Source organism: Micromonospora sp. NPDC051924, from assembly GCF_055586005.1.
In genome coordinates this window covers 1-56,574 of the sequence record NZ_JBVJJA010000002.1, presented here as the reverse complement: position 1 = coordinate 56,574, position 56,574 = coordinate 1, and the positions used below count along the sequence as shown (strand labels likewise).

General features: G+C 74.1%; 50 protein-coding genes and 1 riboswitch. Of the genes, 21 read left to right on the top strand and 29 right to left on the bottom strand.

What is annotated here, in order from left to right; all coding sequences use genetic code 11:
- Window positions 1-27 precede the first annotated feature (27 nt).
- Complete coding sequence (locus ACZ6S5_RS01600; RefSeq protein WP_465996634.1) at window positions 28-684, top strand: amino acid ABC transporter permease; 657 nt, start codon at window positions 28-30, stop codon at window positions 682-684.
- Window positions 681-1,547 carry an amino acid ABC transporter permease gene (locus tag ACZ6S5_RS01595; RefSeq protein ID WP_465996632.1) on the top strand — a complete coding sequence of 289 codons (867 nt, stop codon included), beginning with the start codon at window positions 681-683 and terminating at the stop codon, window positions 1,545-1,547. The genes ACZ6S5_RS01600 and ACZ6S5_RS01595 overlap by 4 nt, the downstream gene beginning before the upstream one ends.
- 60 nt (window positions 1,548-1,607) lie before the next feature.
- On the opposite strand, the gene rny is transcribed toward ACZ6S5_RS01595, so the two are convergent.
- The 7 genes from rny to ACZ6S5_RS01560 form a co-directional block, all read right to left on the bottom strand.
- Window positions 1,608-3,374, bottom strand: coding sequence for a ribonuclease Y (gene rny, locus ACZ6S5_RS01590; protein WP_465996630.1), 1,767 nt, complete (start codon window positions 3,372-3,374; stop codon window positions 1,608-1,610).
- Window positions 3,375-4,103: 729 nt separating this feature from the next.
- On the bottom strand, window positions 4,104-4,808 hold the full coding sequence (locus ACZ6S5_RS01585) for a 3-keto-5-aminohexanoate cleavage protein (protein WP_465996628.1): 705 nt from the start codon (window positions 4,806-4,808) through the stop codon (window positions 4,104-4,106).
- Between the two features lie 308 nt (window positions 4,809-5,116).
- Window positions 5,117-5,818: a regulatory protein RecX gene (locus tag ACZ6S5_RS01580; protein WP_465996626.1), complete on the bottom strand. Its 702-nt coding sequence runs from the start codon at window positions 5,816-5,818 to the stop codon at window positions 5,117-5,119.
- Between the two features lie 11 nt (window positions 5,819-5,829).
- On the bottom strand, window positions 5,830-6,876 hold the full coding sequence (gene recA / locus ACZ6S5_RS01575) for a recombinase RecA (protein WP_465996624.1): 1,047 nt from the start codon (window positions 6,874-6,876) through the stop codon (window positions 5,830-5,832).
- Between the two features lie 185 nt (window positions 6,877-7,061).
- Entirely contained in the window at window positions 7,062-7,262 is a 201-nt protein-coding gene (locus ACZ6S5_RS01570) for a DUF3046 domain-containing protein (protein WP_465996622.1), read from the bottom strand.
- Window positions 7,263-7,266: 4 nt separating this feature from the next.
- Window positions 7,267-8,580, bottom strand: coding sequence for an MFS transporter (locus ACZ6S5_RS01565; RefSeq protein ID WP_465996620.1), 1,314 nt, complete (start codon window positions 8,578-8,580; stop codon window positions 7,267-7,269).
- A 67-nt stretch (window positions 8,581-8,647) separates the two neighbouring features.
- Complete coding sequence (locus tag ACZ6S5_RS01560; protein ID WP_465996618.1) at window positions 8,648-9,790, bottom strand: acyl-CoA dehydrogenase family protein; 1,143 nt, start codon at window positions 9,788-9,790, stop codon at window positions 8,648-8,650.
- A 154-nt stretch (window positions 9,791-9,944) separates the two neighbouring features.
- Between ACZ6S5_RS01560 and ACZ6S5_RS01555 the strand changes: the two genes are divergently transcribed.
- From ACZ6S5_RS01555 to ACZ6S5_RS01525, 7 genes are all read left to right on the top strand, one after another.
- The gene (locus ACZ6S5_RS01555; RefSeq protein ID WP_465996616.1) at window positions 9,945-11,027 is read left to right on the top strand and encodes an ABC transporter ATP-binding protein; all 1,083 of its coding nucleotides are present in this window, start codon (window positions 9,945-9,947) and stop codon (window positions 11,025-11,027) included.
- Entirely contained in the window at window positions 11,014-12,213 is a 1,200-nt protein-coding gene (locus tag ACZ6S5_RS01550) for an ABC transporter substrate-binding protein (RefSeq protein ID WP_465996614.1), read from the top strand. The genes ACZ6S5_RS01555 and ACZ6S5_RS01550 overlap by 14 nt, the downstream gene beginning before the upstream one ends.
- Before the next feature lies 1 nt (window position 12,214).
- Window positions 12,215-13,129 carry an ABC transporter permease gene (locus ACZ6S5_RS01545; RefSeq protein WP_465996612.1) on the top strand — a complete coding sequence of 305 codons (915 nt, stop codon included), beginning with the start codon at window positions 12,215-12,217 and terminating at the stop codon, window positions 13,127-13,129.
- 44 nt (window positions 13,130-13,173) lie between these two features.
- Complete coding sequence (locus ACZ6S5_RS01540; RefSeq protein ID WP_465996610.1) at window positions 13,174-13,314, top strand: hypothetical protein; 141 nt, start codon at window positions 13,174-13,176, stop codon at window positions 13,312-13,314.
- A complete protein-coding gene (locus ACZ6S5_RS01535; RefSeq protein ID WP_465996608.1) occupies window positions 13,311-14,720 on the top strand; it encodes an RNA-guided endonuclease TnpB family protein in 1,410 nt (469 codons plus the stop codon). Before ACZ6S5_RS01540 ends, ACZ6S5_RS01535 begins: the two co-directional genes overlap by 4 nt.
- 20 nt (window positions 14,721-14,740) lie before the next feature.
- Complete coding sequence (locus ACZ6S5_RS01530; RefSeq protein WP_465996607.1) at window positions 14,741-15,553, top strand: ABC transporter permease; 813 nt, start codon at window positions 14,741-14,743, stop codon at window positions 15,551-15,553.
- Window positions 15,554-15,627: 74 nt separating this feature from the next.
- Window positions 15,628-16,281, top strand: coding sequence for a 4a-hydroxytetrahydrobiopterin dehydratase (locus ACZ6S5_RS01525; protein ID WP_465996605.1), 654 nt, complete (start codon window positions 15,628-15,630; stop codon window positions 16,279-16,281).
- Here the strand turns inward: ACZ6S5_RS01525 and ACZ6S5_RS01520 are convergent.
- Both ACZ6S5_RS01520 and ACZ6S5_RS01515 read right to left on the bottom strand, forming a co-directional pair.
- On the bottom strand, window positions 16,278-16,979 hold the full coding sequence (locus ACZ6S5_RS01520; RefSeq protein WP_465996603.1) for a UdgX family uracil-DNA binding protein: 702 nt from the start codon (window positions 16,977-16,979) through the stop codon (window positions 16,278-16,280). The two genes, ACZ6S5_RS01525 and ACZ6S5_RS01520, sit on opposite strands and share 4 nt — an antisense overlap.
- A 221-nt stretch (window positions 16,980-17,200) precedes the next feature.
- Window positions 17,201-18,538, bottom strand: coding sequence for an aminotransferase class I/II-fold pyridoxal phosphate-dependent enzyme (locus ACZ6S5_RS01515; protein ID WP_465996601.1), 1,338 nt, complete (start codon window positions 18,536-18,538; stop codon window positions 17,201-17,203).
- A 38-nt stretch (window positions 18,539-18,576) separates the two neighbouring features.
- Here ACZ6S5_RS01515 and ACZ6S5_RS01510 point away from each other — a divergent pair, with 38 nt between their 5' ends.
- Window positions 18,577-19,824 (top strand): bifunctional pyridoxamine 5'-phosphate oxidase family protein/GNAT family N-acetyltransferase, encoded by a 1,248-nt coding sequence (locus ACZ6S5_RS01510; RefSeq protein WP_465996599.1) that lies wholly within the window; start codon window positions 18,577-18,579, stop codon window positions 19,822-19,824.
- Window positions 19,821-20,489 (top strand): leucine efflux protein LeuE, encoded by a 669-nt coding sequence (leuE, locus tag ACZ6S5_RS01505; RefSeq protein WP_465996597.1) that lies wholly within the window; start codon window positions 19,821-19,823, stop codon window positions 20,487-20,489. Before ACZ6S5_RS01510 ends, leuE begins: the two co-directional genes overlap by 4 nt.
- A 124-nt stretch (window positions 20,490-20,613) precedes the next feature.
- Here leuE and ACZ6S5_RS01500 read toward each other — a convergent pair whose 3' ends face one another.
- The 10 genes from ACZ6S5_RS01500 to ACZ6S5_RS01455 form a co-directional block, all read right to left on the bottom strand.
- Window positions 20,614-21,537, bottom strand: a complete 924-nt coding sequence (locus ACZ6S5_RS01500; RefSeq protein WP_465996595.1) for a sporulation protein — start codon at window positions 21,535-21,537, stop codon at window positions 20,614-20,616.
- Between the two features lie 126 nt (window positions 21,538-21,663).
- Window positions 21,664-22,728: a hemolysin family protein gene (locus ACZ6S5_RS01495; protein WP_465996593.1), complete on the bottom strand. Its 1,065-nt coding sequence runs from the start codon at window positions 22,726-22,728 to the stop codon at window positions 21,664-21,666.
- Entirely contained in the window at window positions 22,725-24,080 is a 1,356-nt protein-coding gene (locus ACZ6S5_RS01490) for a hemolysin family protein (RefSeq protein WP_465996591.1), read from the bottom strand. Before ACZ6S5_RS01490 ends, ACZ6S5_RS01495 begins: the two co-directional genes overlap by 4 nt.
- A 162-nt stretch (window positions 24,081-24,242) precedes the next feature.
- Window positions 24,243-24,575, bottom strand: a complete 333-nt coding sequence (mnhG, locus tag ACZ6S5_RS01485) for a monovalent cation/H(+) antiporter subunit G (protein ID WP_465996590.1) — start codon at window positions 24,573-24,575, stop codon at window positions 24,243-24,245.
- Window positions 24,572-24,835 carry an MrpF/PhaF family protein gene (locus tag ACZ6S5_RS01480; RefSeq protein WP_465996589.1) on the bottom strand — a complete coding sequence of 88 codons (264 nt, stop codon included), beginning with the start codon at window positions 24,833-24,835 and terminating at the stop codon, window positions 24,572-24,574. The genes mnhG and ACZ6S5_RS01480 overlap by 4 nt, the downstream gene beginning before the upstream one ends.
- Window positions 24,832-25,494, bottom strand: a complete 663-nt coding sequence (locus ACZ6S5_RS01475) for a Na+/H+ antiporter subunit E (protein WP_465996587.1) — start codon at window positions 25,492-25,494, stop codon at window positions 24,832-24,834. Before ACZ6S5_RS01475 ends, ACZ6S5_RS01480 begins: the two co-directional genes overlap by 4 nt.
- Window positions 25,491-27,005, bottom strand: a complete 1,515-nt coding sequence (locus tag ACZ6S5_RS01470; RefSeq protein WP_465996585.1) for a Na+/H+ antiporter subunit D — start codon at window positions 27,003-27,005, stop codon at window positions 25,491-25,493. Before ACZ6S5_RS01470 ends, ACZ6S5_RS01475 begins: the two co-directional genes overlap by 4 nt.
- Window positions 27,002-27,484: a Na(+)/H(+) antiporter subunit C gene (locus ACZ6S5_RS01465; RefSeq protein ID WP_465996583.1), complete on the bottom strand. Its 483-nt coding sequence runs from the start codon at window positions 27,482-27,484 to the stop codon at window positions 27,002-27,004. Before ACZ6S5_RS01465 ends, ACZ6S5_RS01470 begins: the two co-directional genes overlap by 4 nt.
- Window positions 27,481-30,315 (bottom strand): Na+/H+ antiporter subunit A, encoded by a 2,835-nt coding sequence (locus ACZ6S5_RS01460; RefSeq protein ID WP_465996581.1) that lies wholly within the window; start codon window positions 30,313-30,315, stop codon window positions 27,481-27,483. The genes ACZ6S5_RS01465 and ACZ6S5_RS01460 overlap by 4 nt, the downstream gene beginning before the upstream one ends.
- 142 nt (window positions 30,316-30,457) lie before the next feature.
- Window positions 30,458-30,802 (bottom strand): hypothetical protein, encoded by a 345-nt coding sequence (locus tag ACZ6S5_RS01455; protein ID WP_465996579.1) that lies wholly within the window; start codon window positions 30,800-30,802, stop codon window positions 30,458-30,460.
- Window positions 30,803-30,974: 172 nt separating this feature from the next.
- On the opposite strand from ACZ6S5_RS01455, the gene ACZ6S5_RS01450 reads away from it, so the two are divergent.
- A complete protein-coding gene (locus ACZ6S5_RS01450; RefSeq protein ID WP_465996577.1) occupies window positions 30,975-35,597 on the top strand; it encodes an ATP-dependent helicase in 4,623 nt (1,540 codons plus the stop codon).
- A gap of 195 nt (window positions 35,598-35,792) precedes the next feature.
- Here the strand turns inward: ACZ6S5_RS01450 and ACZ6S5_RS01445 are convergent, their stop codons facing one another.
- On the bottom strand, window positions 35,793-36,341 hold the full coding sequence (locus ACZ6S5_RS01445) for a hypothetical protein (RefSeq protein ID WP_465996575.1): 549 nt from the start codon (window positions 36,339-36,341) through the stop codon (window positions 35,793-35,795).
- A 98-nt stretch (window positions 36,342-36,439) separates the two neighbouring features.
- Here ACZ6S5_RS01445 and ACZ6S5_RS01440 point away from each other — a divergent pair, with 98 nt between their 5' ends.
- The 3 genes from ACZ6S5_RS01440 (at window position 36,440) to ACZ6S5_RS01430 (ending at window position 41,996) form a co-directional block, all read left to right on the top strand.
- The gene (locus tag ACZ6S5_RS01440; RefSeq protein ID WP_465996573.1) at window positions 36,440-37,240 is read left to right on the top strand and encodes an SAM hydrolase/SAM-dependent halogenase family protein; all 801 of its coding nucleotides are present in this window, start codon (window positions 36,440-36,442) and stop codon (window positions 37,238-37,240) included.
- Between the two features lie 105 nt (window positions 37,241-37,345).
- Entirely contained in the window at window positions 37,346-38,188 is an 843-nt protein-coding gene (locus ACZ6S5_RS01435) for a DNA-formamidopyrimidine glycosylase family protein (RefSeq protein ID WP_465996571.1), read from the top strand.
- Between the two features lie 205 nt (window positions 38,189-38,393).
- Window positions 38,394-41,996 carry a hypothetical protein gene (locus ACZ6S5_RS01430; protein ID WP_465996969.1) on the top strand — a complete coding sequence of 1,201 codons (3,603 nt, stop codon included), beginning with the start codon at window positions 38,394-38,396 and terminating at the stop codon, window positions 41,994-41,996.
- Window positions 41,997-42,001: 5 nt separating this feature from the next.
- Here ACZ6S5_RS01430 and pspM read toward each other — a convergent pair whose 3' ends face one another.
- The 7 genes from pspM to ACZ6S5_RS01395 form a co-directional block, all read right to left on the bottom strand.
- Window positions 42,002-42,769, bottom strand: a complete 768-nt coding sequence (gene pspM / locus ACZ6S5_RS01425; RefSeq protein WP_465996569.1) for a phage shock envelope stress response protein PspM — start codon at window positions 42,767-42,769, stop codon at window positions 42,002-42,004.
- Window positions 42,770-42,786: 17 nt separating this feature from the next.
- The gene (locus ACZ6S5_RS01420) at window positions 42,787-43,647 is read right to left on the bottom strand and encodes a PspA/IM30 family protein (RefSeq protein ID WP_465996567.1); all 861 of its coding nucleotides are present in this window, start codon (window positions 43,645-43,647) and stop codon (window positions 42,787-42,789) included.
- A 173-nt stretch (window positions 43,648-43,820) separates the two neighbouring features.
- Complete coding sequence (locus ACZ6S5_RS01415; RefSeq protein WP_465996565.1) at window positions 43,821-44,270, bottom strand: helix-turn-helix domain-containing protein; 450 nt, start codon at window positions 44,268-44,270, stop codon at window positions 43,821-43,823.
- 226 nt (window positions 44,271-44,496) lie between these two features.
- The gene (locus ACZ6S5_RS01410) at window positions 44,497-45,078 is read right to left on the bottom strand and encodes a CinA family protein (RefSeq protein WP_465996563.1); all 582 of its coding nucleotides are present in this window, start codon (window positions 45,076-45,078) and stop codon (window positions 44,497-44,499) included.
- A 69-nt stretch (window positions 45,079-45,147) separates the two neighbouring features.
- Window positions 45,148-45,726: a CDP-diacylglycerol--glycerol-3-phosphate 3-phosphatidyltransferase gene (pgsA, locus tag ACZ6S5_RS01405; RefSeq protein WP_465996561.1), complete on the bottom strand. Its 579-nt coding sequence runs from the start codon at window positions 45,724-45,726 to the stop codon at window positions 45,148-45,150.
- A 47-nt stretch (window positions 45,727-45,773) separates the two neighbouring features.
- The gene (rimO, locus tag ACZ6S5_RS01400; protein ID WP_465996559.1) at window positions 45,774-47,267 is read right to left on the bottom strand and encodes a 30S ribosomal protein S12 methylthiotransferase RimO; all 1,494 of its coding nucleotides are present in this window, start codon (window positions 47,265-47,267) and stop codon (window positions 45,774-45,776) included.
- Between the two features lie 219 nt (window positions 47,268-47,486).
- A complete protein-coding gene (locus ACZ6S5_RS01395; protein WP_465996967.1) occupies window positions 47,487-48,410 on the bottom strand; it encodes an ornithine cyclodeaminase family protein in 924 nt (307 codons plus the stop codon).
- A gap of 95 nt (window positions 48,411-48,505) precedes the next feature.
- Window positions 48,506-48,570: riboswitch (guanidine-III (ykkC-III) riboswitch) on the top strand.
- 54 nt (window positions 48,571-48,624) lie between these two features.
- Here ACZ6S5_RS01395 and ACZ6S5_RS01390 point away from each other — a divergent pair.
- Both ACZ6S5_RS01390 and ACZ6S5_RS01385 read left to right on the top strand, forming a co-directional pair.
- Complete coding sequence (locus ACZ6S5_RS01390; protein WP_465996557.1) at window positions 48,625-48,939, top strand: DMT family transporter; 315 nt, start codon at window positions 48,625-48,627, stop codon at window positions 48,937-48,939.
- Window positions 48,940-49,036: 97 nt separating this feature from the next.
- The gene (locus tag ACZ6S5_RS01385) at window positions 49,037-49,282 is read left to right on the top strand and encodes a hypothetical protein (protein WP_465996555.1); all 246 of its coding nucleotides are present in this window, start codon (window positions 49,037-49,039) and stop codon (window positions 49,280-49,282) included.
- Between the two features lie 75 nt (window positions 49,283-49,357).
- Here ACZ6S5_RS01385 and ACZ6S5_RS01380 read toward each other — a convergent pair whose 3' ends face one another.
- Window positions 49,358-50,788, bottom strand: a complete 1,431-nt coding sequence (locus ACZ6S5_RS01380; protein WP_465996553.1) for an MFS transporter — start codon at window positions 50,786-50,788, stop codon at window positions 49,358-49,360.
- A gap of 131 nt (window positions 50,789-50,919) precedes the next feature.
- Here ACZ6S5_RS01380 and ACZ6S5_RS01375 point away from each other — a divergent pair, with 131 nt between their 5' ends.
- Window positions 50,920-51,516 carry a TetR/AcrR family transcriptional regulator gene (locus ACZ6S5_RS01375; protein ID WP_465996551.1) on the top strand — a complete coding sequence of 199 codons (597 nt, stop codon included), beginning with the start codon at window positions 50,920-50,922 and terminating at the stop codon, window positions 51,514-51,516.
- A 24-nt stretch (window positions 51,517-51,540) separates the two neighbouring features.
- Here ACZ6S5_RS01375 and ACZ6S5_RS01370 read toward each other — a convergent pair whose 3' ends face one another.
- Window positions 51,541-53,997 carry an FtsK/SpoIIIE family DNA translocase gene (locus tag ACZ6S5_RS01370; protein WP_465996549.1) on the bottom strand — a complete coding sequence of 819 codons (2,457 nt, stop codon included), beginning with the start codon at window positions 53,995-53,997 and terminating at the stop codon, window positions 51,541-51,543.
- A gap of 114 nt (window positions 53,998-54,111) precedes the next feature.
- Here ACZ6S5_RS01370 and ACZ6S5_RS01365 point away from each other — a divergent pair, with 114 nt between their 5' ends.
- Genes ACZ6S5_RS01365 through ACZ6S5_RS01355 form a run of 3 tightly spaced genes read left to right on the top strand, consistent with a single transcriptional unit; the run spans window position 54,112 to window position 56,469 of the window.
- Entirely contained in the window at window positions 54,112-54,591 is a 480-nt protein-coding gene (locus tag ACZ6S5_RS01365) for a YbjN domain-containing protein (protein WP_465996547.1), read from the top strand.
- The gene (locus ACZ6S5_RS01360) at window positions 54,588-56,168 is read left to right on the top strand and encodes a type III secretion system chaperone family protein (protein ID WP_465996545.1); all 1,581 of its coding nucleotides are present in this window, start codon (window positions 54,588-54,590) and stop codon (window positions 56,166-56,168) included. Before ACZ6S5_RS01365 ends, ACZ6S5_RS01360 begins: the two co-directional genes overlap by 4 nt.
- A 10-nt stretch (window positions 56,169-56,178) precedes the next feature.
- Window positions 56,179-56,469, top strand: coding sequence for a YciI family protein (locus tag ACZ6S5_RS01355; RefSeq protein WP_465996543.1), 291 nt, complete (start codon window positions 56,179-56,181; stop codon window positions 56,467-56,469).
- Window positions 56,470-56,574: the final 105 nt, after the last annotated feature.

The following is a 56,574-nucleotide window of genomic DNA, read 5'->3' as shown; positions in this document are numbered from 1 at the left end:
TTCCCGTCCCGAGAGTGAGAGCGAGGCATGGGCGACTTCTTCCGCGTCCTGACGGACAACCACCAGGTGTTCCTCGACGGGTTCACCAACACCGTCAAGCTCTTCCTGATCGCCGCCGTCGGCAGCCTCGTCCTCGGTACGCTGCTCGGCGCGATGCGGGTCTCGCCGGTGCCCGCGCTGCGGGCTTTCGGCGCCACGTACGTCAACATCGTCCGCAACACCCCGCTGACCCTGGTCTTCGCGTTCCTGGTCTTCGCGGTGCCGAAGCTGGACGTGAACATCGACTACTTCCCCAGCGCCGCCATCGCGCTGACCCTCTACACCGCCGCCTTCGTCTGCGAGGTGGTCCGCTCCGGCGTGAACACGGTGGCGACCGGGCAGGCCGAGGCCGCCCGCGCGCTGGGCATGAGCTTCGGCCAGGTGCTCACGCTGATCGTGCTGCCGCAGGCGCTGCGGGCCATGGTGCCGCCGATGATGAGCGTCTTCATCGCCATGCTGAAGAACACCACGATCGCCGCCGGCTTCTCAGTGCTGGAGGCGGGCGCGATTCCGGCGTACATGGCCGAGCGGGGTGAGCCGCAGTTCGTCGTGCTCACCTGGATCGCGATCGGCTTCCTGATCCTGATCATCCCGCTGGTGGTGCTCCAGCGGTTCCTCGAGCGCAAGTGGGCGGTGGCGCGATGAGCTCGGTCCTCTACGACCTGCCCGGCCCGCGGGCCCGGCTGCGCAACCGGATCCTCGGCCTCGCCTCGGTCGCCGCGATCGTCGCGCTGGTCGCGTTCGTTCTCTACAAGTTCAACGCGACCGGCCAGTTCGAGGCCCGCAAGTGGGAGCAGTTCCAGTACGCCTCGGTGCAGCGTGAGCTGCTCACCGGCCTCTGGGCGACGCTCAAGGCCGCCGGCATCGCCACCGTGCTGGCCCTGCTGTTCGGCGCGGTCTTCGCCGGCGCCCGGCTGTCCGACCGGTGGATCCTGCGCACCCCGGCCACCTTCGTGGTGGAGCTGTTCCGGGCCATCCCGCTGCTGATCCTGATCTTCTTCGGCTACTACGTGCCGCTGCAGTACGGCTGGTCGATCGACAAGCTGTGGGCCCTGGTCATCGGCCTTACCCTGTACAACGGCTCGGTGCTCGCGGAGATCTTCCGGGCCGGCATCAACGCGGTGCCCTACGGCCAGACCGAGGGCGCATACGCGATCGGCCTGCGCAAGAACCAGGTGCTGCGGCTGATCCTGCTGCCGCAGGCGTTCCGGTCGATGCTCCCGGCCATCGTGAGCCAGCTCGTGGTGCTGCTCAAGGACACCGCGCTGGGCTTCATCATCACGTACCCGGAGCTGCTCTTCGTCGGCAAGCAGATCGGTGGCCGGCTGCCGTTCGGGCTGCCGTACGTCCCGACGTACCTGATCGTCGCGGCCATCTACATCTCGATCTGCGGGCTGCTCTCCATCCTGGCGTGGTGGCTGCAGCGCCGGCTCACCCGGCTGCCGCGTACCTCCGCGACGGTGATGCCGGCGGACGACATCGGCCGGGACGGCTCGGCCCTGGTCTGACCACGACACACGGCGGGCGGGTGGGGTTTCCCCACCCGCCCGTCGGCGTCTGTGCGCCCCTCAGCGGGCGATCTCGGTGACCCGGGACTCGCGGACCACGGTGACCCGGATCTGACCCGGGTAGGTCAGCTCCTCCTCGATCTGCTTGGCCACGTCCCGGGCCAGCACCGCCGCGCCGATGTCGTCGACGTCCTCCGGCTTGACCATCACCCGGATCTCGCGGCCCGCCTGCATGGCGAAGACCTTCTCCACACCGATCTTGCCGGCCGCGATCTCCTCGATCCGCTCCAGCCGCTTCACGTACGCCTCGAGGCTCTCCCGCCGGGCCCCCGGCCGCCCGCCGGAGCAGGCGTCGGAGGCCTGGGTGAGCACGGCCTCGATGGTCTGCGGCGGCACCTCGTTGTGGTGCGCCTCGATGGCGTGCACCACGTCCTCGCTCTCACCGTACTTGCGGGCCAGGTCGGCGCCGATGATGGCGTGGCTGCCCTCCACCTCGTGGGTGAGCGCCTTGCCGATGTCGTGCAGAAACGCGCAGCGCTTGATGGTCGGCACGTCCAGCCGCAGCTCGGCGGCCATGATGCCGGCGATGTGCGCGGTCTCCACCAGGTGCTTGAGCACGTTCTGCCCGTACGAGGTGCGGTAGCGCAGCCGGCCGAGCAGGGTGACCAGCTCCGGGTGGATCTCGGTGATGCCGACCTCGACCAGGGCGTCCTCGGCGGCCCGGTGGCAGAGCTCCTCGACCTCGTGCCGGGCCAGGTCGTAGACCTCCTCGATCCGGTGCGGGTGGATCCGGCCGTCCAGCACCAGCTTCTCCAGGGTGAGCCGGCCGACCTCGCGGCGTACCGGGTCGAAGCAGGAGAGCAGCACCGCCTCGGGGGTGTCGTCGATGATCAGGTTGACCCCGGTGACCGACTCGAAGGCGCGGATGTTGCGCCCCTCCCGGCCGATGATCCGCCCCTTCATCTCGTCGCCGGGCAGGTGCAGGACACTGACCACGCTCTCCGCGGTCTGCTCGCTGGCGACCCGCTGGATGGCGTCCACGACGATGTGCCGGGCCCGCAGCTCGGCGGTGCTCCGGGCGTCCGCCTCGATGTCCCGGACCAGGAGCGCGGCCTCCCGCTTGGCCTGGCCCTCGATCGACTCGACCAGCTCGGTGCGGGCCGCGTCGGCGGTCAGCCCGGCCACCCGCTCCAGCTCGCGACGGCGCTGCTCCTCCGCCTCGGCGAGGGTCTGCTCCCGCTCGACCAGAGCGGCCTCCCGGGCGGCGAGGGCGGCGCTGGCGGCGGTGAGCTGCCGCTCCCGCTCAGCGAGCCGCTCCACCTCCTCGGTGTGCAGCCGTTCCCGCTCGTCCATCCGGGCCGCCCGCCGTTCCACCTCGGCGGCCTGCTCGCGGGTGGTCGCGGCGAGCACCGCCACCTCCCGCTCGCCGCTGCGCCGGGCGGCGGCACGCAACTGCTCGGCGTCCGCCTCGGCCTGCTTGTGCGCCCGCTCCAGCACGGTGTCGGCCTCGGTGCGGGCGTCGTCGAGGACCCGCCGGGCCTCGGCCCGGGCCGCCTTCGCCTCGGCCTTGGCGGCGGCCGTCTCGGCCCGGGCCGCGGCGGCGGCGGACTTCGCCACGTCGATGGTGCTGTTCGCCTCGTCGGCGGCGCTGCGCAGGGCCGCCAGGGACTGCTCCTGCCGGTCCTTCTCGGCGATGAAGGCCGGGTCCTCGGGGGCGGGTGCCAGGCTGATCCGGCGCAGGGTACGCACGCCGAACACCACGGCGCCGACCACCACGACGGTGAGGATCAGCACCACCACCAGGAGGACCACGTCGAAGCCGCTCATGCCGCCGCTCCCCGCGAACGGCACGGCCGGCCGGGGGCACCCTGGCCCGGCGAGGAGCGACCGGCAGCGCGTGGAATTCCGCCGGTGAACCTCTGCCGACCCGTCATGGCCGCCTCCCCTGAACGTCGCGCCGCAGACGACGTGCCTAAGGGCACGCACCTGCGGCTCTGGACGCCCGACCGGAGCGGCTGGCCGTGGGTAGCGTTCCGTCGGCGGTGCCCACGGATGGGGCATCGCCGACAACCGGTTGCAGTTGTCGGTCGGCTCCGGACCGGCCGTCCGGAGCTGCCGTCAAAGGCCGGTGACGCTGGCCAAAGTGATGCTGTTCTGTTACGCGATCTATGTTGTGCGCTTAGCCTGCGCTTGGTCGGGCAAAGTGAGCCTGTATGGCGAGGCTAGGTCTCCGGAGGTGGTTCGGTCAAGGACTCATGATCAAACCACCCGGACGGAGAGAAGTTGTCGCGTCACGCAGCGCTGATCAGATGCCGGACACCCCCGGACAAACCTCGCGCCCGAACGGCCCCGCCGTCGCCTTCCCGACCTGCTCAGAGCCCTCCTGCCGCCGCCCGCCCCGCCGGTCCCCCCGATGTCCGGGGCACGCCACAACTTCCCCGAAAGTGTCGCCTCCGGAGGACGGGAGGCAACACTTTCCGGGACGCCGTGTGGATCTTGTCGGCAACGCCCGGAGCGGGTCGGCGGGCGCGCCCGCCGGCAGCCCCGGACGGGCGGTCAGGTGGCGCCGAGGGTCCGGGCGGCGGCCACGAGGGCGGCGTTGTCCGGGGCGACGGAGCCGTCCGGCATGAGCAGGGTGTCCTCCAGACCGACCCGGGTGGCCAGGCCGCGGCGTACCGCCTCGGCGAGCACCGGCCAGGTGGCCGGGCCCTCGCCGTGCAGCAGCACCGGTGGGCCGCCGGCGGGCAACGCGGCGAGGATCGCGGCGGCGTCGGCCAGGGCCACCTCGGGCTGCTCCGCGAGGCACTCGACGAGGATCCGGCCGACCGGCACCGGCCAGCGGTGCCAGGCGTCGACCGCCGCCTCGGTCCAGAGCCCCACCTCCACCATGACGCCCCGCTCGTGCAGGGCGGCGGCGACCGCCGCCGCGCCCGGCTCGTGGGCGTTGACGGAGGCGAAGTCGGGCAGCACCGTCCAGGCCCGGACGGCGGCGACCCGGTCAGCCGGGTCGGGCGTGATCCACGCACCGGTGCTCACCCCGACCGGCAGGCCGGGCCGGGCGGACCGGATCGCGGTGACCGCGCCGGCGATCACCGCCGCGTCGAGGGACTCGCCACCACCCGCGTCGCGCGGGTGCACATGCACCGCCGCAACCCCCGACGCGGCGCACCGGGCGGCGTCGGCGGCCAACTCGGCCGGGGCGACCGGCACGGCGGCATGCTCGTCCCGGCGCCGACCACCGTTGAGACAGGCCTTCAACACCCGGCCATCATGGCCCGACCCGCCGACAGCCCGCTGCACCCACGCCGCCGCCCACCCCGCCCACGGAATGCCGCAGCCCGGCCCTTCCCCATCCCGGAACGCCCCGACATCCCGCAACCCGCACACCCATCCGGCGTCGGCCGGGCGGGGCCCCCGCGTGGACCCCGGCCACGGGTGGGGCGCGGGATGCGGCAACCCGGGGCATCCCCACGCCGGGATCGGCCGACCTGCCGCAACTCGCGCGCCTTCCCGCCGGGGCCGAGCCACAGACCGCGAGCGGCCGGGGGCGGCCGGGACAGGCCGGGGGTTCAGTCGAGGGGGCGGGCGTCGCGGTCGAGGTCGTTCTCGGCGTCGGCGAGGGCGTCGGCGTCGATGTGCTCGGCGAACTCGGCGGCCTCGGCGCTCTGCGCGGCGAGGGCGTCCTTCACCGCCCGGATCGCCACGCCGGGCGGGTAGCCCTTGCGGGCCAGCATGCCCACCAGGCGGCGGAACACCGCGTCGGGCTCGCCCCGGGCGGTACGCAGCTTCCGCTCGACCAGGGCCCGGGCGGTCTCGGCCTCGGTCTCCTCGTCCAGCTCGCCGAGGGCTTCGCCGGCCACGTCGCCGTCGACGCCGCGCTGGCGCAGCTCGTTGGCGAGCGCCCGCCGGGCCAGCCCCCGGCCGGCGTGCCGGCTGCTGACCCAGGCCCGGGCGAAGGCGGCATCGTCGATGATGCCGACCTCGTCGTACCGGTCGAGGACGCCCGCGGCGACCTCCTCGGAGATGCCCCGCTTGGCCAGGGCCCCGGCCAGCTCGGCCCGGGTACGCGGGCGGACCGCGAGCTGCCGCAGGCAGATCTCCCGGGCCACCTCGGCCTCGTCGCGCGGCGGAGCCGGAGCCTCCGCGGAATCGGGCTCCTCCGCGCGACCACGACGACCTCGGCGGGGCCGCGGCGTGCTGATGTTGGCGTCACCCGCGCGGGGCGCGCTGGCGTCCCAGCCGCGCCCCGTACGGGCCCGTCGTCCTGCCACGGATCAGCGGATCAGAAGTCGACCGGCGGCAACTCCGGGCCACCGGCGGCGTCGCCCGCGCCGACCCCGACGCCGAGCTTCTCCAGGATCTTCTTCTCGATCTCGGCCGCCACGTCCGGGTTCTCCCGGAGGAACTCGCGGGCCTTCTCCTTGCCCTGGCCGAGCTGGTCACCGTCGTAGGTGTACCAGGCGCCGGACTTGCGGATGATCGCCTGCTCCACGCCGACGTCGATCAGCGAGCCCTCGCGGGAGATGCCCTTGCCGTACATGATGTCGAACTCGGCCTGCTTGAACGGCGCGGCGACCTTGTTCTTCACGACCTTGACCCGGGTGCGGTTACCGACCACGTCGGTGCCGTCCTTGAGGCTCTCGATGCGGCGCACGTCGAGCCGGACCGAGGCGTAGAACTTCAGCGCCCGACCACCGGTGGTGGTCTCCGGGCTGCCGAACATCACGCCGATCTTCTCGCGGAGCTGGTTGATGAAGATCGCCGTGGTGCCGGTGTTGTTGAGCACACCGGTGATCTTGCGCAGCGCCTGGCTCATCAGCCGGGCCTGGAGACCCACGTGGCTGTCGCCCATCTCGCCCTCGATCTCGGCGCGCGGCACCAGGGCGGCGACCGAGTCGATCACGATGATGTCGATCGCGCCGGAGCGGACCAGCATGTCCGCGATCTCCAGCGCCTGCTCGCCGGTGTCCGGCTGGGAGACCAGCAGGGCGTCGGTGTCGACGCCGAGGGCCTTCGCGTACTCCGGGTCGAGCGCGTGCTCGGCATCGATGAAGGCGGCGATGCCGCCGGCCCGTTGCGCGTTGGCCACCGCGTGCAGGGCGACCGTGGTCTTACCGCTGGACTCGGGACCGTAGATCTCGACGACCCGGCCGCGGGGCAGACCGCCCACGCCGAGCGCCACGTCGAGCGCGATGGAGCTGGTCGGGATGACGGCGGTCTGCACGACCGGCCGCTCCCCCAGCCGCATCACGGAACCCTTGCCGAACTGCTTGTCGATCTGAGCGAGAGCAAGGTCGAGCGCCTTCTCCCGGTCCGGCCCTGCCGCCATCGTTGCCACCCCTGCCTTCGCCGGCGTCTTACCTGAGCTTCGCGTCACGCGGGACACGCTAGGCGCTGGGTCCGACAGAAAACCAGCCGACGGGCCGCGAGCTGTGGACGAGCACCCCGCTGTGGACAATAGCCGAACAGGTGTACGACTCGACAAGCGACACGCCGAGGTAGCGAAAGAGCTGCTCAGCGTAGCCGAGTGGGGACGCGGTCGGGATAGGCGGCGACCACGGCCCGCCACACCACGTGGGTCTCCTCCCCCGCCGCCAGGGCCTGTTCGATGGTCCGCCCACCGAGCTGGGGCAGCACCTGGTCGCTGGCGATGCTGGCCGCGTAGCCCGGCCCGAACGCCTCCGCCAGCCGCGCCCAGAAGTCGGTCAGCCGCACGTGATCAGTCCTCCTTGTCAGGCGCCCCGGTGGACGCCGGACGCAACGCTAGCGCCACCAGGGGCACCGTCGCGATCGCCGCGAGCAGGGTGAGCGTGGGATAACCGGCCACCCGCATGACAAACCCGCTGAGCGCCGCGGCCGCCGCGCCGGCCAGGCCCATGATCAGGTCGGAGAACCCCTGCACGGACGGCCGGACGGCGGTGGGCACCGACTCCGACAGCAGCGTGGAACCGGCCACCATGGTGCCCGACCAGCCCAGCCCGAGCAGCGTCAGACCGGCGGAGAGCCCCGGCGTGTGGTGCCCGGCCGAGCCGGCGACCGCGCAGGCGGCCAACAGCACCGCGACCCCACCGAGGATCACCGCCCGCCGGCCGAGCCGGTCGGTCAGCCAGCCCACCACCGGCGACAGCGCGTACATGCCGGCGATGTGCAGGCTCAGCACGATGCCGACCACCCGCAGCACGTCGGCGTCGCGGTGGAACTCGCCGAGCCGTACCGGGGTCATCGACATCACCGCGACCATCACCACGTGGCCCACCGCCACGGCCGCGATGCCGAGGCGGGCGGCCGGCCGCTCGCGTACCGTGCGCCAGGCCGACCGCATCCCCGCGCCGCGCGGGGCCGTCCGGGCCGGGGCCGCGACCGGCTCGGCCGGCGGCGCGTCGGCCGCCGCCAGCCGGCGCGCGGTGAGCAGCGGATCGGGCCGCAGCAGGATCAGCAGTACGACCGCGGCCAGCACGAACGCGGCCGCGCTGAACGCGAACGGGCCGGACAGCGATGGCAGGCCCCAACCGTTGGTGGTGTGGTCGGCGAGCGCGGCGAAGTTCGGCGCCGCCACCGCGCCGATGGTGGTGGCCCAGACGATCAGCGAGAGCTGCCGCCCCCGGCGGGCCGGTTCGGCGAGGTCGACGGCGGTGTAGCGGGCCTGGAGGTTGGCCGCGGTGCCGCCGCCGAAGAACAGCATGCCGAGGAAGAGCAGCGGCACCCAGCGGGTGACCGCGGCGAGCACCACCAGCACGCCCCCGGCCGCTCCGGCCAGGTACGCCACCGCCAGGCCCGGCCGGCGGCCGCGACTGGTCATGATCCGGGTGACCGGGACGGCCAGCAGCGCCCCGCCGACCACGGCGGCGCTCTGCGCGAGGCCGGCCACGGCGGTGCCGGCGATCCGGGCGGCGAGCAGCGCGCCCACGGCGATGCCGATGGTGACCCCGATGCCGCCGATGATCTGGGTCACGAAGAGCAGGCGCAGCGTCCGCCGCTGGATCGGTGCGACGTCGGGCCGGGTCAGGGCCGGCGCGGTGAGGTCGGTGGCCATGGGCTTCTCCTCGGTAAGGGGCGACCCATCCTTGCGCACCGGACCGGGCCGGCTCCACCCGGTTCTGCTACAGGCCGAGCCCCCGGCCGATGATCTCCTTCATGATCTCGGTGGTGCCGCCGTAGATGGTCTGCACCCGGCCGTCCAGCCAGGCCTTCGCCACCGGGTACTCGAGCATGAAGCCGTAGCCGCCGTGCAGCTGGAGGCAGCGGTCGGCGACCTTGTTCTGCAGCTCGGTGGTCCACCACTTGGCCTTCGCCGCGTCGGTGACCGAGAGCCGGCCGGCGTTGAACTCGGCGACGCAGTGGTTGACGAAGGTCCGCGCGATGGTGACCTCGGTGTCCAGCTCGGCCAGGAGGAAGCGGTTGTGCTGGAACTTCCCGATCGGCCGGCCGAACGCCTCCCGGGTGCGGGCGTGGTCGAGGGTGAGCGCGAGCAGCTTCTCGCAGGCCGCCACGGCGCCGACGGCGATGCTCAGCCGCTCCCGGGGCAGGTTGGCCATCAGGTGGTAGAAGCCGTGGTTCTCGGTGCCGATCAGGTGGTCCGCCGGCACCCGGCAGTCGTCGAAGAAGAGCTCGGCGGTGTCGTTGGCCTTCAGGCCCACCTTCGCCAACCGCCGACCCCGGGTGAAGCCGGGCGTCCCGTTCTCCACCACCACCAGGCTCACCCCGTGCGCGCCCTGGTCCGGCGCGGTGCGTACCACCACCACCACGAGGTCGGCCATCTCCCCGTTGGTGATGAACGTCTTCTGGCCGTTGAGCACGTACGTGTCGCCGTCGCGCACCGCGGCGGTGCGGATCCCGGCCAGGTCGCTGCCGGCGCCGGGCTCGCTCATCGCGATGGCGGTGACCAGGTCGCCGGAACAGAAGCCGGGTAGCCAGCGCTTGCGCTGGTCCTCGGTGGTCAGCTCGGTCAGGTACGGGGCCACCACGTCGTTGTGCAGCCCGAAGCCCAGCCCGGAGCAGCCGGCCCCGACGATCTCCTCGACCAGCACCGCGTTGAACCGGAAGTCCCGCTGGCCGCCACCGCCGTACTCCGGGTCGACGTCCATGCCGAGCAGCCCGGCCGCGCCGGCCTTGCGCCACACCTCCCGGTCGACGATCCCGGCGGCCTCCCAGCCGGCGTGGTGCGGCACGGCTTCCCGGGCGAGGAACTCGCGGCACAGGTCCCGGAACTCTTCGTGGACGGGCTCGTAGAGATGCTGCTCCATGCCGACGAGTCTGCCCGCCCGACCGGCGGTCGGGAAGAGCCGGACGGCCATGGGGTCTTGACGACGCTATCCGTTGCGGCCCTATTCTCACGGCACGATTTCCGTGGACCCTGGTCCGCTGGCGCAACGTTAACCGTAGGACTGAGGAGCGCCCATGTCAGCCGGGCCCGCTACCCCCGCAGTCGCCCTCCGCGGCCTGCGCAAGTCGTTCGGCGCGGTGGAGGCGGTGGCCGGCGTCGATCTGGAGATCGCCGACGGCGAGTTCTTCTCGATGCTCGGGCCGTCCGGCTCGGGCAAGACGACGGTGCTCCGCATGATCGCCGGCTTCGAGCCGCCGACCGCGGGGAGCGTGCTGCTCGGCGGGCGGGACGTCACCCGACTGGCCCCGTTCGAGCGGGACGTCAACACCGTCTTCCAGGACTACGCGCTGTTCCCGCACCTGACGGTGCGGCAGAACGTCGAGTACGGCCTGCGGGTGCGCCGGGTGGGCCGGGCCGAGCGGCGGGACCGGGCGGCGGAGGCGCTGCGGAGCGTACGGCTCGACGGGCTGGCCGACCGGCGACCGGCCGCGCTCTCCGGCGGGCAACGGCAGCGGGTCGCCCTGGCCCGCGCGCTGGTCGTGCGGCCGAAGGTGCTGCTGCTCGACGAGCCCCTGGGTGCGCTCGACCTGAAGCTGCGCGAGCAGATGCAGATCGAGTTGAAGGCGTTGCAGCGGGAGGTGGGCATCACCTTCGTCTTCGTCACCCACGACCAGGAGGAGGCGCTCACCATGAGCGACCGGGTGGCGGTCTTCGAGCACGGCCGGATCGCCCAGGTGGGCACCCCGGCCGAGGTCTACGAGCGACCCGCCACCCCGTTCGTCGCCGGCTTCGTCGGCACCTCCAACCTGCTCAGTGGGGACGCGGCCCGGACGGTGCTCGGCCGCGACGGCACCTTCTCCATCCGCCCGGAGAAGATCCGGCTCGACGGTCCGGCACCGACCGCCGAGGAGACCTCGGCCACCGGACGGGTGGCCGAGGTCGTCTACGCCGGGGCGACCACCCGGTTCGTCGTCGACCTCGACGCCGGCGCCCGGCTGGTCGTGACGCAACAGAACCTGACCACCTCCTCGGCCGACGTGGCGGCGCTGCGCGGCACGCCGGTCCGCCTGGCGTGGCGCACCGAGCACGCCGTGGCCGTACCCGTCCCCGCCGTACCGACCCCCCTCGCAAAGGAGAGCGCACATGCGTACCGGTAGAACTGCGACCGCGCTCGCCGCGGTCGGCCTGCTCGTCCTGGCCGGCTGCGGCGACGGCGGCACGAACGCCGGCGGTTCCGGCCCGGGCGGCATCAAGCCACCCAAGATCGACAAGCTCGCGTCGCTGGGCGCCGGCGAGGGACAGGTCAACGTCGTGGCCTGGGCCGGGTACGTCGAGGACGGCTCCACCGATCCGAAGGTGGACTGGGTCTCCGACTTCGAGAAGGAGACCGGCTGCCAGGTCAACGTCAAGGTGGCCGGCACCTCCGACGAGATGGTGACCCTGATGAAGACCGGTGAGTACGACGTGGTCTCCGCCTCCGGGGACGCCTCGCTCCGGCTGATCTACGGCGGGGACGTCGCACCGGTCAACACCGACCTGATCACCAACTACAAGGACGTCTTCGACGGGCTGAAGCTGAAGCAGTGGAACTCCGTCGACGGGGTGGCCTACGGCATCCCGCACGGGCGCGGCGCGAACCTGCTGATGTACCGCACCGACGTGGTCAAGCCCGCCCCGACGTCCTGGGGCGCCGTGTTCGACGCGAACTCGCCGTACAAGGGCAAGATCACCGCGTACGACTCGCCGATCTACCTCGCCGACGCGGCGCTCTACCTCATGAAGCATCAGCCGGAGTTGGGCATCAAGAACCCGTACGCGCTGGACGACAAGCAGTTCGCCGCCGCCGTCGACCTGCTGAAGAAGCAGAACCAGCTGATCGGCGAGTACTGGTCGGACTACACCAAGGAGGTACAGGCCTTCAAGGCCGGCAACTCGGTGCTCGGCACCACCTGGCAGGTGATCGCCAACCTGGCCATCGCCGACAAGGCTCCGGTCGAGGCGATCCTGCCCGAGGAGGGGGCGACCGGCTGGTCGGACACCTGGATGGTCTCGGCGAAGGCGAAGCACCCGAACTGCGCGTACCGGTGGATGGACCACATCATCTCGCCGAAGGCCAACGCGGCGGTCGCCGAGTGGTTCGGCGAGGCACCGGCCAACAGACTGGCCTGCGCCGAGACCGCCGACAAGAACCACTGCGCGACGTACCACGCCGACGACGAGGCCTACTTCGAGAAGGTCTGGTACTGGAACACCCCGGTGCAGCAGTGCCTGGACGGGCGTACCGACGTGAAGTGCAAGGACTACGCGGCCTGGACCCAGGCCTGGACCACGATCAAGGGCTGAGGTGGCCACCTCGACGCTCGACCGGCCCGCGGGCGGCGCCACCGCCGTCCGCGGGCCGGTCCGCCGGCTCTCGGCCTGGCTGCACCGGCACGCCGGGGTACGCCTCGCCGCCCTGCTGGCCGCGCCGCTGTTCTGGCTGGTGGTCGCCTACCTGGGCGCGCTCGCCGTGCTGTTCGTCTCGGCACTGTGGACCGTGAACGGCTTCACCGGTGAGGTGGTCCGGCAGCCCACCCTGGACAACTTCCGCACCATCGTCACCGACGAGGTGTACCGGACGGTCGCCCTGCGCAGCGTCGGCGTGGCCGCCGCGGTGACCGTGATCGACACGCTGATCGCCCTGCCGATGGCCTTCTACATGGCGAAGGTCGCCAGGCCCCGGCACCGGCGCTGGCTGGTGGTCGCCATCCTCACCCCGCTGTGGGCCAGCTACCTGGTCAAGGCGTACGCCTGGCGCGTGCTGCTCGCCAACGGCGGACCGGTGGACTGGCTGTTCGGCGGGCCCGGCCACGGCCCCGGGTACGGGCTGGGCGCGACCGTGCTGGTGCTGGCCTACCTCTGGCTGCCGTACATGATCCTGCCGGTCTACGCGGGCCTGGAGCGGCTGCCGGACTCGCTGCTGGAGGCGTCGGCGGACCTGGGGGCCCGGGCCGGCCGGACGTTCCGGACGGTGGTGTTGCCGGTCGTCGTCCCGTCGGTGATCGCCGGCTCGGTCTTCACCTTCTCGCTCTCGCTCGGCGACTACATCACCGTGCAGATCGTCGGCGGCAAGACGCAGCTCATCGGCAACCTGGTCTACGTCAACATCGGGGCGGCGAACAACCTGCCGTTCGCGGCCGCGCTGGCCACCATCCCGGTCCTGATCATGGTCGGCTACCTGGTCGCCGTACGGCGTTCCGGGGCTCTGGAGGAGTTGTGACTAGTTGTCGATTTTCTCTCCATTCCTATCTATGGTTGTTTGTTGTGCATAGCGACTACCGGATCGGTGAGCTTGCCCCGCGGATGGCGTTCTCCCGGCGGCTGGAACTGGCGGAAAATTCGCTGGCGGTCGTGGGCGCCGAGGACCTCGACGGAGCGGACCTGGCCGGGGCTGGTCACCGGTGAAGGTCACCCGGATCGCGTACTCGACGGGCCTGAATCCGGGCAAGTACGCGGCCCTTGTGGAGCAGGCGCGCCGGTTGGGTCGGGTGCGTAGTGAGGTGTGGCAGCGCTACGGCTCGATCGGCGGTGTTGGTTCGGGGTTGAGGGATCGGCAGGTGCGGGACCGGTGGTTGGCCGAGGGCACGCATGTGCGGTTCGGTGTGTTGGCGAATGCGTGGAAGGAAACCGTCCGCGACGCGATGGCCGACCTCGCAGCGAATCTGGAGGCGGCCAAGGTCGAGGTACGTTGGGCGGTTCTGCGGCGCACGAGTGATCCGGTCGAGCGTAAGCGGATGTTCACCGCGCTGAAGACTGACCGGTGGGCCAGTGACCCATTCCTGGCACGGCAGATGCGCAAGCACTGGAAGCGCGGTCGTAACCGCACCCATGATCAGATCGTCGTGCGCGCCGACAACTACAACGCGGTCGTTGACGGGCGCGGGCGGTTGTGGCTGGCCGTACCCGGTCTGAAACGCCGCACGATGGTGAGAATTCCGCTGTCCACGACCGTGGCCCCGACGGGGACGCTTCGGCTGATCCTGCGGGGCGACCGGGTGGAGGTGCACTACCAGATCGACGCATCGCGGATGCGGTCGTCGCAGCGCCCCTGCGGCGAGGCGACGATCGGTGTCGACAAGGGTTACACCGAAGCCCTGACCGACTCCGACGGTCAACCCCACGGTGTACACCTCGGTGAGTTGCTGTCCGCCGGGTCGGACCGGTTAAAGGAACGCAACCGGCGGCGGGCGAAGCTGCGCTCGATCGCCAACACCGCCGCCCAGCGCGGCAACCACGCCAAAGCACAGCGGATCGAGACCAACAACCTCGGCACCGTGAAACGGGACCGGCAGGCCGCCCGGCACCGGGCCCTGGTGCGTACGGAGATCTTCACCGCCGTGCACAAGGTTGTCGACAAGGCCGCCACCGTGATCGCCGAAGACCTCACCAAAACCTTCGCCAGCCGCAAAAAGCTTCCTAAGGACATCAACCGACGTCTCGCCGCGTGGACCAAAGGAATCATTGCCGAGGCGCTGGCAAACGTGTCGGAGCGCAGAGGTTCTGCGCTCGTGCACGTCAACGCCGCCTACACCTCACAAACCTGTCACCACTGCGGACGCTTCGGCCGACGCGACGGGGACCGGTTTCACTGCATTCCATGCGGGGTGGTGTGGCAGGCCGACGTGAACGCCGCGATCAACATCCTGCACCGAGCTGGCGATCCCGACATCGCCGTGCACACCCCACACCATGTGGTGAAGCAGATCCTGCAGGACCGGACCGATCGCCACCGGACCAGACTGCCGGTCCAGGACTCCAGCCCGGCCACCACCGCCGAGCGGAGAGCGAATCATCCGAACCCCTCACTATGAGCAAGAGGTAGGAAGCAGTTGTGACGCTCTCCCGGTCGGCGCGCTGGCTGTTGCGCGGCGCGATGGCGCTCGGTCTGGCCTTAATCTACCTGCCGCTCTCCATCGTGCTGGTCAACTCGTTCAACGCCGACCGCACGTTCGCCTGGCCGCCGCCGGACTGGACCACCGAGTGGTGGGCCCGGGCCTGGGAGAACGCGGGCGCGCGGGAGGCGCTGTGGACGTCGGTCCAGGCGGGGCTCGGCGCCACGGCCATCGCGCTGCTGCTCGGCTCCCTGGTCGCCTTCGCCGTGCAGCGGTACCGGTTCTTCGGTCGCGAGACGGTGTCGCTGCTCGTCGTCCTGCCGATCGCGCTGCCCGGCATCGTCACCGGCATCGCCCTGGACACCGCGTTCCGCTCCGTGCTGGCACCGCTCGGCATCGGCAAGGGACTCTTCTCGGTGATCGTCGGGCACGCGACGTTCTGCGTGGTGGTCGTCTACAACAACGTGCTGGCCCGGCTGCGCCGATCCGGGGGCAACCTCCAGGAGGCGTCCGCCGACCTGGGCGCCGACGGGTGGCAGACCTTCCGGTACGTGACGTTCCCGGTGCTGCGCTCGGCGCTGCTGGCCGGCGCGCTGCTGGCCTTCGGGCTCTCCTTCGACGAGATCATCGTCACCACGTTCACCGCCGGCCCGGGCGTGCAGACCTTGCCGATCTGGATCTTCAGCAACCTGTTCCGGCCGAACCAGGCACCGGTCATCAACGTGGTGGCCGCCGTGCTCATCGTCGCCTCGGTGGTGCCGATCTACCTCGCCCAGCGGCTCTCCGACACGGCCAGCGGCGGCCGCCTCTGACTCCTGGGGAAAGTCGTAGAGCGGGCGGCCGGCCCGGGCTGGTCCGTTCCGCCGAGGTGCGCGAGCATGGCGGGATGACCACGCTCACCGGACAACAGATCGCCGACGAGAAGCTGGACGGCTGGACCTACCTGCTGGGCGCCCTGCAGACCCGAATCCGTACCCCGGACTTCGCGACCGGGCTGTCGATCGTGGACGCGGTCGGCGCGGAGGCCGAGCGGATGGACCACCACCCGGACATCGACCTGCGCTACACGTACGTCGACGTCCGGCTCTGGTCGCACGACGCGCGCGGGGTCACCCGGCGGGACGTCCGGCTGGCCCGGGCCGTCTCGGCGATCGTCACCGAGGCCGGGCTGAGCCTGGCGCACGCCGGCGTCTCCCGCCTCGAACTCGCGCTGGACAGTCCGGACTTCGCCGCCGTGCTGCCGTTCTGGCAGGCGGTGCTCGCCACCGAGCACCTCGCCGGACCGGGTTTCGGCGACGAGGTGCGCGACCCGGCCGGCACGCTGCCCACGGTGTGGTTCCAGCAGTCCGGCCGGGAGGAGCCCCGGCAGCGCTGGCACCCGGACGTGTGGGTGGACCCGGCCGAGGTGCCGATCCGGATCGACGCCGCCCTGGCCGCCGGCGGGACGCTGGTCAGCGACGCGGCGGCGCCGCACTTCTGGGTGCTGGCCGACCCGGACGGCAACCGGGTCTGCCTCTGCACCTGGCAGGGACGCGACTAGCGGGCCAGGGCGCGGGCGGCCACCTTCAGGTCCTTCACCAGACCGTCGTACGCGACGTCCTGGTTGTCGGCGCGCAGCACCGCGGACGGGTGGATGGTGGCCAGCAGCCGGGCCTCGGGGGCGTCGGCCAGCTTGCCGTCCCGGTCCACCGGCACCCGGGCGAAGTCCTCCGGATGCTGGGCGGCGGCGGGCCAGGGCATCAGCTCGCCGCGCTGCTTGGTCACCCGGAACGTCGGGCCGAGCAGCGCCTTGGCGGCGGTGGCGCCGAGCACCACCACGATCTCCGGGCGGAGCCGGGCGAACTCGGCGACCAGCCAGGGCCGGCAGGCGGTGATGTGCACCCGGTCCGGGGTCTGGTGGATGCGCCGCTTGCCGCGCAATTCAAAATGAAAGTGCTTCACGGCATTCGTGATGTACACCCGATCTGCCGGAATTTTTGCGTCGTCGACCGCGCGGCGCAGCACCCGGCCGGCCGGTCCGACGAAGGGCAGGCCCTGCTTGTCCTCCATGTCGCCCGGCTGCTCCCCGACGAAGACCACCTGGGCGCTCTCGTCGCCCCGGCCGAAGACGGTCTGCGTGGCGTCGCGGTAGAGCTCGCAGCCCCGGCAGTCGGCCGACGCGGCGCGTAGCTGGTCGATGGTGTCCGCCTGCGGCGGGATGAACTCCTGGGCTCCGGGCGCGCTCTCGGTCTCGGCCATGCCGACTTTATATACCGGTTTCGTCAGCCACGCCCGACCCGGGCGTCAGTAGCCCCCACCACCGCCACCGCCGCGCGAGACCAGTGCGATCACGATGATCACCAGGATGATCACGACCACCGCCACGCCGATCCACAGACCCGTCCGGGACCCGTTCGAAGCCACGCCGTCCACCTCCCGGCCGGGCTTACCCGGAAGAGAGCCGGACATGCCACCCCGGATCAGGCGGTGAAGCCGCTGGTGGTGGGGCGCAGCGCGCGGGCCACGGCCCCGGCGAGCGGATCGAGGTCGGCCTGGTCGAGGGAGCTGACGGTGATCCGCACCCCGGGCGCGGCGGCGATCCGGTGCGGGGTGCCGGGGGCGACCGACCAGCCGGCGTCGCGCAGGGCGGTGACGGCCACGGTCTCGTCGGGCACCGGGATCCAGACGTTGATCCCGGTGCGGCCGTGGGCGGCCACCCCGTGCGCCGCGAGGGCGTCGACCAGCCCGTCGCGGCGGTGCTCGTAGCTCTCCCCCGCGCGGTGCACCAGGTCGGCGGTGCCCGGGTCGCGCCACAGCGACAGGACCAGGCGTTGCAGCACGGTGGAGACCCAACCCGCGCCGACCCGGGCCCGCCCGGCCACCCGGGCCACGGTGGCCTCGTCGCCGGCCAGCACCGCGAGCCGCAGGTCCGGGCCGTAGGGCTTGCTCACCGACCGGACGAAGGCCCACGTCGGAGTCGCCCCGGCGAGCGGGTGCAGGGGTACGCGGGCCAGTTCGGCGGCGTGGTCGTCCTCGATCAGCAGCAGGTCGGCGCGGCCGGCGAGCAGCGTACGCAGGACGTCGGCACGCCCGGCGGAGACGGCGGCTCCGGTCGGGTTCTGGGCCCGGCTGGTCACGACCAGGGCGCGGGCCCCGGCGGCCAGGGCGGCCCGGACGCCCGGCTCGGTGGGGCCCTCGTCGTCGACGGGCACCCCGATCACCCGCAGCCCGAGCGCGGCGACCAGGTCGAGCAGGTTGGCCCAGCCGGGGTCCTCGACGGCGACCGCGTCGCCGGGGCGCAGATGGGCGGCGAGCAGCCGCTCGATGCCGTCCAGCGCGCCCCCGGTCACGGTGATCTCCTCGGCCGGCACGCCGTCGGCGGCGAGCCGGTCGCGGGCGGCGGCGGCCAGTTCGGGCACGACGGCGCTGTCCGCGTATCCGCTGGGGGGTCCGATCTCGGCGGCGAGCGCGGCCAGGTGCGGGCCGAGCGGCGGGAGCAGCCGGCGGTCGGGCTGGCCGGCGGAGAGGTTGCGGGCGCCGGGCAGCGGCGGCGGCAGCAGCGCGGACCGGCGGGTGGCCACGGGCGGGCGCGGCCGGACCCGGGTGCCGTGCCGGCCGGCGGTGACGACCAGGCCGCGCTGCCGCAGCTCCTGGTACGCCTTCGCCACCGTGGCCGGGCTGACGGCCAGCTCGGCGGCGAGGGCGCGGACGGCGGGCAGGGGGGCGTCGGGAGCCAGCGCGCCGGCGCGGATGCCGCCTTCCACGCTGGCCGAAATGGCGGCCGATGTGGTGCCGACGATCTGATAATGTGCTGCCACAGTTCGGAGATTGTACTAGAACAAAGGTGGGATGTCTCATGTACCCCCCGACCGAACGGTCCACCGCCACCCGCTACCGCGACCGGATGCACTACGACCGGGCCACGGCGCACGCCCTGCTCGACGAGGGGTACCACTGCGCGCTGGCGTTCACCGTGGACGGTGAGCCGCGCGTCCTGCCCACCCTGCACGTCCGGATCGACGACACCCTGTACGTGCACGGCTCCACCGGCAGCCGGCCGCTGCTCGCCGCCCGCACCGGGGACGGCCTGCCGGTCTGCGTCGCGGTCACCCACCTCGACGGCCTGGTGCTCGGCCGGTCCCAGTTCCACCACAGCGCCAACTACCGCTCGGTGGTCGCGCACGGCACCGCCCGGCCGGTCACCGACCAGGCGGAGAAGGCCCGGGTGCTCACCGCGCTGGTGGAGAAGGTGGCCGCCGGCCGGAGCACGGACAGCCGGCCGCCCACCCGCAAGGAGCTGGCCGAGACCTCGGTGCTGGCCCTGCCGCTGCGCGAGGTCTCGGTCCGGATCCGCGCCGCCGGGGTGCTCGACGACCCCGCCGATTACGACCTGCCGTACTGGGCCGGGGTGCTGCCGCTGCGGCTCACCCGGGGCGTGCCCGAGCCGGACGCCGGGATCACCACGCCGGTGCCCGGGTACCTGCGACCGCCCCGCTCGCCCTGGCTCGACCCGGTGGTGCTGCGCGGCGAGCACGTGGTGCTGGAACCGCTCGACCTGTCCCACGTCGACGAGCTGTACGCCGCCCTCGACGACGAGGAGGTCTGGCGGTACGTGGGCAGCCCCCGCCCCGGCAGCGCCGAAGAGATGGCCGGTCAGGTCCGCGCCGCGCTGGACGCGAACCAGCGCGGCGTCCGGACGCCGTGGGTGCAGCGGTGCGCGGTGACCGGGGCGGTGGTCGGCACCACCTCCTACTACCAGCCCGACCCGGAACTGGGCGCGGTGGAGATCGGCTACACCCAGCTCGGCCGGCCGTGGTGGCGGACCGGGATCAACACCGAGGCGAAGCTGCTGCTGCTCACCCGCGCCTTCGAGGAGCTGGACGCGATCCGGGTGACCTGGCAGACCAGCACGCTCAACGAGCGGTCGCAGCGGGCCATCGAGCGGCTCGGCGCCACCCGGGAGGGGACGCTGCGGTCCAACCGGCGGCGGGCCGACGGCACCTGGCGGCGGTCGGCGCTCTACTCGATGCTCGCCGAGGAGTGGCCGAACGCACAGGTCAGCCTGCGGGAAAGGCTTCGCCCGGCGGTACCGGCGGCGTCATGATGTCCGGCGTGCTGGGCATCACCGACATCTGGACGTACGTGCTGGGGACCGTGGCGATCGTGCTGCTCCCCGGGCCGAACTCGCTCTTCGTGCTCTCCACCGCCGGCAAGCGCGGGGTGCGGGCCGGCTACCGCGCCGCCGGCGGAGTGTTCGTCGGCGACTCGGTGCTGATGTTCCTCTCCGCCGCCGGGGTGGCGTCGCTGCTCAAGGCGTACCCGCCGCTCTTCCTGGTGATCAAGTACGCCGGCGCCGCGTACCTCGGCTATGTGGGGTTGACCATGCTGCGCGGCGCGTGGCGGCGCTGGCGGGACCGCAACGACCCGACCACGCCGCGGCTGATCGACGCGGCGGAGCCGGCGGCGCTGCGCAGCCCGTTCCGCCGGGCCCTGGTCATCAGCCTGCTCAACCCGAAGGCGATCCTGTTCTTCATCTCCTTCTTCATCCAGTTCGTCGACCCCGGGTACGCCTGGCCGGCGCTGTCGTTCCTGCTGCTCGGCCTGATCGCCCAGGTGACCAGCGCGCTCTACCTGACCGCGCTGATCTTCGCGGGCACCTTCCTGGCCACCCAGTTCCACCGCCGCCGCCGGCTGGCCGCGAGCGGCACCACCGCCGTGGCGATGCTCTTCCTCGGCTTCAGCCTGAAACTCGCCACCGCCTCGGTGTAACCGGGCGCGCCCGGGTCAAGATCCGCGCAATTTCCTCGGAAGTGCTGCCTCCCATGCCGGGGAGGCAGCCCTTTCCCCGACGTTGCGCGGTCCTTGCCGGAGGCCAGGCGGGGTCGGGCCAGCCTCAGGTGCCGTCGCCGCCTCCGCCGCCGACGCCGGCGCCCCCGGCCGTGCCGCCCAGGCCGTAGCCGGGAGCGACCGGCTCGTCGGGGCGGCGGCTGACGTGAGCGGACTCGCGGATCGCCGCGGACCAGTCGGCGTTCGCCGCCGCGGCGGCGTGCCGGTTTATCGCGTGCCGCAGCCAGCCGTCGACGGTCGAGACCCAGTCCCGCCGGTCGGCCCCGGCGTGCCAGACCCGGAACCGGCTGATGCTCTGGTGGGTGACCCCGGCCAGGGAGAGCCGGCGGTCCGCCCACAGCACCACCTCCAGCCCGGCCGCATTGGTCACGAAGATCACCTCGAGCTCGGTGATCGGGCCGGCGTAGAGCGGTGCCACCCAGAAGCCCAGCCGCTCGTGGAACGGCAGCGTCTGCTCCACCCCGGGCAGCCGGCCGTGCTGCAGGCCCGCCTGCCGCATGACGAAGCCGAGGGTGTCCAGCGCCGCCAGCACGTGCTGCTGGGTCGGCAGCGGGTGGACGAAGACCGGCACCATCGCCCCCTGGTCCAGGTCGGGGTCGACCGACACCTCGGTCCGCAACCCGGTACGCAGGCTCATCAACGGCACCCCGCCGAAGGTGGTCACCGGGGTCTCCCAGGGCAGCGGGAAGGCGAACTCGACCGCCCGCCGGCGCCCCGCCGGCACCACGAACCGGCCGGCGATCGGCACCTCGTGGTACTGCACCAGCCGGCGGGGTGAGTCCGGATCCTCCGGCTCCACCTGGGCGACCAGCCCGAGCCGGACGTGCCGGACCGGGACGTCCTGGCCACCGGCCGCGAGGGTCACCCGGCCGGGCAGGCGCAGCCCGGGGCGGGTGCTCGGGTTGGTCAGCGTGGTGCTCACCGAGAGCCCCGTCCACACCGACTCCGACGACACCCCGGTCAGCCGCATCCCCGCGCTCCCTCCCCCGGGCCGACCGCATTCCCGGTCACCGGGCGGCCACTCCTGCCGGGCCGGAGACGGGCCGGCCGCCGGGTCACGGGGACCCGGCGGCCGGACGGAAGGACGGATGGGGAGTCAGCGCAGGCGACGGCCCCGGGGCACCGGGTCGGTCTCGTCGTCGAACTCGCCGATGACCTCCTCGAGGAGATCCTCCAGCGCGACGAAGCCGATCGGCCGGGTCGGGCCGCCGCCGTTACGGACCAGCGCCAACTGCGCCTGCCGGCCGCGCATCGCCGCGACCGCCTCGGTGACGGTGGCCTCCCCGGGCAGAGTGAACGCCGGGGTCATCAGCTCACCGGCGGTCGCCGGCCGGCCGGTGGTGACCGCCCGGACCGCCTCGCGTACGTGGACCAGGCCGCAGACCTCGCCGCCGGGGTCCAGCACGGCCAGGCGGGACCGGCCGCTGTCCCGCGAGACGTGCTCGATCCGCTCGGCGGTGTCCTCCCGCCGAACCGTGACGATCCGGTCGAACGGCTCCATCACCTGGGACACCCGGGTGCCCTGCAGCTCCAGCATGCTGGTCAGCAGCTGGTGCTGCTCGGCGCCGAGCAACCCGTGCTCCCGGGACTGCTCCAGCAGGATGCGCAGCTCGTCCGGGCCGTGCACCTGGGCGAGCTGGTCCTGCTGGCGTACGCCGACCAGGCGCAGGACCGCGTTGGCCAGCGCGTTCAGCGCGGAGAGGATCGGGCGGGCGACCCGGGCGAAGGCCCGGAACGGCAGCGCCAGCAGCGTCGCCGACCGCTCCGCGTCGGTGATCGCCCACGACTTCGGAGCCATCTCGCCGACCACCAGGTGCAGGAAGGTCACCAGGGCCAGGGCGAAGAGCAGCCCCACCAGGTGGCTGACCGCAGTCGGCAGCCCGACGGCGTGCAGCAGCGGGCTGAGCAGGTGCTCGATGGCCGGCTCGGCGAGCGCGCCGAGCCCCAGGGTGCACAGCGTGATGCCGAGCTGCGCGCCGGCCAGCATCAGGGTCAGCTCACGGACGCCGTCCAGCGCCGCGCGGGCCGCCCGGCCGCCACCGACCGCCAGCTGTTCGAGGCGGTACCGCTTGGCCGCCACCAGGGCGAACTCGGCGGCCACGAAGAAGCCGTTGAGCGCCAGCAGCACCACCGAGGAGAAGAGCGCGAAGCCGGGGCTCATGCCGCCTCCTCCGCGCGCCCGGCGACGGTGGTGCGCAGCCGTACCGAGTCGGCCACGTGCCGGTCCACGGCCAGCACCTCGACCAGGGCACGCGGCTCGGCGTCCGGCTCGGCGCCGTCGGCCGCGAGGGCGATCTCCAGCCGGTCGCCCACCTCGGGCACCCGCCCCAGCTCCCGCATGACCAGCCCGGAGAGCGTGTCGTACTCGGGCGCCTCGGGCAGCGCGATGCCGGTGCTGTCGGCGACCTCGTCGATCCGCCAGCGGGCCGGCACCACCCAGGAGCCGTCCTCCTGCCGGGCCGGAGCCCGCTCCGGCGGGTCGTCCTCGTCCAGGATCGGCCCGACCAGTTCCTCGGCGATGTCCTCCAGGGTGATCACGCCGGCGAAGCCGCCGTACTCGTCGACCACGCAGGCAAGCTGCCGGTGGCCGGCCCGGAGCCGGTCCAGCACCGTCGGCAGCGGCAGCGTCTCGGGCACCAGCAGCGGGGGTACGGCCACCGCGGCGACCCGGGTGGTGGCCCGCTTGGCCGGGGGCACGCCGAGCACGTCGGCGATGCCGATGACACCGACCAGGTCGTCGACGCCCTCGGCGCCCCGGACGGGGAACCGGGAGTGGCCGGTGTCGAGCAGCTCGACGACCCGGCTGACCGGCTCGTCGGCCCGTACGGTGTGCACGTCAACCCGGGGCACCATGGCCTCCCCGGCGGTCAGCTCGCGGAAGTCGAGGCCCCGGTCGAGCAGGTCCGACATGGCGGCGTCGAGGTGCCCCTCCTCGCGGGACTCGGCGATGATCTGCTCCAGGTCCTCCGGGGTGGCGCCGCTGGGCAGCTCCTCGATCGGCTCGATGCCGACCCGGCGCAGCAGCCGGACGGCGGCCCGGTCGAAGAGGGTGATCACCGGCCCGGCGATCTTGAGGTACATCAGGGTGGACCGGGCGAGGGCCCGCGCGAGGGGCTCGGGGCGGGCGATGGCGAGGTTCTTCGGGGCCAGCTCGCCGAGGACCATCTGCACCACGGTGGCGATGATCAGGGCGAGCACCACCGACATCGGCAGCGCCACGGCGGTGGAGACCCCGGCGAGGCCGAGCAGGTCGGCCAGCCCGGCGCCCAGGTACGGCTCGGCGGCGTAACCGACCAGCAGGGCGGTCACGGTGATGCCGAGCTGGGCGCCGGAGAGCATGAACGAGAGGCGCCCGGTCACCGTCAGGGCGCGGGCGGCGGCCTGGTCGCCACGGTCGGCGAGCTGCTTGAGCTTGCCCCGGTCCACGGCGACGTAGCCGAACTCCTGCGCCACGAAGTAACCGGTGGCGGCGGTGAGCACGATGATGAGGACGAGTCCGACGAGGATCAACACGGGAGGTTCAGGGCTCCCGGGACCGTCGGGGTGAAGGGTTGCCGGGCACGACCCGGCTGGCTACTGCTGCCCTCCGGGGCAGAGGAGTCGATCATGTGGCCATTTTATCGGCGTCGGCTGGGCGTTCGCTGAGGGTGCCGGGAAGCCTCCCGGTCGTCCGGTTCACCGCCCCGCCAGCTCGTCCGCGTCCAGCAGGTCCCGGTCGACCCGCCCGGAGCGGTAGGCGGCCCGCCCGATCATCTGCGCGGCGACCGGCGCGGTGGCCAGCTGGAAGATCGCGACCAGCGCGATCATCCCCAGGTCCGACGGCGTACGCAGGCGCAGCGCCAGGCCGAGCAGGAGCAGCAGCACGCCGAGCACCTGCGGCTTGGTGGCGGCGTGCATCCGGTCCAGCACGTCCGGGAAACGCAGCACGCCGATGCCGGCGGCCAGGCTGAGCAGCGCCCCGGCCAGCAGGAAGGCCGCGCCCAGCCAGTCGGCGACGGCGCCCGTCACACCTCCTCCCGGACGGCGAAGCGGACCAGCGAGACCGAGCCGACGAAGCCGAGCAGGGAGAGCACCACCAGCACGGGCAGCGTGGTGGGATGCCGGTTGACCGCCGCCTCCGCGCCCACCGCGCCGAGCATGGTGGAGAGCAGCAGGTCGGCCGCGACGACCCGGTCCAGCAGCGACGGCCCCCGGTAGATCCGGGCCAGGGCGAGCAGCGCGGTGACCGAGAGCAGCCCGGTCAGCGCGACGGCGAGGAAGGTGGTCACGAGTGGGTCCTCCTGTCGACGGGTTCGGTGCGCAGCCGGCGTACCTCCTCGGGGGAGCCGACGGCGCGGACGATGCGCCGCTCCACGGCGAGGATCCGGTCCCGGCTGCCGGTCAGGTCCTCCGGGCCGCGTACGTCGAGCACGTGCACGTAGAGGACGCCCCGCTCGCGGTCCACCTCGAGGATCAGGGTGCCCGGGACCAGGGAGACCACCTCGGCGGTGAGCGCCAGGTTGAGGTCGGTGCGGACCCGCAGCGGGACCGCGATGATCGCGCCGCGCGGCCGGTAGCCGGGGCGCACGGCGATGGCGGCGACGTGCACGCTGGCCTTGACCAGTTCCCCGGCGAAGGTGACCGCGAGGACCAGCAGCGCGCCGGGGCGGAGCCGACCGCCGAAGGTGACCGGCGGGAGCGGGAAGAAGAGCAGCACCGCCGCGCCGACGACCAGCCCACCGAGCAGGTTGCCCCAGGACAGGTCGCCCCAGAGCAGCATCCAGACCGCCACCAGCCAGCCGAGCGCGACGGCCTGGTCCCGGCGCCGGCCGCCCCGGCCGACCGCCGGCGACGGCGGGCCGCTGTCGGTCGGCGGCGGCCGGCCGGCCGAGGCGAGCGGGGCGTCGTCGTCGCGGGCCGGCCGGCCCGGGGGCAGGTCGTCGGTCATCGCCGCTCCGGCGGCAGCACGGCCCGCACGTACGGGGTGCGCTGGCGCAGGTCGGTGGCGGCGTCCACGGTGACCCGGAAGAGCGGCCCGGCGGCCAGGGTCAGCGCCACCCCGAGCGTCACCAGTGCGGCGGTGGCCCCGACCATCAGCCCCGGCAGCCGCACGGCCGGTCCGGAGGTGGCCAGCCGGGGCGCCCGCCAGAACGCGATGTTCCACACCCGGGAGGCGGCGTAGAGGGTGAGCAGGCTGGTCAGCGCCCCGGCGGCGACGAGCACCACGGGCAGCGTCCCGCCGGCCGCCACGCCGGCCTGGAGCAGGCCGAGCTTGCCGAGGAAGCCGGAGAACGGCGGGATGCCGGCCAGGTTCATCGCCGGGACGAAGAAGAGCACGGCGAGCAGCGGAGTGACCCGGGCCAGGCCACCCAGCCGGCGCAGGTCGGTGCTGCCGGCGCGCTCCTCGACCAGCCCGGCGACCAGGAAGAGGGTGGTCTGGATGGTGATGTGGTGCACCACGTAGAAGATCGCCCCGGCGAGGCCGGCGACGCTGCTCAACGCCACCCCGAAGATCATGTAGCCGATGTGGCTGACCAGGGTGAAGGAGAAGAGCCGCTTCATGTCGGACTGGGCGACCGCGCCGAGGATGCCGACCACCATGGTCAACCCGGCCACCACCATGAGCAGGCCGGACACCTGGCCCCCGGGGAAGAGCAGAGTCTCGGTGCGGATGATCGCGTACACGCCGACCTTGGTGAGCAGGCCGGCGAAGACCGCGGTGACCGGGGCCGGCGCGGTCGGGTAGCTGTCCGGCAACCAGGCGGAGACCGGGAAGACCGCCGCCTTGATGCCGAAGGCGAGCAGCAGCATCAGCTGCAGGGTCAGGCGTACGCCGTCCGGCAGGGCGTCCAGCCGGCCGGCGAGCTGGGCCATGTTGACGGTGCCGGTCGCCGCGTACACCAGGCCGACCGCGGCCAGGAAGATCATCGAGGAGACGATGCTCACCACCACGTAGGTGGAGCCGGTCCGGATCCGTGCCTCGGTGCCGCCCAGGGTGATCAGCACGAAGCTGGCGGCCAGCAGGATCTCGAAGCCGACGAAGAGGTTGAACAGGTCGCCGGCGAGGAAGGCGTTGGTCACGCCGGCGGTGAGCACCAGGTAAGTGGGGTGGTAGATGCTCACCGGCGCGCTCTCGCTGGTCTCCCCCCGCCCCTGCCCGATGGAGTAGAGCAGCACGCAGAGGGTCACCGCGGAGGAAACCACCAGCATCAGCGCGGCCAACTGGTCGGCGACCAGCACGATGCCGACCGGCGGGGGCCAGCCGCCCACCCGGACCACCACCGGTCCGTGCCGGTACGCCGCCACCAGCAGCACCACCGCGACCGCCAGGGCGGTGGCGAGACCGACCACGCTCACCGAGCGCTGCGCCCGGGGGCGCTTGTTCAGCAGCAGGGTGAGCGCGGCGCCGAGCAGCGGCAGCACCACCGGCAGCGGCACCAGCGCGTGGACCGCGCTCACCGCGGCTCGCCCCGGCGGCGCAGCCGGCGCAGCGCCGGCCCCGGGTCCACCTGCTCCGGATCGCTGTCCGGCCCCTCCCCGCCGAGGTCCGCGGTGGACACCTCGTTCCGCTCGGCGAGCCGGACGATCTGCCGGTCCTCCAGGTCGTCCTGCACCTCGTCGTCACCGCTGAGATACCAGCTCCGGTAGGCGACCGCGAGCAGGAACGCGGTCAGCCCGAACGTGATCACCACCGCGGTCAGCACCATGGCCTGGGGCAGGGCGTCGCTCATCCGCCCGGACGGCGCCGTGCCGACCAGCGGCGCGGCGCCGGACCGGCCGCTGAGCAGGATCAGCAGGTTGACCCCGTTACCGAGCAGGATGACGCCGAGCAGGATCCGGGTGAGGCTCCGCTCCAGCAGCAGCGTGACGCCGGTGGCGACGAGCACCCCCACCGCGATCACCAGGACCAGCGTGGGTCCCCCGGCGCCCGGCGTCATGTCGGCCCGCCCTCCCGCTCGACGACGAGTCCCCGGGCCGGCTCGCCGGCCGCCTCGACGTGCCGGTCCACCTCGGCGCCGAGGCTGCGCAGGATGTCCAGCACCAGCCCGACCACGATCAGGTAGACGCCGATGTCGAAGAAGAGCGACGTGACCAGGTAGCAGTGGCCGATCAGCGGCAGCCAGAGGTTCACCTTGACGCTCTGCAGCACGTCGCCGGTGAGCAGCAGGCCGAGCACGCCCCCGCCGACCGCGACGGCCAGCCCGGCGCCGAGCACCGTACCGGCCCCGACCGGGGCGGCCTCGGCCAGCTCGTACCGGCCGCCGGCCAGGTAGCGGACGGTCAGCGCGAGGCTTGCGACCAGGCCGCCGGAGAAGCCGCCGCCCGGGGCGTTGTGCCCGGAGAAGAGCAGGAACAGCGAGAAGAGCAGCACGGTGTGGAAGATCAGCCGGGTGACCACCTCGAAGACGATCGACCGGCGGCGCGCGTTCAGGGTGGCCCCGCCGCGCAGCCAGACCGTACGCCGGTCGCGCCGCGCTCCGGCCGGGCGGGGACGGCGCGGCCGGGGACCGGTGCGGGACCGCTCGAAGATCAGGCTGGCCACCCCGGTCGCCGTGACCACCAGCACGGAGATCTCCCCCATGGTGTCCCAGGCCCGGATGTCCACCAGGGTCACGTTGACCACGTTGCGGCCGTAGCCCTGGGCGACCGCGAGGTCGGGGAAGGCGGTCGAGATGGACGGGAACCGCCGGGCCCCCGAGGCGGCCAGGGCGAGGCCGGCCATCACCATCCCGGCCGCCACGCCGATGCCCCGGCGGACCCAGCGGCTGCGGCGCAGCGGGCGGGCCGAGAAGCGTTCCGGCAGCCGCCGCAGCACCAGCACGAAGACCGCGATGGTGGCGGTCTCCACCAGGAACTGGGTGAGCGCCAGGTCGGGCGCGCCGTAGAGGACGAACAGCATCGCGGTGCCGTAGCCGGTGACCCCGACCAGCAGCATCGCGGTGAGCCGGCGCCGGGCGCCGACGGCGAGCAGCGCGGCCACCGCGATCACCACGCAGACCACCAGCTGCACCGGGCTGTCCCAGGCCGCGATCTCGTTGCGCCACGGCCGGGTGAACAGCATCGCCGACCCGGGCACCAGCACCAGGGCCAGCAGGACCGTGCCCAGGTACTGCGGCAGGGAGCCCCGCTGGGTTGCGCCGGTGACCTCGATGGCGAACCGGTCGAACCGGTGGGTCACCCACTCGTACCCCTGGTTGCCGCCGACCGGGAAGCGCAGCCGGGCCAGCGCCGGGGCGAGCGGGCCGCGGACCAGGTGCAGCGCCACGCCGCCGCCGACGGCGACGGCGGAGAGGCCCAGCGCCACGGTCGGTCCGTGCCAGAGCGCCAGGTGCTCCTCGACCGGCCCGAAGAGTTCGGCGTACGGACGGAGCAGCGCGCCGAGCGGGCCGGCGGTGATCCCGGCGGCGAGCCCCGCCACGGCGAGCAGGCCGGCGGGGGCCAGCATCGCCGGCGGGGGCCGCTCGACGTCGGTGACCGCCGTGCCGGGCCGGGTGCCGAAGGCCCCCCAGAGAAACCGGATGCTGTACGCGACGGTGAGCGCGGTGCCGACCACCAACACCGCGAGCACCAGCGACCGCCCGGCGAACGCGGCGAACACCGCCTCCTTGGCGACGAAGCCGAGCAGCGGCGGCAGCCCGGCCATCGAGGCGGCGGCCAGCGCGGCGACCCCGGCCAGCACCGGCGCGGCGCGGCCCACTCCGGACAGGTCGCGCAGGTCCCGGCTGCCGGCGCTGTGGTCGAGGATGCCCACCACGAGGAAGAGCGCCGCCTTGAACAGCGCGTGCGCCAGCAGCATCGCCGTGCCGGCGAGCGCGGCCTGCGGGGTGCCCGCGCCGAGCACCACGACGAGCAGGCCGAGCTGGCTGACCGTGCCGTACGCCAGCAGCAGCTTCAGGTCGGTCTGCCGCAGCGCCGCCCAGCCGCCGACGATCAGGGTGACCAGCCCGGCGACCACGGTGACCGGGCGCCACGGCGCGGTCGGGGCGAGCGCCGGGCCGAGCAGCCCGACCAGGAAGACGCCGGCCTTCACCATCGCCGCCGCGTGCAGGTACGCGCTGACCGGGGTGGGGGCGGCCATCGCCACCGGCAGCCAGGAGTTGAACGGGAACACCGCGGACTTCGCGAGGGCCCCGGTGAGCACGAGCAGCACGGCCGCGACGGCGTACCCGCCGCCGGGCAGCGGCACCGCGGTGATCAGCGACCACCGGTAGCCGCCCGCGTGGTGGCCGAGCAGCAGGAAGCCGACCAGCATGGCCAGCCCGCCCAGGGTGGTGACGGTCAACGCCTGGGCGGCCGCCCAGCGGCTGGACCGCCGTTCGGTGCTGTGCCCGATCAGCAGGTAGGAGAAGACCGTGGTCAGCTCCCAGAAGACGTAGAGCAGCAGCAGGTCGTCGGAGACGACCAGGCCGAGCATGGCCCCGGCGAAGGCGACCATGACGGCCGCGAACCGGGCCAGTCCCACCGACCCGGCGTGGAAGTAGCGGGCGGAGTAGACCAGCACCAGGGCGCCGACGCCGCCGACCAGCAGCATCATCAACCAGGACAGGGTGGTGACCCGCAGCGCCAGGTCGAGCTGGAGCTGCGCGATCCACGGGTACGTCTCGAGCACCGCGCCGCCGTCGCGGACCGCGCCGGTGTGCGCGACCGCCCAGCCGACCGTGGCGGCCGGGGCGAGCGCGAGCGGGTAGCAGGCACGCGGACCCCACCAGCGGACCAGCAACGGCGCGAGCAGGGCCGCCACCAGGTGCAGGATCAGCAGGACGAGCACGCGCACTCCACGGTCGAGGTGGCAGCGCGCGCCGGCACGCTGCGGCCACGACCGATCAGACGTCAGATGACCGCCGCCCCGGGCGTTTTTCCGGAAACCCACCCGGCCCGCCCTGCCCGATCAGGGTGTGCGGAGCCGTTGGTCAGCGGCGCAGCGGGCGGGTCTCCACCAGCAGGTCGGGGCGGCCGAGCTGGCGGACCACCTTGTTGACCACCCGCTGCGCGGCGGCGAGGGAGCGCACCGGGAGCAGCTTGCCCCGGCTCTCCCGGCGCAGCACGAAGTAGTGCACCGCGGCGCGGACCAGCCCGCGGTCGGCGGCGCTGGAGTGGGCGGTGGCGATGACCAGCTCGCGGAGACAGCGGGCCAGCTCCTCGGCCAGCTCGAGCTCCGGGCCCTGCAGGCCGGTGCGGAGCACGGCGAGGTGGCCGTCGACCTTGCGGATGAGCACGTCGGTCCCGGGCCCGGAGCCGCGCTCCTCGACGATCATCCAAGCCCTCCACCCCGACGCTGCGTTGCGAGTGAAGTTACTTTATGTTGCGCGACACAAGCAAGCAGTTAAGTAAGACTTAACGCTAGTAACGCCACCAACTGTCGCGTAAGACATCGACCCGGACAGAACAGCGTCCGGCGTCGAGTGAATGTCACATCGGCGAGGCAGGATGGAGGGCGTGGCGAACGAGGTGACCGGCGGGGACGCGGCCGTGCTGGCGGATTTCGGCCCGGCGACCCGGGAGTGGTTCAACGCCGCCTTCGCCGCCCCCACCGCCGCCCAGGCCGGTGCCTGGCGGTCCGTCGCCGCCGGGCGCAACGCCCTCGTGGTCGCCCCGACCGGCTCCGGCAAGACCCTGGCCGCGTTCCTCTGGTCGCTGGACCGGCTGGCCAAGGAACCGCCGCCGGCCGAGGCGCGGCAGCGCTGCCGGGTGCTCTACGTCAGCCCGCTCAAGGCGCTCGCCGTCGACGTCGAACGCAACCTGCGGGCACCGCTCACCGGCATCCGGCACGCCGCCACCCGGCTCGGCGTCACCCCGCCGGACATCACCGTCGGCATGCGTACCGGCGACACCCCGGCCGACGAGCGGCGGGCCTTCGCGCGTACCCCGCCGGACATCCTGATCACCACGCCGGAGTCGCTCTTCCTGCTGCTCACCTCCGCCGCCCGGGACTCGCTGCGCGGGGTGCGCACCGTGATCGTCGACGAGGTGCACGCGGTCGCCGGCACCAAGCGCGGCGCCCACCTGGCCCTCTCCCTGGAACGCCTCGACGCGTTGCTGGAGACGCCGGCCCAGCGGATCGGCCTGTCCGCCACCGTCCGGCCGATCGACGTCTGCGCCCGGTTCCTCGGCGGCGCCCGCCCGGTCGACGTGGTGCAGCCGGCCAGCAACAAGACCATCGAGGTCAGCGTGCAGGTGCCGGTGGAGGACATGACCCGCCTCGACGAGCAGGAGCCGCCGGAGGACGACCTCGGCGGCATCGGCCCACGGCGGGCGTCCATCTGGCCGGCCGTCGAGGAACGGGTCTTCTCGTTGATCCGGTCACACCGGTCGACCATCGTCTTCACCAACTCGCGGCGCAGCGCCGAACGGCTCTGCGCGCGGCTGAACGAGCTGGCCGCCGAGGAGTTCGAGGCGTCGTCCGCGCCGGACGGCAGCCGCACCGCGCCGGGCGGCGGGCCGGTGGGGCCGTTGCGGGCGCCGCGCCAGCCGGCCGAGGTGATGGCGCAGTCCGGCGCGGCGGCCGGCGCGTCGCCGGTGATCGCCCGGGCCCACCACGGCAGCGTCTCGCGGGAGGAGCGCAAGCACATCGAGGAGGCGCTCAAGTCGGGGCAGCTGCCCGCCGTGGTCGCCACCTCCAGCCTGGAGCTCGGCATCGACATGGGCGCGGTCGACCTGGTGGTGCAGATCGAGGCCCCGCCGAGCGTCGCCGCCGGCCTGCAACGCGTCGGCCGGGCCGGGCACCAGGTGGGGGCGGTCTCCCGGGGCGTGGTCTTCCCCAAACACCGGGGCGACCTGCTCTCCTGCACGGTGGTCGCGGAGCGGATGGCCGACGGGGCCATCGAGGAACTGCACTACCCGCGCAACCCGCTCGACGTGCTGGCCCAGCAGATCGTCGCGATGGTGGCCCTGGAGCCGTGGCGGCTCGGCGACCTCGCCGTGCGGGTCCGCCGGGCCGCCCCCTTCGCCGAGCTGCCCGACTCGGCGCTGCACGCGGTGCTCGACATGCTCTCCGGGCGCTACCCGTCGACCGCCTTCGCCGAGCTGCGGCCCCGCCTGGTCTGGGACCGGGCCACCGACGTGCTCACCGGCCGGCCCGGCGCGCAGCGGCTCGCGGTCACCAGCGGCGGCACCATCCCCGACCGGGGGCTGTTCGGCGTCTTCCTGGCCGGTGCCGAGCGCGCCGCCCGGGTCGGCGAGCTGGACGAGGAGATGGTCTACGAGTCCCGGGTGGGCGACGTGTTCCTGCTCGGCTCGTCGTCCTGGCGGATCGAGGAGATCACCCCCGACCGGGTGCTGGTCTCCCCCGCCCCCGGCCAGGCCGCCCGGATGCCGTTCTGGAAGGGCGACCAGCTCGGCCGGCCGGTCGAGCTGGGTCGGGCCATCGGCGCCCGGGTCCGGGCGCTGCTGCGCCAGGGCGACGACGACGCCGTCGCCGCGCTGCGCGCCGGCGGGCTGGACGACTGGGCCGCCGGCAACCTGATGGCCTACCTGCGCGAGCAGAAGGCGGCCACCCGGTCGCTGCCCGACGACCGGACGGTCGTGGTCGAGCGGTTCCGCGACGAGCTGGGCGACTGGCGGCTCGCCGTGCACTCGGTGCTCGGCGCCCGGGTCAACGGCCCCTGGGCGCTGGCGATCGGCCGCCGCCTCGCCGAGCGCTACGGCGTGGACGCCCAGGTGATGCCCTCCGACGACGGCATCGTGGTCCGGCTGCCGGACACGGCCGACGAGCCGCCCGGCGCCGACGTGGTGGTCTTCGAGCCCGACGAGATCGCCCAGCTCGTCGAAGAGTCCGTCGGCACCTCCGCGCTCTTCGCGTCCCGGTTCCGCGAGTGCGCGGCCCGCTCCCTGCTGCTGCCCCGCCGCGATCCGCGCCGCCGGCAGCCGCTCTGGCAGCAGCGCCAGCGCGCCGCCCAGCTCCTCGACGTGGCCCGCGAGTACGCCGACTTCCCGGTCACCCTGGAGGCGGCCCGCGAGTGCCTCCAGGACGTCTTCGACCAGCCGGCCCTCGCCGACCTGATGCGCGACCTGGCGGCCCGCAAGGTCCGGCTGGTCGAGGTGGAGTCCGAGCGCCCGTCGCCGTTCGCCCGCTCGCTGCTCTTCGGGTACGTCGGCGCGTTCCTCTACGAGGGCGACGCGCCCCTGGCCGAACGCCGGGCCGCCGCGCTCGCTCTCGACTCGGCCCTGCTCGGCGAGCTGCTCGGCCGGGTCGACCTGCGGGAGCTGCTCGACCCGGCGGTGCTCGCCGAGACCGAGCGGCAGCTGCGCTGGCGCACCGAGCAGCGCCGTCCCCGCGATGCCGAGGACGTGGTCGAGTTGCTCCGGGTGGTCGGCGACCTCAGCGAGGCGGAGCTGGGCGAGCGGGGCGTACCGGTGGCCTGGCTGACCGAGCTGGCGGCGGCCCGGCGGGCGCTGCGGGTCCGGATCGCCGGCGAGGAGCGCTGGGTGGTCGTGGAGGACGCGGCCCGGCTGCGCGACGCGCTGGGTGTGGCGCTGCCGGTCGGGGTGGCCGAGGCGTACCTGGCGCCGGTGGCCGACCCGCTCGGTGACCTGGTCGCCCGGTACGCCCGCACCCACGGCCCGTTCGCGGCGGCCACCTGCGCCGCCCGATTCGGGCTCGGCGTGTACGTCGTCGAGCAGGCGCTGCGCCGGCTCGCCGGCAACGGCCGGGTGGTCTCCGGCGAGTTCGCCCCGGACAGCGTCGGCACCCAGTGGTGCGACGCCGAGGTGCTGCGCCTGCTGCGCCGCCGTTCCCTCGCGGCGCTGCGCCGGGAGATCGAGCCGGTGCCGCCGAAGGCGCTGGCGTCGTTCCTGCCCCGCTGGCAGCAGGTCGGCTCGTCGGCCCGGGGCGTGGAGGCGCTCGCCGCCACCGTCGAGCAGTTGCAGGGCGCCGCGGTGCCCGCGTCCGCGCTGGAACGGCTGGTGCTGCCCGCCCGGGTGGCCGACTACTCCCCCGCCCAGCTCGACGAGCTCTGCGCCAGCGGCGAGGTGGTCTGGGCCGGGGCCGGGGCGATCTCCGGCGGCGACGGCTGGGTCACCCTGGCGTACGCCGACGTGGCGCCGCTGCTGCTGCCACCGCCGGACGAGGCGTTGGCGCTGACCCCGCTGCACGAGGCCGTGCTGGACGCGCTCGGCGACGGGCAGGCGCTCTTCTTCCGCTCGCTGTCCGACCGGGTCGCGTCCACCGACGACACCGCCCTCACGGCCGCGATCTGGGACCTGGTCTGGGCCGGGCACCTGACCAACGACACCCTCGCGCCGCTGCGGGCGGTGCTCGGCGGTGGCGGCGCCCACCGGGCCCGGCCGTCCGCGCCGCGGACCCGCTACCGTCGTCCCGGCCGGGTGGCGCTGCCCAGCCGGGGCGGGCCGCCCACCGTGGCCGGGCGCTGGTCCCGGCTGCCCGACCGCGACCTCGACCCCACCCGGCGGGCCGCCGCCCTGGCCGACCTGCTGCTCGAACGGCACGGCGTGGTCACCCGGGGGGCGGTAATGGCCGAGCAGGTGACCGGCGGGTTCGCCGCCGTCTATCCGGTGCTGTCCGCACTGGAGGAACGCGGGGCGGCCCGGCGCGGCTACTTCGTCGAAGGGCTGGGCGCGGCCCAGTTCGCGGTGCCCGGGGCGGTCGACCGGCTCCGCGCCCTGGCCGACCCGGCCGACGAGGGTCGGGGGCGGGGCAGCGGCCCGGCCGTGGTGCTCGCCGCCACCGACCCGGCCAACCCGTACGGCGCGGCGCTGCCCTGGCCGGAACGGGTGGTCGACTCGGGCGACGGGGCGGCCCCGGCCACCGGGCACCGGGCCGGGCGCAAGGCCGGCGCGCTGGTCGTGCTGGTCGGCGGCGAGCTGGTGCTCTATGTGGAACGCGGCGGCCGGACCATCCTCTCCTTCACCGACGACGCCGACGCCCTCGCGTCCGCCGGCAAGGCGCTCGCCGACGCGGTGCACTCCGGGGCGCTCGGCGCGATCTCCGTGGAGCGCGCCGACGGCGAGGCGGTGCACTCCTCGCCGCTGCGCGACGCGCTGACCGCCGCCGGCTTCCGCGCCACCCCGCGCGGCCTCCGCCTCCGTGGCTGACTCCGCCTCGCCGGCCCGCTCCCGCTCGGCCGCGCCGCACGCCGCATGCCCTGAAAGGAGGCGGGCGCGTGGACCTCGGTCGTCAGGGTGTGGCCGGCCGACGAGGGAGGAGACGATCCGATGGCCGGGATCCGGGTACGGCCACGACATCCCGCTCCGCGACGAGCTGCGGCTGAAGCGCCGGCTGATCCCGGCTCAGGCCAGCTTGGCGAGCACCTCGTCGTAGCGCTTCCGGTCGGTCGTGGAGGTCTTCGTGCCCAGGTAGCTGAGCACCACCGCGCCCTTGCGGTAGGAATCCGTCCCCCAGACCTCGGTCTGGTTGGTGGCGCTCGCCTCGTCCGGGAAGACGTACACCGAGACGGCGTCCGTGGCGATCAGCTGGGCACAGCCCACGCCGACGCCGTCGGGCCCGCAGTCCGTGGACCGGTCCCGCACGTTCGGCACCGCCAGTCCGGCGGCCTTGAACGCGTCGACGACCTTGCGGGCGGACGGTGTGCCGGCGGCCTTGGTCGGCATGATGAACGGCGGGGTGGACGGGCTCTCGGTCGGCCGGCCCTTCGGGCGGCCCGACTCGGCCGTGGTCGGCGCCTCGGTCGGGGCGGCCGCGCTGGTGGCCGGCGCCTTGGACCGGCCGTCCGCCCAGGCCCCGCCGTCCTGCTCGGCGGCGTCCTCGCCGCAGGCGGTCAGGCCGACGGCGATGAGGACGGTGGCGGCGGTCGACAGCAGGCGAAGGCGATTCGTCACTCCGGCAGTCTGCCCAACGGTGGCGCGGCCCGGCACCGTCCGGTCGGTCGGTCACGCATGCCGGTCCGTGGCCACCGGCCACCCGCTAGCCTGCCCGCATGGCTCCGACCGCCTGGATCTCCCTGACCACCGACTACGGCCTGACCGACGGTTTCATGGCCGCCTGCCACGGGGTGATCGCCCGGCTCGCCCCGGCGGTCCGGGTGATCGACGTGACCCACCTCGTGCCGCCGGGTGACGTCCGGCGCGGTGCCGCGGTGCTCGCCCAGACCCTGCCGCACCTGCCGTACGCCGTCCACGTCGGAGTGGTGGACCCGGGCGTCGGCACCGCGCGGCGCGGGATCGCCCTGGTCACCCCGGGCGGCGTGCTGGTCGGACCGGACAACGGGCTGCTGCTGCCGGCCGCCGCGGCGCTCGGCGGTGTCACCTCGGCGGTGGAGCTGACCGATCCGGGCTGGCTGGCCCCGGAGGTGTCCCGCACCTTTCACGGCCGGGACGTCTTCGCGCCCGTCGCGGCGCGGCTGGCGACCGGCGGGGCACCGGCGGACGCCGGCCCGGCGGTGGATCCGGCGACGCTGGTGCGGCTGCCGGACCCGGTGCTGCGCCGGGAGCCGGGCGGGTTCACCGCCGAGGTGCTCACCGTGGACCATTTCGGCAATGTGCAGCTCGCCGCGGCGCCCGCGCTGCTCGACGAGGTCGGGCCCGAGCCGCTCGTCGCGGGCCGGCCGGCCGTCCGTGGCCGGGCCTTCGGCGACGCGCCGGCCGGTGGGCTGGTGCTTCTGGTCGACTCGGCCGGGCTGGTCGCGGTGGCGGTCAACGGCGGCCGGGCCGCCGACCAGCTCGGCCTCGCCCCCGGCGACCTGCTGACGATCCGCACGTCCGGCCGACCCGGCCGATGATCCGCGCAGGTTCCGGGCAACTGGGGCCTGCCCGTGCAGGAGGCGACACTTTCCCTGACAACGTGCGCGTCTTCATGCGGGCGCGGGGTGAGGGAGGATGAAGGGGTGCCCGAAGGCGACACCGTCTGGAACACCGCTCGCGTCCTCCAGCGGGCCCTGGCCGGCGCGCGACTCACCGGCTCCGACTTCCGGGTGCCGCAGCTCGCCGCGACCGACCTGACCGGCTGGACCGTCCGCGAGTCGGCCAGCCGGGGCAAGCACCTGCTGCTCCGGCTCACCGCCCCGCCCGGCGCCCTCGAGCCACCGGCCGGGGCGACGGCCACCCGCCCCGACCCGGCCGGGCGCGACTGGACGCTGCACTCACACCTGCGGATGGACGGCGCCTGGCGGGCGTACGCCCCGGGTGAGCGCTGGGCGGCCCGTCCGGCGCACCTGATCCGGGTGGTGCTCCGCTCCCCCGGCGCGGTCGCCGTCGGCTACCACCTGCACGAGCTGGCGCTGATCCCGACCGCCGAGGAGGAGTCCCTGGTCGGCCACCTCGGGCCGGACCTGCTCGGCTCCGACTGGGATCCGGACGAGGCGGTCCGCCGGCTGGCCGCCCACCCGGACGAGACCATCGGCGAGGCGCTGCTGGACCAGCGCAACCTGGCCGGCGTGGGCAACCTCTACAAGTGCGAGGTGCTCTTCCTACGCGGCGTCTCCCCGTGGACGCCGGTCCGCGCGGTGCCCGACCTGGCCGGCACGGTCACCCTCGCGCAGCGGCTGCTGGCCGCGAACCGGGGCCGCTGGACGCAGAGCACCACCGGGTCCCTGCACCGGGGGCAGACCAGCTACGTGTACGGCCGCCGCGCCCAGCCCTGCCGGCGCTGCGGCACCGCGATCAGCAAGCAGGAACTGGGCGACCGGGTCACCTACTGGTGCCCGGCCTGCCAGCCCGAACGCACCTGACGTCCACTTCGGGCGGTGACGGCGGCGGCCCGTCCGTGGAACTTCCACGAACCGGCAAGATCCCCCCGAGATACGGACGATTGGGCACTTCCCTCCCCACCGTCCGGCGTCGCATGCTGCGGTGGAGTGCTCACCGATCGTCAGCAGCGCGTACGCCCGCCACGCCGGGGTGGTGGCCGGCGCGCCGGAGATCCGGGGGAGAGCCATGGCCCTGTTCCGCAGATTCCGGCCGGGCTGGGCGGACCGTGCCGCCCGGACCGCCGAGGACCACGCGCCGACGGTCCCCGCCGCCCGGACGGCCGAGGAGGCGGATGCGCCGGCGCCGACCAGCCTGGACCCGGCGGCCGTGCCGCGCTGCTTCGGTCCGGTGCCGAACTTCGCCGGCTCGCCGCTGCCGGCGCTGGACCGGGACGGCCAGCCGGTGCCCGGCACCGGCATCCGCAAGTTCGTCGACGCGCTACCCGTGCCCGGCGCGCTCGCCACCTCCGGGCTGGGGGCCCGGCTGCCGATGGCCGTGCCGGACACCATCACCTGGCCGGGCTGCGACTACTACGAGATCGGGTTGCAGGAGTACACCCAGCGGCTGCACCGGGACCTGCCGGGCACCCGGCTGCGCGGCTACCGCCAGCTCAACCTGGGCACCGACCCCGCCGGGCACAACACGGTCAGCCCGCCCGACCGGCCCTGGCACCTCGGCCCGGTGATCATGGCACGCCGCGGGCGCCCGGTCCGGATCAAGTTCATCAACCAGCTCCCCACCGGACGGGCCGGCGAACTCTTCCTGCCGGTCGACGAGACCCTCGACGGGGCCGGCGTCGGGCCGCTGGACGGTCCCGCGCCGTACCCGCAGAACCGGGCGGTGCCGCACCTGGCCGGGGCGCAGACGGCCTGGATCAGCGCCGGCAACCCGTGGCAGTGGGTCACCCCGGCCGGCGAGATCACCCCGTACCCGACGGGGGTGGGGGCGACGCCGGTGCCGGACATGCCGTCGCCGGGCGCCGGGGCCACCACGCTCTACTTCCCGAACGACCAGAGCGGCCGGCTGATGTGGCTGCACGACAACACCCTCGGGCTGTCCCGGCTCACCGTCTACTCCGGTCAGCTCGCGCTCTATCTCCTCACCGACCCGGCCGAGGAACGGCTGGTCGACGACGGGGTGCTCCCCGCCGATCAGCTCCCGCTGGTGATCCAGGACAAGACCTTCGTGCCGGACGACGCCCAGCTCGCGGCCCAGGACCCGACCTGGGACCGGGACCGTTGGGGCGCCAAGGGCAGCCTCTGGCACCCGCACGTCTACCAGCCCCGGCAGAACCCGTACCGGAGCACCGGCGGCAACCCCACCGGCCGCTGGGACTACGGCCCGTGGACGCACGACCCGGACGGTGGCGCCAGCCCGTGGGTCGCCCCGGTGCCGAACCCGCACCACGACCCGGTCGCCGAGCCGGACGAGCCGCCGCTCGCACCGGGCGTGCCGCACCCGTCCGCGGTTCCCGAGGCGTACGGGGACACCCCGCTGGTCAACGGGGTGGCCTACCCGTACCTGGAGGTGGAGCCGCGGGCCTACCGGTTCCGGATCCTCAACGCCTGCGCGGACCGCAGCCTGAACCTCCAGCTCTACCGGGCCTGCTCAGACGAGCCGATGTGGACCGACGACGGCGACCCGGAGGCGGGTGAGGTGCCGATCGTCGAGGCGGTGCGGGCGGCGGGGCGATCGGGGACCTGGCCCACGGACGGGCGCGAGGGCGGGGTGCCCGACCCGCGCGCCGCCGGCCCGGACCTGATCCAGATCGGCAACGAGGGCGGCCTGCTGCCCGCCCCGGTGGTGCTGGCCAACCGCCCGGTCGGCTTCCGGTACGACCGGCAGGACCCGACCGTGCTCAACGTGGACGGGCAGACCCTGCTGCTCGCCCCCGGCGAGCGGGCCGACGTGGTGGTGGACTTCGCCACCGTCCCCCCGGGCAGCAACCTGATCCTCTACAACGACTGCCCGGCCCCGCTGCCCCGGTTCGACCCCCGCTACGACCACCACACCGACGCCCCGGACCGCACCCCGACCGGCGGCCTGCCCGCCGCCCGGCCCGGCTACGGCCCGAACACCCGTACCCTGCTCCAATTCCGGGTGGCCGGCGCCCCGGCCGCCCCGTACGACGTGGACCGCCTCGCCGCCCGCCTGCCCGGCGCGTACGCGGAGAGCCAGCGGCCGCCGATCGTGCCGCAGCCGGCGTACGATGCCGCGCTCGGCACCCGCACGCCCCGGGAGACCGTGGTGCCGGCCCGCGCCACCTCGGTCACCTTCACCCCGGCCGGGGCGGTGGCCCCGGTGACCCTGCCGCTGCTGGTCAAGTCGGTCGGGCAGGTCTTCGAACCCCGGCACGGTCGGGCGGTGGGCCGGCTCGGCGTCGGCCACCCGCTCGCCGGACCGGTCACCCCGGGCACGCTGCCGCTCGGGCCGGTCGACCCGGCCACCGAGGTGCTCTACGCGACCGACCCCACCGCGCCGGTCGGCGGCCCGGCCGACGGCACCCAGCTCTGGCGGATCGTGGGCGACGCCCCGCGTACCCACCCGGTGCACGTGGAGGGCTGCGACCTGCAACTGGTCAACCGGGTCGGCTGGGACGGCCACATCCGCCCGCCCGACCCGGGCGAGCTGGGCTGGAAGGAGACCGTCCGGGTCAACCCGCGGGAGGACGTGATCGTGGCGCTGCGCCCGGTCCCGCCCAGCCTGCCCTTCAAGATCGGCGACAGCGTACGCCTGCTCGACCCGGCCCGGCCGGCCGGCGCGCGGCTCGACGCCAGTCCGGTCAGCCCGATCGACGGGCGCCCGGCGGCGGTGGTCAACCAGCTGGTCAACCTGGGCTGGGAGTACCGCTGGGGGACCCGCGCGGCCGGGCTGCGCGACCAGGGAATGAGCCGGCCGCTGGTGCTCCGGGTCGCGCCCAAGGCGCCGACGGGGCTGACCGCCACTCCGGCGCCCGGCTCGGCCACCGCGCTGCCCGCGATCGCGCTGGCCTGGACCGGCAACGGCAGCCGCCCGCCGGCCACCAGCCACCTGCTGCAACGGGCCACCGACGCCGGTTTTACCGGCGGGCTGACCGAGATCACCGTAGCCGCCACCGCCACCCGGTACACCGACGCCACGGTGACCCCCGGGGTCACCTACCACTACCGGATCCGGGCGGAGAACGGAGTGAGCTGCTCGGCCTGGTCGAACAGCATCCCCGCCGCGGTGCACCTCACCTCCCCGACGAAGCTGACCGCGGCGGTGCCGCCGGCCGCGCCGCTGCGGGTGGCGCTGCGCTGGGCCAACCGGTCGTTCGCCACCGGGGTGGACGTGCAGCGGGCGACCAACCCGACGTTCACCAGCGGGCCGGGGACCACCGCCATCACGGTCGGCGACGCCCACGTGGATCCGGCGGTCGCCCCGGAGACCACGTACTACTACCGGGTGCGCACCACGTACCTGGGCGCGGCCTCGCCGTGGTCGACGGTGGCCACCGTGACCACCCCGCCCCGGCCGGGCGTGCCGACGGCGGTGAGCGCCCTAGCCACCGCGCCCGCCCCGGACACCGCCACGGTGATCCTGAGCTGGGGGGCCGGCACCCCGACCGGGCCGGGCTCCGGCTTCGTGGTGCAGCGGGCCACCGATCCGGGGTTCACCCACGGGGTGGAGAGCTACGCCGTCACCGGGCGGGGGTTCACCAACACCGGGCTGGCCCGGGGCACCATCTACCACTACCGGATCCGCGCGTACAACGTGGTCGGCACCTCCGCCTGGACCACCCCCGTCCCGGTCACCACCCCCGACTGAACGGGTCAGGGGCGCAGCGGGGCGCCGGCGGTGCGAAGTTCGGCCAGCGCGGCGGCGACGCCGTGGAGCAGGTCGGTGGCCTCGGTGAGGCGGCCGGCGGCCGGGTGCTCGGTGGCCGGGCGGGCGTCCTCGGCCACGTAGCCGGCGGCGGCCACCACCAGCCGCTCGTACGCGGCCACTCCGTCCTCCAGCTGGGCGGTCAGGGTCGCATGGACCTGGGCGAGCGGTCCGCGGGGCGCGAAGTTGAGGGCGCGTTCCACGCTGGCCACCCGGGTCGCCAGCTCGCGCAACGAGCGGTCGGCCTCGGCCGCCTCGCGGACCGCCGGCTCGGCCGGCCCGGTCAGCCGGCCGGACATTCCGGCCAGGGTCAACGCGGCCCGGTCCAGCCGGGCCCACGCCTGCGCAGCCGTGGTGCCGCGCAGCGCCAGGCGGGACCGGACCCGGCGTACCTCGGCGAGGACGCCCGGGCCGACGGGCAGCCGCTCCACGGCGGCGACCAGCCGGGCCCGGGAGCGGGCGGCGGCCTCGGCCGGGTCGAGCGCCGGCGGCGCCGGCACCGCGGCGAGGGCCCGCAGGTCGACCCAGCGCCAAGCGGCGACCGCGATGGCGCTGCCCGCGGCGCCGGCCCAGGCCGCGTCCGGCAGACCGAGCCCGGCGTACGGGGTCAGCACCGCCGCCGCACCGCCGAGCCCGCCGGCCAGCACGCTCCACCGGCGCGCGGAACGCCGCAACCGGCGCAGCCGACGGAAGTGTCGCGCCCGCTCGTCCGCCATCGTGCCCTCCCCGCGTGTCAGCCGGTGGTGCTCTCCCCGGTACCGCGCTCCCGGCTCATGCTGGCCCGGATCTCGTCCAGCCGGGCGGCGGCCGCCGGGTCGGTGGCGGGCTGGGGCTGTCCCACGGCGGGGCGGTCCTGCCGGCCGGCGAGCTGCTCGCCGGCCATGCTCGACCGGATCTGCTCCAGTCTCGCCGATCCCGCCGAGTCGAGCGTCGCCTTCTGGATCTCCAGCATCCGGCCCTCGACCGAGTTGCCGGCCAGCTCGGCCCGGCCCATCGCGTCGGCGTACCGGCGCTCGATGCGGTCCCGGACCTCGTTCAGTGACGGGGTGCTGCCGGGAGCGGTGAGCGCGGACATGGACTCCAGCGAGCGGGCCACAGTCTCCTGCATCTTGGCCTGCTCCAGCTGGCTGAGCAGCTTGGTCCGCTCGGCCAGCTTCTGCTGGAGGATCATCGAGTTGTTCTCGACCGCCTTGCGCGCCTGCGCGGCCGCGCCGAGCGCCTGGTCGTGCAGGGTCTTGAGGTCCTCGGTGGCCTGTTCGGCGGAGACCAGCTGGGTGGCCAGGAGCTGCGCGGACTGCTCGTACCGGCCCGCCTCGGCCTCGTCACTCCGGGCGCGGGCCTGGTCGGCGAGGACCAGGGCCTGCCGGGCGTTCGCCTGGAGCTGTTCGACCTCGGACATCTGCCGGGACAGCTTCATCTCGAGCTGGCGCTGGTTGCCGATCACCGCGGCCGCCTGCTGGACCAGCGCCTGGTGCTGCCGCTGGGCTTCCTCGATGGCCTGCTGGATCTGCACCTTCGGGTCGGCGTGCTCGTCGATCTTCGCGCCGAAGAGCGCCATCAGGTATTTCCAACCCTTGACGAACGGGTTCGCCATCTCCGCGTTGCCCCCTCAGTAGCGTCGCGCCGCCTCGACCGGGCCGGGCGGGGTCGACCGGTGGGTCGCGCGGTGTGCCTCCATCGTTCCAGGCGTACGCCACCATGGCACCCGGACGACCCTGATCAACAGTACGCGGCGGTCGCCACCACGGGCCACGTCGTGACGCGGGGTCAGGCGGCGCAGACCACGTCCCGCTCGGCGGGGCGGACCCGGGTGCTGCGCAGCGTCGCCTTGAGCGGCCCGTCCTGCCGGACCTGGACGGCCACCGACCCGTCGGAGGTGACCTGGCGGACACCCCGGTTGGTCGCCTTGCGGACCGCGGCGGCGGCCACCCGCGTCGGCTCGACCGGCTCGTCGGGCACCGGCACCAGCACGTCCGGCATCTGCTCGGCCAGGGCGACCGTGTCGCTGACCTCGCGGAGCAGCTCGGAGAGGCGGGCGCCGAGCGCGTCGCAGATCGCGGCCAGCAGCTCGCTGGAGGGCTCCTTCTGGCCGCGCTCGATCTCGGAGAGGTAGCCGAGGCTCACGTTGGCGGCGGAGGAGACCTCGCGGAGGGTGCGGTGCTGCCCCTGCCGGCGCGCCCGCAGTGCGTCACCGATCACCCGGCGTAGCAGGACCATCGCACCTCCCCCTGACGGGAACACCATTCCCGGCCGACCGTACCGCGCCGGACGCGGTCGGCCGCCCCCGACGCCGGCGTCGCCCGCCGGAACCTTCCCGCAACCGTACCCGTTGCGCGGCCCGCCGACATCCCGCCCCACCCCTCGAATTGCGCGGTTCCGGCCGCGGCGACCGTTCCGGGCCGGGCGGCCGGCGCGCCCGCGGTCGGGCGTGTCGTCGCCGGGCTCACCGTCGGCCCGCCCCGGCCGGGTCACCGGCGTCGAGCGGCCCGGTTACGGTCGGGTCCGCCGCCGTGGGCCCGCCAGCCGTGGCCTGGATCCGCTCGGCGAGCAACCGCAGCGCCTCGATCACCGCGCCGCTGCGGATGTCGGCCCGGTTGCCGTCGAGGTCGAGCCGGCGGACCGTGGTGCCGCCGGGGCCGGCGGCGGCGACGTACACCAGGCCGACCGGCTTACCGTCCTGCGGTTCCGGCCCGGCCACGCCGGTGGTGGCCAGCCCCCAGTCGGCGTCGCAGCGGCGGCGGCCGCCCTCGGCGAGCGCGGCGGCCACATCGGGATCGACCGGTCCGCGCTCGGCGAGCAGGTCCTCGGGTACGCCGGCCAGCTCCGACTTCAGCTCGGTGGCGTAGACCACCAGGCCGCCCCGGTAGATGCCGCTCACCCCGGCGATCTCCACGATCGAGTTGGCCAGCGCCCCGCCGGTCAGCGACTCGACGGTCGCCAGGGTCTCGTGCCGTTCGTGCAGGCTGTGCACCACGAACGCGGCCCGACCCGCGTCGACCCGCTCGTGCGTCGCGTCCGTACCCATGGTCAACACCTCTTCCCCGACCGTCCCGCCCCACTCATCCTTCCAGCCGGCACCCGGACCGGGAGGACGTCAGGGGGTGGGGCGGCGCAGCCGGAGGGCCTGGGCGATGTAGTCGAACCCGGTGACCACGGTGACCACCACCGCCGCTCCCATGATCCACGGGCCGACGACGGCCAGCGCGGCGGGCATCGGCCAGAGGTACCAGGTGATGGCGAGGATCTGGAGGGCGGTCTTGATCTTGCCGCCCCGGCTGGCGGCGATGACGCCGTGCCGGATCACCCAGAACCGCAGCGCGGTGATGCCCAGCTCGCGGGCGAGGATCACCACGGTCACCCACCAGGGCAACCGGTCAAGGACGGAGAGCAGCACCAGCGCGGCGCCGGTGAGCGCCTTGTCGGCGATCGGATCGGCGACCTTGCCCAGCGAGGTGACCAGCCCGAACCGGCGGGCGATCCAGCCGTCCACCAGGTCGGTCGCCGAGGCGACCGCGAAGATCAGGCAGGCCGCCATCCGCCAGCCGGCGTGCGTCATCCCGGAGGCGACCACCGTGACGGCGAACACCGGCACCAGCACCAGCCGCACCGCGGTCAGCACGTTCGCCGCGTTGAGCAGGGGTACCCGGGCCGCCACCGACTCCGCCCCGGTCATGCCTGGCACCGCCCCACGTGGCTCCCCCGCTCCGTCCGGGCCCGTCGTCACCGCGCCGCGCCGGGCGCCGCCGAGATCATCTCATCCGGTACCGCGACCAGGTCGACACCCTCGGTCGCGGTGACCGTGGCCCGGACCAGGTCGCCGGGGCGCAGCGCGGCCAGGTCGACCCCGCCGTCCACCGGCGCGACCAGGGTGGTCGAGCCGTCGACCTCGGGCGCCTGGTGGGCGGCCCGCCCCTCGACCACCCCGTCGGCGACCGAGTCGACCAGCACCTCGATTGTCGAGCCGAGCCGCTCCTCGGCCCGCTGCGAGCAGAGCTCGTCGGCGAGCGCGGCGAGCTTGTCGTACCGCCGCTTGATCGTGGCGGCGCTGATCTTGCCGGGCAGGCCGGCGGCCTCGGTCCCGTCCTCGTCGCTGTAGTCGAACACGCCGATCGCGTCCAGCCGCGCCTCGGTCAGGAACCGGACCAGCTCGTTGACGTCCTGCCGGGTCTCGCCCGGGAAGCCGACGATGAAGTTGCTGCGGGCGCCCGCCTCGGGGGCCAGGGCGCGGGCGGAGGCGAGCAGCTCCAGGAAGCGGTCGGTGGAACCGAACCGGCGCATCCGGCGCAGCACCGGCTCGCTGGAGTGCTGGAAGGACAGGTCGAAGTAGGCGGCCACGCCGGGCGTGGTGGCGATCACCTCGACCAGGCCGGGCCGGGTCTCGGCGGGCTGCAGGTAGCTGGCCCGGACCCGGACGATCCCGTCGATCGCGGCGAGCTGCGGCAACAGCTTCTCCAGCGCCCGGGGGTCACCCAGGTCCTTGCCGTACGACGTCGAGTTCTCGCTGACCAGCACCAGCTCGCGGACGCCGGTCTTGGCCAGCCACTCCGCCTCGGCGAGCAGCTCGTCCGGGGTACGCGAGACGAACGCCCCGCGGAACGCCGGGATGGCGCAGAACGCGCAGCGCCGGTCGCAGCCGCTGGCCAGCTTGAGCGAGGCGACCGGCCCGGTGTCGAGCCGGTGTCGCAGCACCTGCCGCAGGTGGGCCGGGGTGTGCGCGTCGGTCTCGGTGGTCACCCGGGTCGGGGTGCCGTGGCCGGGCAGCGACACGGCCGCCTCGCGCCGCTTCACCGGGGTGAGCGGCAGCAGCTCCCGGCGGTCGCGCGGGGTGTGCGCCTCGACCGCCTCGCCGGCGACCACGGCGTTCAGCCGGGCCGAGATGTCCGGGTAGTCGTCGAAGCTCAGCACCGCCTGCGCCTCGGGGAGGCTGTCGGCCAGCTCGCGGCCGTACCGCTCGGCCATGCAGCCGGCGGCGACCACCTTGGCGCCGGTGTCGGCGGCGGCGAGCAGCGTCTGGATCGAGTCCTGCTTGGCCTTCTCCACGAAGCCGCAGGTGTTCACGACCACCACGTCGGCTCCCTCGCCGTCGGTGGTCACCTGCCAGCCGTCGGCGTGCAGCCGGGCGGCCAGCTCCTCGGAGTCGACCTCGTTACGGGCACAGCCCAGGGTCAGCAGGGCGACTCGACGGCTGTCGGAAGGGGAGGTGGCAGACACCATCCGAGGGTACCGGGCCGCGCGCGGAACCCCGCGACGGCCGGCCGCCGCCATCGACCACCTCACACCCCGCCCGGACGGCCCGGCCGGGCCGCCGTCGGGCGGGTCGCGGCACGTCGCCGTCTCCGGGCGGCGGGAAGGGCCGACTTGCCGCGGCCCGCGGACCCGACCGCCTGGCGGAGCGGGCCACGCCCGCGCCACGGCGGCGTCGACCCGGGGCGGTCAGCGGGCCGCCGCACCGACCCGGGCCAGCCGGTCCAGCAGGAAGACCTCGGTGCCGGCCAGGCCGGTGGAGCAGAAGACCGAGACCTGGTCCGCGCCGGTCCGGCCCGACACCGCTCCGGCCAGCACCGCGCCCAGGTCGCGCAGCCGACCGGCGTACGGCTCGACGGCGGCGAGCATCGGCGGGGCGTACGCGGCGGCCTGCGCCGGCGAGTCGGTGACCAGCACGTCGGCGGCGTCCAGCAGGTCGGGGCCGAATTCGTGCCGGTGGACCTGCTTGAAGCCGACGGTGTTGACGTGGGTGCCCGGGGAGAGGTCGGCCGCGTCGAGCACCGGGGTGGTGCTGGTGGTGGCGAGCACCACCACGTCCCGGTGCCGAACCGCCTCGGCGGCCGAGCCGACGGCCCGGGCGGGCACGCCCAGTTCGGCCCGGACCCGGGCGGCGAACGCCTCCCGGCGGGCCGCCGAGCGGCTGTGCACGGTCACCTCGCGCAGCGGCCGGACCGCGGCGGCGGCCCAGACCTGGGTCCACGCCTGCCGGCCGGAGCCCACCACGCCGAGGGTCGCCGCGTCCGGGCGGGCCAGGGCGTCGACGGCCACCCCGCCCAGTCCGCCGGTACGCCGGGAGCCCAGCTCCTCGCCGACCGCGATGGCGCGTACCGCCCCGGTGCGCGCGTCGTGCAGCACGACCAGCTGCCCGCTCTCCGGGTGCCCGAAGGTGTCGTACGACCGGAAGCCGTACCACTCACCGGTGAGGTGGCCGGCGGTGAGCACCATCCGACCGCCGCCGAGCGGGGCGGACGCCCGGGGCGGGGCGATCAGCCGTCCCTCGTACGCGGCCAGCAGCGCGTCCCGCATGGCGGCGACGGTGAGCGGGGCGTCCACCGCCGCGGCGACGTCCTCGTCGGAGAAGAGCACGGTCATGACGACCATGGTGCAACCTGAAGTTCGCGTTAACTCCAGTCATGGTGGCCTTCGTCACCGCGTCCGCTGACAGGCGACGGCGGTGCTAGCGTCGGGCACGGCGGCCCGTGCCGCCCCGGACGAGTGGTGGGCGTACCCGGTCAGGCCAAGACGCCCCGCGTTGACCACCCGTCCCGGCCCGCGCGGCCGGGCCCGCCCGTCAGAGGTGATCGTCATGGCCTGGATCGTGCTGGTGCTCTCCGGACTGCTGGAGACCGTGTGGGCGGTCGCCCTCGACCGCAGCGCCGGCTTCAGTCGCCCCCTCCCCTCGGCCGTCTTCGGCGTCTCGCTGGTGGCGAGCATGGCCGGCCTGGCGTACGCGCTGCGCGAGATCCCGGTCGGCACCGGCTACGCGGTCTGGGTCGGCATCGGCGCGGTGGGCACCGCGCTGGTCGGCATGGTCGCGTTGCACGAGCCGGCCACCGTCCCCCGGATCGGCTGCCTGCTGCTGGTGGTGGCCGGCGTGGTCGGGCTCAAGCTCTTCCACTAGGCGTCCCCGAACGGTGTCCTCGTCCGGTTTGGTGGTGGGTGCGTCGCGGGTAGTGATGCCTCACCCCACCCGAGGTACCCACATCACGGAGGACACCATGGCCGACATCCACGCCACCGCCCGCCCGCGCAGCAGCGCCGCACGGGTCTGCACGATTCTCGCGTTCGTCTTCGCGGTCATCGCGATCTTCTTCCTGCCGCCGCTCTTCGGCCTGGTCGGCCTGGTGCTCGGCATCGTCGGCGCGGTGCTGGGCGACAAGCCGCTCGGCTGGTACGCCGCCGCCGCCAGCGTGGCCGGCGCCATCATCGGCATGATCATCGGCTACGCCATCCTGAACTCCTGACCGCCCGTACGCCACGAGGGCCTGCCGACGTTCCGGCAGGCCCTCGTCGCGGTCTTTCCCGAGGACACCCCGCCGCTAGTGCAGGCGCACCGACACCCCGGCCGGCGGCCGGCCGGCCGGCACCAGGACCAGTGACACCAGCGCGGCCAGGGCGGCGGCGACCGCGCTGAAGACGAAGGCGTGCGTGAAGCCGGTGGCCACCACCACCCCACCGGAGGTCAGACTCGCGGCGGCGATCGTGGAGACGACCGCCACGCCGACCGAACCGCCGAGTTCGTGGAACGTGTTGACGACGCCCGAGGTGACTCCGGCCTCCCCGGGCGCCACGTCGGCGAGCGCGGTGGTGGTGGCCGCCACGAAGGTCATCCCCAGCCCGGCTGCGGCGACGCCGATCCCGATGACCACCGACCCGGACGTCGGGCCCACGGCGGGGACCGCGGCGCCCAGCGCGGCGACCGCGAGTCCCACGGCGGCCGTCGTCCGGGGACCGAGGTGCCCGACCCCGTGGCTGGCCGCGTGGGCGCCGACGACGGTGCCGAGCGCGACCGGCAGGAAGAGCAGCCCGGTGGTCAGCGCGCCGTGTCCACGCACCTGCTGCAGATAGAACGAACCGAGGAAGAAGCTCGCGATCAGCAGCCCGGTCGCCACCAGCATCAGGAACGCACCCGCGGCGACCCGGCGGCGGGCGAGGATCGAGAGGTCCACCAGCGGCGCCCGGACGGCCCGTTCGACCAGCACGAAACCCGCGTAGAGCGCGGCGGCGACCGCGAGCGGGCCGAGGGTGGACAGGGCGGCCCAGCCGTGGTCTCCGGCGCTGATCAGCCCGTAGAGCGCCGCCGCGGTGGCGAGCGTGACGGTGAGCGCCCCGGGCAGGTCCAGCTTCCGGTCCGCGCGCCGTGGGCCCGGCCCCGGCACGACGACGGGCAGCAGGGCGAGCACGGCGAGCCCGATCGGCACATTGACGTAGAAGATCCATTTCCAGCCCGGGCCGGCGGTGAGCAGGCCGCCCAGCAGCACGCCGACGGCCGCCCCGGTGCCGCCCAGGGCACCCCAGACGCCGAGCGCCCGGTGCCGTTCCGCGCCCTGGAACAGCGTCGTGACCAGGGAGAGTGCGGCGGGAGAGAGCAGCGCGGCGCCGACGCCCTGACCGATCCGACCGCCGATGAGCATCGCGGCGTTGACCGACAGCCCCGCCACCAGCGACGACGCGGTGAAGAACGCCAGGCCGGCGAGCACGGTCCGGCGGGCGTCGAACAGGTCGGCGGCGCGACCGCCGAGAAGCATCAGACCACCGAAGACCAGGGTGTACGCGGCGACGACCCAGGTCAGTGCCGCGCGGTCGAGACCGAGGTCGGCACCGATGCTCGGCAGCGCGATGGTGACCACGGTGACGTCGAGGATGAGCATGAACTGGGCGAGGCTGAGCAGCGCCAGCGCCCGCCACCGGCGCGGGACGGGCTGGGCCGGCGCGACGGCGTGCGGTGGCGATGTGACGTGGGCGTTCATGGGGCGACTCCCGTGACGGACGGCCGGGCAGCCGGCGAGATCGTCCCGGCCGGCCCGCTAAGTCGAACATGCGTGTACGACTTACCGCCTCACGGTAACCTGAACACGGGTGTTTGACAAAGGAGGATGTGGTGGACCGGACGACCGACGCCGTCGGGCAGCGCGGCAAGCGCGCGGACGCGCAGCGGAACATCGCCGCGATCCTCGACGCGGCACTGGAGTGCCTGGTCCGGGATCCGGACGCCAACATTGCCGAGATCGCGCGGCGCGCCGGGGTCGGCCGGGTGACGCTCTACGGCCACTTCTCGTCCCGCGACGACCTCATCGACCAGCTGTTCACCCGCACCGTGGACCGGGCGGACCGGGCGTTGGAGACGGTCGACCTGACCGGCGACCCCCGGGCAGCCCTCAGCCGCCTCGTCGCATCGAGCTGGCAGATCGTCGACCAGTTCCGGCACCTGCTCGACGCCGCCCAACGGTCACTGCCACCCGCCCGCATCCGGGCCGCGCACGAGGGGCCGATGCGCCGCATCGCCGGCCTCATCGAGCGCGGCCGGGCCGAGGGCGTGTTCCGCACCGACCTGCCCGCGACCTGGATGGTCGCGCTCGTCCACACCGTGGTGCACGCGGCGGCGGACGAAATCACCGAAGGACGCCTCGCCGAGCAGGACGCGGCCTGGGTCATCGACGCGACCCTGCAGGCCGCATACGCGCCACCGGCCGGGTGACCCGACCGGTCACCTCTCGGCGCCCTACTCCTCGCTGCCGCGGAGACCCACCAGGACCTCCTCCAACTCGTCCGGCTTGACCAGCACGTCGCGCGCCTTGGAGCCCTCGGACGGGCCGACCACGCCCCGGGTCTCCATCAGGTCCATCAGCCGGCCCGCCTTGGCGAAGCCGACCCGGAGCTTGCGCTGGAGCATCGAGGTCGAGCCGAACTGCGAGGTCACCACCAGCTCCACCGCCTGCACCAGCAGGTCCAGGTCGTCGCCGATGTCCTCGTCGATCTTCTTCTTGCTGTCCTGCGCGACGGTCAGCACGTCCGCGCGGAAGTCCGGCTCGCGCTGGTCCTTGCAGAACTTCACCACGTCGTGGATCTCGCGCTCGGTCACCCAGGCGCCCTGGATCCGGATCGGCTTCGACGCGCCCATCGGCAGGAAGAGGCCGTCGCCCCGACCGAGCAGCTTCTCCGCGCCCGGCTGGTCGAGGATGACCCGCGAGTCGGCCAGGGACGAGGTGGCGAAGGCCAGCCGGGACGGCACGTTCGCCTTGATCAGGCCGGTGACCACGTCGACCGAGGGCCGCTGGGTGGCGAGCACCAGGTGGATGCCGGCGGCCCGGGCGAGCTGGGTGATCCGGACGATGGAGTCCTCCACGTCGCGCGGCGCGACCATCATCAGGTCGGCCAGCTCGTCCACTATCACCAGCAGGTACGGGTACGGCCGCAGCTTCCGCTCGCTGCCCGGCGGGGCCTTGATCTCGCCGTTGCGCACCTTGCGGTTGAAGTCGTCGATGTGCCGGACCCCGTTGGCGGCGAGGTCGTCGTAGCGCATGTCCATCTCGCGGACGACCCACTCCAGCGAGTCGGCCGCCTTCTTCGGGTTGGTCACGATCGGGGTGACCAGATGCGGGATGCCCTCGTAGCCGGTCAGCTCGACCCGCTTCGGGTCGACCAGCAGCAGCCGGACCTCGTCCGGGGTGGCCCGGGTGAGGATCGACACGAGCAGCGAGTTGAGGCAGGACGACTTGCCCGCGCCGGTGGCGCCGGCGATCAGGATGTGGGGCATCTTCGCGAGGTTGGCCACCACGTAGCCGCCCTCGATGTCCTTGCCCAACGCCACCACCATCGGGTGGTGGTCGCTCTTCGCGGCCCGCGAGCGGAGCACGTCGCCGAGCGCCACGTTCTCCGGGTCGGTATTGGGGATCTCCACGCCGACCGCGCTCTTGCCCGGGATCGGGCTGAGAATCCGCACGTCCGGCGACTTCACCGCGTACGCGATGTTGCGGGACAACTGGGTGATCCGCTCGACCTTGACGCCCGGACCCAGCTCGACCTCGTAGCGGGTGACCGTCGGGCCGCGGGTGAAGCCGGTGACCGCGGCGTCCACGTCGAACTGCTCGAAGACGCCGGTCAGCGCGGCGATCACCTCGTCGTTGGCCTTGCTCCGGCTCTTCGGCGCGGCGCCGCTGCCGAGCATGTTGGCCGGCGGCAGGGTGTAGTCGCCGGCCAGCCCGGTGAGCGCGAGCTGCTCGGCGCGGCTGGGCAGCGGTGAGTGCTCCGGCGGCTCGACCGGCTTGCGGGTGGCCGGGACCTTGCCCGGCGGTTTGCGCGGCAGCACCAGGGTGTCCTGCAGGTCCACCCCGTCGAGGTCGTCGTCCAGGTCGTTAGGGTCCAGCGGCGGGGGTAGCCGCTTGGCCGGCCGCTTCCGGGCCGGCTTCGGCGCGGCCTCGGTCTCGGCGTCCTCGGCGGCGGGCGGCGCGACCAGGCTGCCGGCGAGCAGCCCGAGCCGCTCCGGGATCTTGTTGATCGGCGTCGCGGTGACCACCAACAGGCCGAAGACCAGCAGCAGGACCAGCAGGGGCACCGCCACCCAGGCGGTCACCGCGGCCTCCAGCAGGTCGCCGACGCCGGCGCCGATCAGGCCGCCCGCGTAGTCGCGCTGCACCGCGTCCACCGGGTCCTGTCCGATGTGCAGCATCGCCGCGGTGGCGAGCAGCATCGAGCCCCAGCCGACCAGGCCGCGGCCGCGGTGCTCGGGGTCGGCGGGGGTACGCAGCAGCCGCCAGGCGCCGATCATCAGCAGCACCGGCACCACGATCGCGATCGCGCCGAGGAAGAGCCGGACGGTGTCGGCGAGCCGGGCGCCGACCGGCCCGGCCTTGCCGAACCAGATGGCCACCGCGCTGAGCAGGGCGAGACCGAACAGCAGCAGCCCTCCGCCGTCGCGGCGGTGCTCCGGGTCGAGGTCGCGGGCCGAGGCGGCCTGCCGGCCGGCCGCCCGGACCGCCCAGCCCAGGCCGTGCGCCAGCCCCATCCACAGGGCGCCGACCGCGCGTCCGACGTAGACGGCCGGGCCGGGCCGGGCCGCCGTCCGCCGGCGGGTAGCCGCCCGGGTGGCCTTCTTGGCCGGCTGGCGGGCACGGCTGTTCGTGGTACCGCGCGGCGACGCGCCGCGCCGCCGGCTCGCCTGAGAGGTACGGCCCGCCATAGAGTCACCGTAACGGCGGGACCCGGCAGATCGCCGCTTTTCCGGGTCGTGTCCGCGCGTCGCACCACCGACCGCGCCGCCGGGTGTGTTATTCGCCTCAGAAGGGATGCCCTCATGGCGTCGCCGGAGATCGAGGACGGTCCGGACGGCCCCCTGGCCGGACACCCGCAGCAGCTGCGACCGCTGACCGGTGAGCTGATCGCCGCCGTGCTGGCCGCCCGGGGGTACACGGTGGCCGCGGAACCCGGCGGCGACCTGGTCGGCCGCTGGGCGGAGAGCCTGATCTGGTTCCACCGCCGGGGCGCCGACGGGGAGCTGCTCCAGATCCGTACCGTCGCCGGGCACTGCTTCGGCATCGAGCACGTGCCCGCGCTCTACGCGTTCTGCAACGCATGGAACCACGACCGGCTCTGGCCCAAGGCGTTCGTGCACGTCGCCGACGACGGGCTCGCCCAGGTCTGCGGCGAGGTCATCACCGACCTGGAACGCGGGGTCACCCCGCACCAGCTCGACCAGCTCATCGACTGCGGCGTCGCCACCGGCTGCCAGCTGGCCGCCGCCGTGGGCGAGCTGCCCGGCGGGTCGGTCCGGTGACCACCTCCCGCGACCGGGGACTGGCCGACGCCCTCGCCGACGCCCTCGACCTGCCCGACGGGGAGGCCCGCTGCGCCGAGCTGGACCGGATCGCCGCGCGGGCGGACGTGACCGGTGACGTGCCTACCGGTCTGGCGGCGCGGTTCGCGCTGATCGAGGCGTACCTGCATCTGGGCGAGCGGTGGCGGCTGGTGGAGCCGGTCCGCCGCTGTCTGGCCACGCTGGACGGCCGGCCCGACGGCCGCGCCGGGGAGGTCGAGCGGCTGCACCGGCACCAACGGCAGGCGGTGGAGGCGCTCTTCGGCACCCCGCGGGTCGGCCTGGACCAGGCCCGGTCCCTGCTCGACGATCTCGCCGACCGGCTGGGCACCGACGCCGAGCCGGTGGCCGAGCTGCGCTGCCGGCTCGCCGACCACCTCGGCGACGAGCCGACCGCCCGCCGGGAGTACGACCGCTGGTGCGCCGCCCTGCCCCACCCGGCCGCCGGGTGCCCCGGCTGCGCCCCGGCGCGGCGGGCCGAGCTGCTGGCCGGTTGGGGCGAGCCGGTCGCGGCCCTGGCCGCGCTGGACCCGGTACGCGACGGCGAGGTGGACTGCACCGACCAGCCGGAGCGGGCGCTGGTCGCCGGGCTGCTGCCGTGGCTGCGCACCGGCGAGGCGGCGCGGGCGGCCCGGGCGCACGTGCGGGCGTACCGCCGGCACCGGCGGGAGCGTGCCGCGTTCCCGCTGCTCGCCGCGCACCTGCGGTTCTGCGCGCTGGGCGGGCACCTGGCGCACGGGCTGGACGTGCTGGCCGAGCAGCTGCCCCGGCTGGACCACCCGACCGACGATCTGTCCGCGATGGAGTTCGCGGCCGCGGGGTCGCTGCTCTGCGCGCTCGCCGTCGAGGCCGGCCTCGGCGGCCGGCGGATCCACCGGCCCGGTCACGGCCCCCGGCCGGCGGCCGAGGTGGACGTGGCCACCCTCGGCGGGGACCTGCAGGCCCTGGCCACCACGCTCGCCGGCAGCTTCGACGCCCGCAACGGCACCGGGCACCAGTCCGGCCGGATCGCCTCCTGGCTGGCCGAACGGCCGCTTGCCGAGCCGGTGCCGCTGCCCGCCGAGGACGAGCTCGGCGACGGCACCGAGGACGACCCGACCGCGCCGGGGCCGCCGGGCGAGGAGGAACCGGTGCCGCTGAGCCTGGCGCTGCTCACCGCCGCCCTCGACGCGCGGGGCGACGGGTACGCGGTGGAACCGGACGGCACCGTGGTCGGCCGGTGGGGCGCGGCGGTGATCCAGTTCCGCCGGCTCGGCGAGCAGGGGGAGATCCTGCACGCCCGGGCGGTGGCCACCCGGCGGCTGCCGGCCACCCGCCGGGCCGAGGCGCACGCGTTCTGCAACGCCTGGAACCACGACCGGCTGCTGCCGGCCGCGTACGTGCACGACCCGGGCGACGGTGCGCTGGTGCTGGCCGGCGACGTGACCACCGACCTGGCGCACGGGGTGGCCCCGGTGCAGCTGGCCGTGCTGGTCACCGCCGCGGTGAACACCGGCGTGGCGTACGCCGAGGCGGTCGCCGCGCTGCCCGAGGGCTAACATCGCCGGCGTGTTCGTGGTGACCCTGAGCTACCTGACCGGCCTGGACCAGGTCGACGCCGCCCTGCCCGACCACCTGGCCTGGGTGGAGCGCCAGTACGCCGACGGCGTCTTCCTCGCCTCCGGCCGGAAGGTGCCGCGCACCGGTGGGGTGATCCTGGCCGCCGGGCTGGACCGCGCCGAGCTGGACCGGCGGCTGGCCACCGACCCGTTCGCCATGCGGGGTGTGGCCGCGTACGAGGTCACCGAGTTCGTCGCCGGCCGGGTCGCCCACGGCCTGGCGCACCTGCGCGAGAGCTGATCCCGGACCCGGCGCGGGGGGGGGGGGGGGGGGGGGGGGGGGGGGGGGGGGGGGGGGGGGGGGGGGGGGGGGGGGGGGGGGGGGGGGGGGGGGGGGGGGGGGGGG

What these genes read in the sequence shown, in the direction of transcription:
- ACZ6S5_RS01380 (WP_465996553.1), bottom strand. Translation starts at nt 50,788, where the DNA reads ATGAACGCCCACGTCACATCGCCACCGCACGCCGTCGCGCCGGCCCAG.
- ACZ6S5_RS01525 (WP_465996605.1), top strand. Translation starts at nt 15,628, where the DNA reads ATGACCACGCTCACCGGACAACAGATCGCCGACGAGAAGCTGGACGGC.
- ACZ6S5_RS01365 (WP_465996547.1), top strand. Translation starts at nt 54,112, where the DNA reads ATGGCGTCGCCGGAGATCGAGGACGGTCCGGACGGCCCCCTGGCCGGA.
- ACZ6S5_RS01555 (WP_465996616.1), top strand. Translation starts at nt 9,945, where the DNA reads ATGTCAGCCGGGCCCGCTACCCCCGCAGTCGCCCTCCGCGGCCTGCGC.
- ACZ6S5_RS01550 (WP_465996614.1), top strand. Translation starts at nt 11,014, where the DNA reads ATGCGTACCGGTAGAACTGCGACCGCGCTCGCCGCGGTCGGCCTGCTC.
- leuE (WP_465996597.1), top strand. Translation starts at nt 19,821, where the DNA reads ATGATGTCCGGCGTGCTGGGCATCACCGACATCTGGACGTACGTGCTG.
- ACZ6S5_RS01465 (WP_465996583.1), bottom strand. Translation starts at nt 27,484, where the DNA reads ATGACGCCGGGCGCCGGGGGACCCACGCTGGTCCTGGTGATCGCGGTG.
- pspM (WP_465996569.1), bottom strand. Translation starts at nt 42,769, where the DNA reads ATGGCGGACGAGCGGGCGCGACACTTCCGTCGGCTGCGCCGGTTGCGG.
- rimO (WP_465996559.1), bottom strand. Translation starts at nt 47,267, where the DNA reads ATGGTGTCTGCCACCTCCCCTTCCGACAGCCGTCGAGTCGCCCTGCTG.
- ACZ6S5_RS01560 (WP_465996618.1), bottom strand. Translation starts at nt 9,790, where the DNA reads ATGGAGCAGCATCTCTACGAGCCCGTCCACGAAGAGTTCCGGGACCTG.
- ACZ6S5_RS01430 (WP_465996969.1), top strand. Translation starts at nt 38,394, where the DNA reads ATGGCCCTGTTCCGCAGATTCCGGCCGGGCTGGGCGGACCGTGCCGCC.
- ACZ6S5_RS01495 (WP_465996593.1), bottom strand. Translation starts at nt 22,728, where the DNA reads ATGAGCCCCGGCTTCGCGCTCTTCTCCTCGGTGGTGCTGCTGGCGCTC.
- ACZ6S5_RS01565 (WP_465996620.1), bottom strand. Translation starts at nt 8,580, where the DNA reads ATGGCCACCGACCTCACCGCGCCGGCCCTGACCCGGCCCGACGTCGCA.
- ACZ6S5_RS01600 (WP_465996634.1), top strand. Translation starts at nt 28, where the DNA reads ATGGGCGACTTCTTCCGCGTCCTGACGGACAACCACCAGGTGTTCCTC.
- ACZ6S5_RS01475 (WP_465996587.1), bottom strand. Translation starts at nt 25,494, where the DNA reads ATGACCGACGACCTGCCCCCGGGCCGGCCGGCCCGCGACGACGACGCC.
- ACZ6S5_RS01455 (WP_465996579.1), bottom strand. Translation starts at nt 30,802, where the DNA reads ATGATCGTCGAGGAGCGCGGCTCCGGGCCCGGGACCGACGTGCTCATC.
- ACZ6S5_RS01410 (WP_465996563.1), bottom strand. Translation starts at nt 45,078, where the DNA reads ATGGGTACGGACGCGACGCACGAGCGGGTCGACGCGGGTCGGGCCGCG.
- ACZ6S5_RS01385 (WP_465996555.1), top strand. Translation starts at nt 49,037, where the DNA reads ATGGCCGACATCCACGCCACCGCCCGCCCGCGCAGCAGCGCCGCACGG.
- ACZ6S5_RS01510 (WP_465996599.1), top strand. Translation starts at nt 18,577, where the DNA reads ATGTACCCCCCGACCGAACGGTCCACCGCCACCCGCTACCGCGACCGG.
- ACZ6S5_RS01390 (WP_465996557.1), top strand. Translation starts at nt 48,625, where the DNA reads ATGGCCTGGATCGTGCTGGTGCTCTCCGGACTGCTGGAGACCGTGTGG.
- ACZ6S5_RS01370 (WP_465996549.1), bottom strand. Translation starts at nt 53,997, where the DNA reads ATGGCGGGCCGTACCTCTCAGGCGAGCCGGCGGCGCGGCGCGTCGCCG.
- ACZ6S5_RS01420 (WP_465996567.1), bottom strand. Translation starts at nt 43,647, where the DNA reads ATGGCGAACCCGTTCGTCAAGGGTTGGAAATACCTGATGGCGCTCTTC.
- ACZ6S5_RS01500 (WP_465996595.1), bottom strand. Translation starts at nt 21,537, where the DNA reads ATGCGGCTGACCGGGGTGTCGTCGGAGTCGGTGTGGACGGGGCTCTCG.
- ACZ6S5_RS01415 (WP_465996565.1), bottom strand. Translation starts at nt 44,270, where the DNA reads ATGGTCCTGCTACGCCGGGTGATCGGTGACGCACTGCGGGCGCGCCGG.
- rny (WP_465996630.1), bottom strand. Translation starts at nt 3,374, where the DNA reads ATGAGCGGCTTCGACGTGGTCCTCCTGGTGGTGGTGCTGATCCTCACC.
- ACZ6S5_RS01450 (WP_465996577.1), top strand. Translation starts at nt 30,975, where the DNA reads ATGGAGGGCGTGGCGAACGAGGTGACCGGCGGGGACGCGGCCGTGCTG.
- ACZ6S5_RS01395 (WP_465996967.1), bottom strand. Translation starts at nt 48,410, where the DNA reads ATGACCGTGCTCTTCTCCGACGAGGACGTCGCCGCGGCGGTGGACGCC.
- pgsA (WP_465996561.1), bottom strand. Translation starts at nt 45,726, where the DNA reads ATGACCGGGGCGGAGTCGGTGGCGGCCCGGGTACCCCTGCTCAACGCG.
- recA (WP_465996624.1), bottom strand. Translation starts at nt 6,876, where the DNA reads ATGGCGGCAGGGCCGGACCGGGAGAAGGCGCTCGACCTTGCTCTCGCT.
- ACZ6S5_RS01520 (WP_465996603.1), bottom strand. Translation starts at nt 16,979, where the DNA reads ATGGCCGAGACCGAGAGCGCGCCCGGAGCCCAGGAGTTCATCCCGCCG.
- ACZ6S5_RS01595 (WP_465996632.1), top strand. Translation starts at nt 681, where the DNA reads ATGAGCTCGGTCCTCTACGACCTGCCCGGCCCGCGGGCCCGGCTGCGC.
- ACZ6S5_RS01440 (WP_465996573.1), top strand. Translation starts at nt 36,440, where the DNA reads ATGGCTCCGACCGCCTGGATCTCCCTGACCACCGACTACGGCCTGACC.